We start from the raw sequence: 57,671 nt of genomic DNA, 5'->3' as shown, positions 1-57,671 counted from the left end.
GGTGCAGCGTCTTGCGCACGTACTTTTCGATGTTGTATGCGACGAGGCCGGCGGCCACCGCGCTGCGCGCGCCGAGCCAGCGCGGCACGTGCGACACGCCGATGCGGATCTCCGGCGCAGCGGCGAGCTTCGCGAACGGCTCGCCGTAGATGTCGAGCAGCGCCTGACGGTAGATCCGGTAATGCGGAAACACGGGCTCGCGCCCGAACAGGTTGCCCCAGTACGCATTCTTCCGGTTGTGGCGCAGCGCCTCTTCGTAATAGCGCATCACCCACGCGGCGTCGCGCGTATACAGCATGCATGCGGTCGCCGCGCCGGCCGAGATGCCGGTGATCACGCGCGGGCGCAGGCCGAGGGCCGGCTGCGCGACGTCCCAGAAGCCGGCTTGCCACCAGCAACGATTGCCGCCGCCCGCGAAGACGATCTGGTCGAACATCGCGCCGCTCAGCTGATGAGCGCGTAGGTCGACGTCGCGTGAACGGCCATCGTGCCGTCCTCGTCGAACAGTTCGACTTCGCCGAACACGAGGTTGCGGCCCATCCGCAGCACGCGCGCGGTGACGAGCACGTCGCCCTTGCGCACCGGACGCATGAAATTCGTGTTCAGTGACACCGTCGTCATCGGCCGGAATTCGCCCAGCGCGGCCGAGATCGCGACCACCATCGCGGTGTCGGCGGCCGCCGTGAACACCTGGCCGCAGATCACGCCGCCCGAATGACGGAACTCGCCGGAAAACGGCAGGCGCAGCGTGACGCTATCGTCGCCGATCGACACGGGGACCAGACCCAGCGAGCGGACCCACGGGGCCAGCAGGCGATCCAGCAATTCGCGGACTGCGTTTTCGTCCATCTTCGAATGTCCAGAAAACGTTGCGCGACCGCCGCGCAACGCGTGTGGCGTCATCATACCGGGAGCGCGCAAACTGCGACCGCTCGTTACCGCGCCGACAGCCGCCGTTGTCTTGACGAAATATTTTCAGGAAATCTGCAGAAAGGGCTTGCCATGCCCTGAAAACCCCGGCATAATCTTTCTTCTGTTGGGGGCGTTAGCTCAGTTGGTAGAGCAGCGGACTCTTAATCCGTAGGTCGAGTGTTCGAGTCACTCACGCCCCACCAGGAATTCCAAAGGCCGGTCAGCGAAAGCTGACCGGCCTTTTTCCGTTTTGGCGCGCCGCACTCGCGGCGTGCGCCCTTCGCGGCGGTACGCGACCGCACGCCCGTCGCGCATCGTTTCCGCTAGAATCGTCCGACAAATATCACACGACCGGCGCCAGGCATCGTCGTTGGCCCGCCGGCACTGAGAGAGCATGGGACGTCAGACATGGAAGCATGTGAACGACGCGCGACCATTCAGAGGGCATGGTTGCGCCAATATCGGCCTGTCCGTCGCGATGGGCCGCTCACCCGGGCACACCCGAATCCGCGCGACGCACGAACCGGATCGCGTCATGCCGGGTAAGAACGCGCTGGTCGCGCTGATGATCGGGGTCGTCCTGTCCGTGCTGGCCGGCGCACTGGCCATCACCGCCAGCCGGGAACCCGGGCACCTGGTCCGCGCGCCGGGCACGGTCGTGCGCATCGTCCAGGACAGCGATGCGATGCGCGCGTACCGCCCGATCGTCGCGTACCTCGCGAACGACGGCCAGCGCCGCGAAGTCGCCGGCAATACCGCGTCGACGGTCCCCGCCTACGACATCGGCGAAAACGTCGACGTCCTGCTCGACCCCGACCACCCCGAGCGCCTCGCGCTGATCGACGATTTCACGCAACGCTGGTTTCCGGTGGCCGTGCCGGCGCTGCTCGCCGTCGCGGCGTTCGCGATCGGCGGCCTGCTGATTGCCGGCGAGCGTCGCCGCCGCCAATCGGACCCGGCGCCGCCCCGCGCCGCACGCAAGCCGACGCAGCGCCGCTGGGATATCGCGATCGTGCTGATTCCGATCGCGATCGGCACAGGCTTCCTCGCCGGCGCCGGCGCGGCCGGCCTGCATCAGTGGCAGATCGTCCACCACTATGCGCGTTCGACCGGCCATGTGGTCGAGATCGCGAAAAACGGGCGGTCGTTGCGGTCGCGCACGGCGCCGTACGCGGCCGTCGTCGCGTTCACCACCGACAGCGGTCGGCTGATCACGTTCGCCCAGGGCTCGGCGTCGTCGCACCTGGGCCTGCACGAAGGCGACGCGGTCAACGTACTGTACGACCCCGTCACCCCCGAGCGCGCGCTCGTCGATCGCTTCTGGGATCGCTGGGGCCTCACTGCCATCCTGTTCGCGATCGGTGCGCCGTTCCTTGCAGCGGGGCTGTTCATCGCCGCGACGTTATGGCCCGACCACCATCGGCCGCACGAAACCGCTCAATGACGCACGCGCGGCGCGGCAACCGTCGCGACGCGCGCGTCACCGCTCCCTGAACGCCTCCACCTTCGCGCGATTCCCGCACGTGCGCATGTCGCACCAGCGCCGGCCGACGCCGCGGCCGCGATCGACGAAGAACCACGTACACCGGCCGCACTGCCGCACGCGCGCGAAATCGTCGCTGCGCATCAGATGCTCGAAACCGAGCGCGACCGCATCGATCCAGCGCGACGCGGTACGCGCGTCGAGCCGCCACGCGAAACGGCCGCCGACCGCGTCGAACGCACTGCGCCCGATCGCCTCGCGGATCGTCACCGCGAGCCGGTCCGCCGCACGCGCGCCCGCGCTGCCGCCGCCTTCGGTCGTCAGATGCGCGATCGCGACGTACGCGTCGTCGCGAAAGCGGTGCAGCGCCGCCAGCTCGTCGGGGCCGTCCTGCCGAGGATGACGCAGCAGCCGCGCCAGATCGTCCGGCGCCAGCCCCCCCGCCTTCGCTGCCCACGCGCGCACGGCCGGCCAGTCGACGAGCTTCTCCTCGTCGCGCGTCTTGCCCGTGTCGGCCACCGTGTTCAGGAAGTCGAGCGCCGGATGGCCGCCGACGAAATCGGCCGCGCGCCATTCGTGCTCATGTCGCGCCGGGTCGGATCGAGTAACCATTTATTTTCACCTATCGGTTTCATATCCGGAGAATCCGGCGTAACCTTTTAACAACCGAAACAGGTTATCACGGAGAAGCCGATGCTCGAACTCCCGAACCGCTTCAATTTCGAAGGCCACCGGATTGCATGGGGCACGCTCGGCGAAGGCCCGCCGCTCGTCCTCGTGCACGGCACGCCGTTTTCGTCGCAGGTATGGCGCCGGATCGCGCCGTGGCTCGCGCGGCGCCATCGCGTGTATTTCTACGACCTGCTCGGTTACGGCCGGTCCGACATGCCGGACGCGGACGTATCGCTGGGCCGCCAGAACGCGCTGTTCGGCGCGCTGCTGAATGAGTGGAAACTGTCGCGGCCGCGCGTGCTCGCGCACGACTACGGCGGCGCTACCGTGCTGCGCGCGCACTTTCTCGACGGCATCGCCTATGCGGACCTCACGCTCGTGAATCCGGTCGCGATCGCGCCGCAAGGGTCGCCGTTCGTGCGCCACGTCGCGCAGCACGGAGCCGCGTTCACCGGCTTGCCCGCGTACGCGCATCACGCGCTCCTGTCGGCCTATATCGGCCAGGCGGTCGCGCGGCCGTTGCGCGACGACGTGCTGTCGATCTACCGCGAGCCATGGTTCACGCCGGCCGGCCAGGCCGCGTTCTATCGCCAGATCGCGCAGATGCGCCAGCGCTACATCGAGGAAGCGGAGGCCCGCTACGCGCCGCCGGACTTTCCGGTGCGGATCGTGTGGGGCGAGGACGACATGTGGATCCCGCTCGAGCAAGGGCAGGCGCTGGCCGATCGCATCGCGAACGGCAAGCTGATCCGGGTCCCACACGCGGGCCATCTGGTGCAGGAGGATGCGCCGGAGGCGATCGTCGCCGCCGTGCTCGACGGGTCCGCGCCGGGCTGAGCATCACGGCATCGCGTACCGCGTGTCGCGTCAGAACACCGGCGCGCGTTGCGCGAGCGTCGCGACGAATTTCGCGGTGCGCGGATCGCGTGGCCGGCCGAACACGTCGCGCGATGGCCCGGCTTCGACGATGCGGCCGTCGGCGAGGAACACCGCATCGTGCGCGATCGACGCGGCCAGACGCAGGTCGTGCGTGGCCATCAGCATCGTCGTGCCTTCGCGCGCGAGCTGGCGCAGCACCTCGACCACTTCGACCGACAGCTCCGGATCGAGCGCCGACGTCGGCTCGTCGCACAACAGCACCTGCGGAGACGGCGCGAGCGCCCGCGCGATCGCCACGCGCTGCTGTTGTCCGCCCGACAGCGTGGCCGGCCATGCGTCGGCCTTGTCCGCGATGCCGACCTTGTCGAGCAGCGTGAGCGCCCGCTGGCGCGCCTGTTCGCGTGGCCAGCGCTGCACGGTCACGAGCCCCTCCATCACGTTCTGCACGACGCTCAGGTGCGGAAACAACTGGAAGTTCTGGAACACCATGCCGGTCTGCTTGCGCACCGCGAACACCGCGTCGCGCGACGGCCGGTGCGCCGGCACGAAGTCGATGCGCGCATCGCCGACGACCAGCGCGCCGGCCTCCGGCACTTCGAGCAGATTTACGCAGCGCAGCAGCGTGCTCTTGCCGCTGCCGGACGGGCCGATCAATGCGGTCACGCTGCCCGGCTGCAACGCGAGGTCGATGCCGCTCAGCACGCGATGCGCGCCGAACGACTTGTCGATGCGTTCAAGGCGGATCATCGCAACTCCGCGTGGAACAGCGCGTGGCGGCCGAAGCGAAGCTCCAGCCGGCGTTGCAGCGACGACAGCACCGAGCTGAACAGCAGATAGATCAACGCGGCTTCGGTATAGAGGATCAGCGGCTCGTAGGTCACGGCCGCGATGCGTTGCGCGGCCTGGAAGATCTCGGGGACTGTCAGCACGGCCGCGAGCGACGTGTCCTTCACGAGCGAGATGAATGAATTCGACAGCGCGGGCAGCGCGACGCGCGCGGCCTGCGGCAGGATCGCGCGGCGCAGCGCCTGCGCGCGCGTCATCGCCATCGAGTACGCGGCTTCCCACTGCCCTTTCGGGATCGACTCGATCACGCCGCGGATCACCTCCGCGTTGTACGCGCCGACGTTCAGCGAGAAGCCGATCACGGCGGCCGTCAGCGGATCGAGCACGATGCCGACGTTCGGCAATCCGTAGAAGATCACGAACAACTGCACGAGCAGCGGCGAGCCGCGGAACAGCCAGATATAGAACCGCACGACCGCCTGCGCCCAACGCGGCCCGAACAGCCGCACGAGCGCCGCGCCGAACGCGAGCAACAGGCCGATCGCGAACGACGCGAGCGTGAGCGGAACCGTAAACACGAGCCCCGCGACGAGCAGGGGGCGCAACGATTCCACCATCAGGTGCAGCCAGGCCGGCATCGTTCAGCCTCGCGTCACGGCTGCGACACGTCGCGGCCGAAGTACTTCTGCGAGATTTTCGCGTAGGTGCCGTCCGCCTTGATGTCCGCGAGCGCCTTGTCGATCGCGGCCACCAGCGCGGGGCTGCCCTTGCGCAGCAGCACGCCGGATGCGTCGCCCGCGCCGGTCTTGTCGGTCGCCGCGATCTTCAGTTTCGCGTCGGGCTTGTGCTTGCGGAAATCGAGGTACGACAGCGAATCGTTGATCGTCGCATCGACGCGGCCCGACGTCAGCAGGTCGATCGATTCGTTGAAGCCCTGCACCGGCACCACGTCGGCGCCGTGCGCGGCCGCGAGCTTGCCGAAATTGCTGGTCAGCGTGTTCGCGGACTTCTTGCCCTTCAGGTCGTCGAACGAGCGGATCGTCGTGTTGTCCGCGCGCACGATCAGCACCGCGTGCGACGTGATGTACGGCGTCGAGAAATCGTATTTCGCCTTGCGCGCGTCGGTGATCGACACTTCGTTGACGACCGCGTCGTAGCGGTTCACGTCGAGGCCCGCGATCAGCCCGTCCCATTTTCCTTCGACGAACTGCGGTTTCACGCCGAGGCGCTGCGCGATCGCGGTCGCGATGTCGACGTCGAACCCCGTCAGCTTGCCGGTCTCGTCGTGGTACGTGAACGGCGCGTAGGTGCCTTCGGTGCCGACGCGGAACACGCCGGTCGACTTGATCTGCGACAGGTCGTCGGCAGCCAGCGCGCTGGTGGCCGCGACGGCCTGCAGCAACGCGACGACCAGGATGGAGCGGAGGAATTTCATGGTGCGGACCCCGAATGATTGGAGAGGATCGTCCCGCCGACGCGCCTGCGCCGTTCGAGAGGTCCGCGAATTCTACCGATGCGTCTGGGTGCGGCAAAAACGCAAATCCGCTAACGATATGAGCCGATCGAATAACGCCCGCACCGGCCGCCACGCCGGCGCGCGCGCCTTACATGCCGCTTACCACGGCAGCGAATACGTCTTCGTATTCGTGAAGCTCTTCATCGCTTCCTGCACGCCTTCCTTGTACCCAAGCCCCGAATCCTTCACGCCACCGAACGGCGTCAGTTCGAGCCGATAGCCGGGCACCTCGCGCACGTTCACGCTGCCAACTTCCAGCTCGGTGATGAAGCGCGTGATGTGGTCGAAGCGGTTCGTGCATACCGACGACGACAGCGCGTAGTCGGTGCTGTTCGACATCCGGATCGCTTCGTCGATGTCGCGAAAGCGCATGATCGGCGACACCGGCCCGAAGGTTTCGTGCTTCACCAGCGGCATGTCGGGCGTCACGCGATCGACGACGGTCGGCGCATACAGCGCGCCGTCGCGCACGTTGCCGACCAGCAGCCGCGCCCCACGCACGAGCGCGTCGTTCACCTGCTGCTCGCAGAACTTCGCGGCCGCTTCGTCGATCACCGTGCCCATGTCGACCGACGGATCGGACGGATCGCCGTACGACCACGCGCGCGTCTTCTCGACGACCAGCTCCGTGAAGCGATCGGCGACCGCCTCGTGCACGAGCATCCGCTTGATCGCCGTGCAGCGCTGCCCCGAATTCCTGTACGAGCCCGACACCGCGAGCGTGCTCGCCTCGTCGAGATCGGCATCTTCCATCACGATGATCGGATCGTTGCCGCCGAGTTCGAGCACCGCGCGCCGGTAGCCCATCCGCGCGGCGATCGACTTGCCGATCGACACGCCGCCGGTGAACGTGATCATGTCGATCGCCGGGTTCGTAATCAGCTCGTCGGCGATCTCCTTCGGGTCGCCGGTGATCACCTGCAGCATCTGCGGCGGCAGGCCGGCCTCGTACAGGAGGTCCGCGAACAGGTAGCACGACAGCGGCACCTTCTCCGACGGCTTCACGACGATCCGGTTGTTCGTCGCGACCGACGGCACGATCTTGTGCGCGACCTGGTTCATCGGATGATTGAACGGCGTGATCGCCGAGATCACGCCGAGCAGCGGGTCGCGCTGCGTGTACACACGGCGCTTCTTGCCGTGCGGCGTCAGATCGCACGAGAAGATCTGCCCGTCGTCCTTCAGCACTTCGCCGGCGCCGAACGTCAGCACGTCGGCCACGCGGCCCGCTTCGTACGTCGAATCCTTGATGCACAAGCCGGCCTCGGCCGTAATCAGCGCCGCGATCTCCGCGGTGCGCGCACGCACGATGTCGGCCGCGCGGCGCAGGATCGCCGCGCGCTCGTGGCGCGTGAGCGTCGGCCGGTACGCACGCGCGACCGCGAATGCGCGGCGTACGTCGTCGAGCGTCGCCTTCGGCACGGTGCCCACCCGCGCGCCGTCGTACGGGTTGCGTACGTCGATCACCGCGTCGCGATAGATCTTTTCACCGTCGATTCGCAGTGCTTCACGATGTGGCGTGCGGACATCGGCCGATGCTGCAATGGCGTTCATGACAGTCTCCTGGCGGATCGCCTGCGTCACTGCAGATGGTTGAGCGCGATGTCGATGACGTCGAAGTTACGCAGCCGCGCTCGGCCCGTGACGTGGGCCGCAACCGGCTTGCTGAAAATCAGCGGCACGATCTGCTCGGAGATCCCGCCGTGCGAGCGCAGCGGCACGTCGAGGCCCGACAGGTCGTGCTTGATGCGGCGCGTGCCGAGCACGACGTCCTGCTTCGAAATCACGATCAAGTCACCCATCCGCGCGGGCGGCAGCTCGAAGCGCGCGCAGCCTTCGGCGCCCGCCAGCACGACCTCGATGCCGTCGACCGCGGCGAGCCGCGCGCGCAGCGCATCGGTGTCGGCCGTCGCCGGCACGTAGACGGTCGCGAACGAACCGAGCGCGCCGTGGTGCACGACGTATGGATCGGTGATCGGCAGGATCACGCGCGCCGCATCGGGGCCGAGCCATTCGTCGAACAGCGCCTGCAGATAGATCACGTTCGGCTCGCCGGTCGTGTCGTCGTGCTTCGCGTTCATCCCGTGATCGGCGGTGATCGCGACGATCGCGCCAAGTGCGTCGAGGCGTTGCAGGTAGGTGTCCATCATCGCGTAGAACGCGTTCGCGCCGGGCGTGCCGGGCGCGCACTTGTGCTGCACGTAGTCGGTGGTCGACAGATACATCAGGTCGATCGGGCGCGTCTCGAGCAGGCGCACGCCGGCCGCGAACACGAATTCGGACAGATCCGCGCTGTACACGCTGGGCACCGGCTTGCCGACCAGCTCCAGCACGTTGTCGATGCCGTTCTCTTCGACGCTCGCTTCGTCGGCCTTTTCCGACGAGAAGCAGACGCCCTTCAGCCCCTTGCCGAGCAGGCGACGCAGCTTGTCCTTCGCGGTGACGACCGCGACGCGCGCGCCCTGTTCGCCGAAGGCCGCGAGCACGGTGGGCGCGACGAGGTATTTCGGATCGTTCATCAGCACCTCGGTGCCGGTGTCGCGATCGTAGAAGTAGTTGCCGCTGATCCCGTGGATCGCCGGCGGCACGCCGGTGACGATCGACAGGTTGTTCGGGTTCGTGAAGCTCGGCACCACGCACTCGCCCTTGAGCGCCGTGCCCGGCTTCAGCAGCGTGCGCAGGAACGGCGCGACGCCGGCCTCGGCCGCTTCCTCCAGATATTCGTATGCGCAGCCATCGACGCAGACGACCACCACGGGCCGGCTCATCCAGTTGTAGCGGCGCCCATTCACTTCCACGGATACAGGCGTTTCAGTCATGACGTTCAGTCCTTTCCGATCGAAGGGGTAAGCCGTCGGCGCCCGCGCCGCGCCGATGGGAAGTGTTTTCAGGCTTGACATTAAAAGGGAGTATTTGTAGATTGTCAACAACATGCAGAGAACAGAAGGCAAAGTTCGAGGCGCGATGACCATGATGGGTGGCGACCACCCGGCCGCCTCGGGCTGCGGCGTGGTTTTTATCAGGCGGTCAAAAAAGCGCGGCTACATTCGGGCTGCGGCACGGCAACCTCATCCTCACTGATACGACACCCGATGCGCCCCTTCTGGATCGAACAAGCGCTGCTCAACGACGGCGACCTCGCCCCCGCGCTGCAAGGCGCGACGCAGGCCGACGTGTGTATCGTCGGCGGCGGCTTCACGGGCCTCTGGACCGCGATCCAGGCGAAGCAGCAGCACCCCGCGCTCGACATCGCGATCCTCGAAGCCGACCTGTGCGGCGCCGGCGCGAGCGGCCGCAACGGCGGCTGCCTGCTCACGTGGTCCGCGAAATTCCTGACGCTGCGGCGGCTGTTCGGCGAAGCCGAGGCGATCCGGCTCGTGAAGGCATCGGAAGCGGCCGTGCAGCACATCGCCGATTTCTGTCGCACGCACGCCATCGATGCCGAACTGCGGCTCGACGGCACGCTGTACACCGCGACGTCGCGTGCGCAGGTCGGCACGCTCGCGCCGGTGCTCGACGCGCTCGCCGCGTGCGGCATCCACAGCTACGAGCCGCTGCCGCCCGCCGACATCGCACGCCGCTCGGGCTCCGCGCGCAATCTCCACGGCGTCTACTCGCCGATCGCCGCGACCGTCCATCCCGGCAAGCTCGTGCGCGGGCTGCGCCGCGTCGCGCTTGCGATGGGCATCCGGATCTACGAGCGCACGCCGATGCTCGACTTCACGCCCGGCCAGCCGGTCGTCGTGCGCACGCCGTCCGGCAGCGTGAGCGCGGGCAAGCTCGTGTTCGCGATCAACGCGTGGATGGCGAGCCGCTTTCCGCAGTTCGAACGGACGATCGCGGTCGTGTCGAGCGACATGGTCATCACCGAGAAATGTCCGGATCTGCTGGAGCAGACCGGGCTGGTGGACGGCGTGTCGGTGCTCGATTCGCGGATCTTCGTGTACTACTACCGCACGACCGTCGATGGCCGGCTGATGCTCGGCAAAGGCGGCAACACGTTCTCGTGGCGCAGCCGCATCGCGCCCGTGTTCGACCGCCGCTCGCCGTACGAGGCGCAGCTCACGCGCAGCCTGCGCGAATTCTTCCCGTCGCTGGCGGGCGTGCCGATCACCGCGAGCTGGAACGGGCCGTCGGATCGCTCGGTGACGGGTTTTCCGTTCTTCGGCCGCCTCGACGATGCGCCGAACGTGTTCTACGGCTTCGGCTATTCTGGCAACGGCGTCGGGCCAACCTACATGGGCGGGCAGATCCTGTCGTCGCTCGTGCTCGGCCTCGACAACGCGTGGACGCGCAGCCCCATCGTGCGCGGCCCGATCGGCCATTTCCCGCCGGAGCCGATCCGTTATGTCGGCGCGCACGTCGTGCGCAACGCGATTCGTCGCAAGGAGCGCGCGGAGGACGAGAGCCGGCAGCCGTCGGCGGTCGATACGTGGCTCGCGAAGTTTGCGAGCGCGGCGGGGAAGGCGGATAAGGCTTGAGATGTTCGCCGCTGACGGCATCAAGCATCGCCCTGTTGGCGGATGAGTGTGGCGATTCAAAAAAGGGCTTATGTTCCTGGCGATTTGCAGATCGGTCCAGATGGCAAGAATCGCCATGTGATTGCTCCGTCAAGGAGCATGCCCCTTGACAAATACAAGAGGCTTCTTCAAGAAATGGCCATGTCCGCCACGCGGGAATTCAGCAAAAAACAGGAGTTCCATATGGAAACCATGAAACTCGAACTAACAGCCAGCCAGGTCAAAATCGTCCTCGAAGCGCTTGCCGAAACAGACAAGCACTGGACCGAGATCTGCAACACGTCCGACGACGAGGACGCCATGGCCGATTACGGCAACGACCTCGTCCTGCTGCGAATCGTCAGAGACGAAATCACCCCAAAGGCGATCGCCGCATTCGGCTCCGACATCGTCAATTGTGACCGGGGCTGAACCCGTCCGGTACGGCGAAGAAAGCGAACCTCGCTTAAACAGGAAAGGGCACCGATCAATCGTATCGGCGCCCTTTCGTCATCGCTCTACCGGCCACACGTCCCGCGCCCGTTACTCACGCGCCCGCCCTCTCCCGCTCGGCCTTTCCCGCCGGAGCCGATTCGCTATGTCGGCGCGCATGTCGTGAGCAATGCGGTGGGAGGCAGGAAAGGCCTGCGGCTAGCCCGCACCATCACGTCGCCAGCTTCTATAGAACAAGTCCAATTCCTGATGCCGCGTTTGTTCCGAAACTAGACATTCCCCACGAAAACAATCACGTACCAATAAGACGATTCCCATCTAAAATAAAGCTTATAAAGCAGAATACCGTACTACGCATTTTATTTTTGTCATTTCATTATCTCGATTTTATTATCATAAACAACATGATAGGATTTCAATGACACAAAAAATAGGAATCCCATTTTCCCTCCATGCACGCATCAACAACCATTGAAATCTTGATTAGCGACTCCCGCTCTATCTCAAGAGGGTCACAGTTCGGACATACAGCGATTGCAGTCGATGGAATCGTATATGGCAGAGCGCACCCAGGATGGGACGTCGATAACATCGCGAACTACCTAAACCGCCAGCAGACCAAGATGCAACGCGATACGATCGGCTATCTCCTCCATACATCCAAGGACGAGAAAAGGATCATCGTTTCCGAAATAGAAAGACGGCGACACGAAAACAAGCCATACTCTCTCGTCGACAATAATTGCTCATCGAACATAGCCGAAATACTTGGCAAGGCTGGCATTCTGGCTTACGACCCAAGGTGGCAACTCCCGGGTATCATCCCTCCTGCGGATTTGATGATCGGTCTGCGCCATTCGAAACGCCTGATTGGAATCCGACGATATCCGAAGAAATGACACGCCTCCTGCTATTGGCCGCACTCGCCGCGATGATCAGCGCGTGCTCGAAATACAAAGATGAGGAATGGACGGCACTTCAGGATATGCCTGCGTTTGCCGAACCTAACGACGACAGGACCCAGCCGATCTTCACGATCAGGAAAGGCGAGTCCTGTGTTCCGCTGACGGATCGTGTTGCCAAAATCTACGCATACACGCAAGTGGACTGCAAATCCGGCACGGGGTGGGTGCTGGATGATGCCTTCGATAAACGACACCGCAAATAATCGCCTGCTGGCGATCGTTGCATTTGGCCCGGGCCATGTCGATTCCGAGCAAAGCTAAGCCCGGCCGGCATAACGGGCGGACGGCCCGTAACCGAACGACGCGCAACGACACGCACCGCGTCCCCTTACGTGCCCGCCCTCTCCCGCGCCGCCTTACCCGTCACCGGCAGCCCCTGCTCATGCATGCGACGCATCCGCGCGAGACCATGCGCGACGTGCTCGCGCACGAGCGCGACGGCCTTGTCCTCGTCGCCGGCCGCGAGCGCCCGCACGATCTTGTCGTGCTCGGCCGCCGACACCGCGATCGCATCCTCCTCGGCCTCGATCGCCGCCTGACGCAGCAGGCCGAGCTGGCGCACGAGCCGCCGGTAGGTATCGGTGAGATGCGTATTGCCGACGCCGACCACCATCGCGTCGTGGAACTGCACGTTCAGCTCGGTATAACGCGTGACGTCGTGCGTCTTCGCGGCGCCCTTCATCGACTGGGCGATGCCCTTCAGCACCTTCAGCGTCTCGGGCGAGATGCGCTTCGCGAGTGCGCGCGCGACCGATTCGTCGAGCATCGCGCGCACTTCGTAGATTTCCTCGGCCTCGCGCAGCGGCACGACACGCACGGTCACGCCGCGGTTCTTCTCGTTGCGCAGCAAGCCGGCCTGTTCGAGCCCGCGGAATGCCTCGCGCACCGGGCCGCGCGACACGTTCAGCTTCGTCGCGATATCGACTTCGTTGAGCTTTTCGCCGGGTGCGTATTCGCCGGACACGATCGCGCGCTCGAGCATGTCCTGGACGATCATCGCGAGCGACTGGCTTTGCAGGAGTTCGATGGCGCTGAGCGCGTTCGGGGCAGTCATGGTCGGGCAGGCAGCGGGGCTGCAGGCGAAAACGAGGGCGCCATGTCGGCGAGTGGTCGTTGTATACCTCTCACCCCGCCAAATTGTCAACAGTTTTCAGTTTCCAAAAGCCAGTCCGGCGTACGACTCACATTCGCAATCGCCATGCAACCGGCACGCGGCGGTCGCGCGATGCGGGCGAACCCTCCCGCGTCGCGCGCCACCGCCTGCACAGCCGTCAGGCCGTACGCTTCACCGGACCCGGATCGCTGTGGCTCGGCCGACCCGTTTCGACGTGGCCCGCGAAGCGGCGCACGACCTTGTCGTCGCCGCCGCGCAGCGTCGTCGCGGTGATCGTCAGATCGTACCAGCCGTGGCTCGACGACAGCTCGAAGTGCGCGTCGACGCGCTCGCCCGGCTCCAGCATGTACGTGCGTGCATGTGCATGGCTGTACGCGTTGTCGACCGACACGCGGCACGTCGCGCGTCCGCTGTTGCGCAGTTGCAGATACACGTGGCGATTGCGCACGTCGTAGCCGATCTTCGCTTCGGGGTTCGCGTGGCGGCCGTCGGCGGCGAGCCGCGTGTTGCCCTGGAATTCGCACAGATAGCCGTTCGGGCCGTAGGCGGCCAGATGATAGTCGCCGCGCGCGGCCGACGTGCTCCACGTATCGACGAAGCGGTCGCGCGCGGACACCGCGTAGCGGCGCGGCGGCGTCGCCGGGTTGCGGCGGTCGTACACGTAGAACGCGGCGCCCGCGTCGGCGGTGTTCGCGAAGTCGAGCGACACGGTGTCGTCATGCGCGCCGACGCGGCTGTGCACGAACAGCTCGTACGGCAGCGCGCGCGCCGGACGCGTGCCGGGCTCCTGCGTCGGCATCGACTGCTGCGCGGGCACCTGGTACGCCTGGCCGGCGGTGGCGATGTGCTGCGGCACGGTGAAGCTGACCGTGCGCGTGTCGGGGCGCGCGGAGAAGTCGAACGCCGACGTGAGGTCGCCGCAGATCGACCGGCGCCACGCGCTGATGTTCGGCTCCTTCACGCCGAAACGCGCCTCGAGGAAACGCAGCACCGACGTATGGTCGAACGTCTCCGAGCAGACCCAGCCACCCTTCGTCCACGGCGAGATGATGATCAGCGGCACGCGCGGCCCGAGGCCGATCGGCTGGATGCCGCCCGGGTCGGCGCCCGGCACGAGCGGGCTCATTTCGCCCGGGTACTTGTTCAGGTCGAGCAGTTCGTCGCCGAGGTTCGACAGCAGGTTCGACGACACGATGCCCTGCCCGCCCACGCCGCTCGTGGCCGGCGGCACCGGCGGCACGACGTGGTCGAACAGCCCGTCGTTCTCGTCGTAGTTCAGGATGAACACCGTCTTCGCCCACACTTCGGGGTTCGACGTCAGCGCCTCGAGCACCATGTTGATGTAGAACGCGCCGTCCGTCGGCGACGCCTGCGGATGCTCGCTGTACTTGTACGGCGACACGATCCACGACACCTGCGGCAGCCGGTTGGCCTGCACGTCGGCCTTCAGCTCGGCAAGCGTGTGGTCCGACGCGCCCTTGTCGACCAGCGGGCCGCTCGCGCCTTCCTTCACCTGGAAGCGCTTGAAGAACATCAGCGAGTTGTCGGTGTAGTTGTCGGTCGGGTCGCCCGGGATGCCGGTGCCGCCCTGGTACACCTTCCAGCTGATCTTCGCGTTTTCGAGGCGTTCCGCGTAGGTCGTCCACGTGTAGCCGTTCACGTCGTTGCGTTCGCCGATGCCCGGGCCGTTCGTCGCGCTGCCGTAGACGTTGCGCGAGTCGACCGTGCCGGTCCACAGGTAGATGCGGTTCGGCGCCGTGTCGGCGTGCGCGGAGCAGAAGTACGAATCGCAGATCGTGAACGCGTCGGCGAGCGCGTAGTGGTACGTGAGATCCTGGCGCTTCAGGTAGCCCATCGTCAGCACGTCCTGCTTCTGGTTCACCCACTGGTCCCACTGGCCGTTGTTCCAGGACAGGTGGCCACTGCTCCAGCCGTGATTGGTACCCGGCTGGAATTCGGTCGTCTGCTTCGGATCGAGGTAGAACGGCAGCACGTACGGCGCCTGCGGATCGAGGCCGCGCGAATGGTAGTTCTTCGTGAACACCGACGCCGGCGGCTGCTGCCACACCGGCGCGCCGTTCGGCAGCAGGTGCGGACGCGGGTCGTCGAAGCCGCGTACACCGCGCAGTCCGCCGAAGTAATGGTCGAACGAACGGTTTTCCTGCATGAAGATCACGACGTGCTCGACGTCGCGGATCGTGCCGGTACGATAGGCGGCCGGCATCGCCAGCGCATTGCGGATCGCGGGCGGGAAGCCCGCGTAGGCGGCCATCGCGCCGGCCGACTGCGCGGCGAGGCGCAAGAAATCGCGTCGATTGTTCGAGGACATGAAGAGCACCCTGTGGTCGGTGGGAGTGGAGGCGCCGGGCGAGCGGGGCCGGCGATCTGCGTCGTCGTTATTACCCCGCACCGGCATGTCCCGGCCGTGACCGGTTCCCGCAGGTTTCTTGCCGTCATCCCCAGCTTTTTTTCGAAGTCTCGCACGGCGCGCCTTTCATCCGGCCGACACATGCGTACGCTACGCTGACGCGCGATGAAGAGGGGGGAGAAGCCGAGTCGTGTTCGATCAGCTGAAGGCGTTCCACGCGACCGTCCGGCAGGGCAGCATCACGCGCGCCGCGCGCCACCTGGGCGTGAGCCAGCCGACGATCGCCGCGCAGATCCGGCAGGTCGAGCAACTGTACGGCGTCGAGCTGTTCTACCGCAGCGGCCGCAAGCTCGAGGTGACCGAGACGGGCATCGAGCTGCTGCCGCTCGTCGAGAAGATGATCGCGCTCGAGGCGCAGGCCGACATCATGCTACGCAACATCGGCGGCCTGTTCGAAGGCCATCTGAGGATCGGCGCGACGGGCCCGTACTACATCATGGACGCGGTCGGCCGCTTCTCGAGCGCGCACCCGTCGATCGCGCTCACGTGCCGGATCGGCAACTCCGAGGAAATCCTGCAGGCGCTGCAGGAATTCCGCATCGATCTCGCGGTCTCGTCGCAGCGCAACGACGCCGACGGCCTCGAACGCAAGGTGATCTCGACCGATCCGCTCGTGCTCGTCGTGCACCGCCATCATTCGCTCGCGCGGTTCGATTCGATCGACGCGGCGCAGCTCGCCGACGTGCGGCTGCTGATCCGCGAGGAAGGGTCGGTCACGCGCCGCTGCACGGAGACGATCCTCGCAGCGGCCGGCGTCGCGGCCACGTCGGTTGCCGAGATCGGCAGCCGCGAAGCGATTCGCGAGGCGATCCTGCATGGCGTGGGCGGGAGCCTCTTTCCGCTCGGCGAAGCCGAACGCCATCCGGACTTGCGCGTGATCGCGCTGCGCGGCGTCGACACGACGATCGACGAATACGTGTACTACCTGAAGGCGCGCCGCCAGAGCCCCGCGATCGACGCGTTCCTCGCGTGCATCCTGCCGGGCCGTGCTGAAGCAGCCGGCGCATCCGACCACGGACAACCGGCGCGGCGGGCGAACGCACGCTGAGCCGCCGCGCGTTCACCGCTTCCGCACATGACCTAGCGCTCTTCCCGCGCCTTCCCTCGTTGTTTTCCTCGTGCCTTTCTTCTGTCGTGGCGCCGTGCGTCACTTCGGCAGCGCCGGAATCATCCAGGTCAGCACGTGCTGCTGCAGGAACACCAGCACGCCGAGCAGCAGCGTGAGGATCACGCTGTGCCAGAAGGTGCGCGCGAACACGACGCCTTCCTGCCCTTTCAGGTCCGTCGTCGACACGCCCGTCGCGATATTCTGCGGCGAGATCATCTTGCCCATCACGCCGCCCGACGAGTTCGTCGCGGCCATCAGCACCGGGTCGAGGCCGAGCTGCCGCGCGGCGACGACCTGCAGGTTGCCGAACAGCGCGTTGCCCGACGTGTCGCTGCCGGACAGGAACACCGCGATCCAGCCGAGCGATGCCGACACCAGCGGGAACAACGCACCCGTCGACGCGACGCCGGTGCCGAGCGTATAGCTGATGCCAGAGTAGTTCAGCAGGTACGCGAGGCCGACGATCATCATCACGGTGACGATCGCGATCCACGTCTGCCGCCACGTCTTCCCCACGCATTCGATGAACGCCCCGGGCCCGGTGCGCGTCAGCGCGGCCGTGATGATCGCCGACAGCAGGATCGCGGTGCCCGTGCCGAGCGGCTGGAAATCCCAGATCGCCGCATACGGCTTGTGGTACAGCGACACGTACACCGCGTTGTGCAGGCCCGGCCACTTGATCTTCACGTCGCCGATCGCCGCGATGTTCGCGTGCACCCACACGATCACGACCACCGACACGACGAGCCACGGCAGCCAGCCGCCGAAGCCCGCGCGCGCGGCGCCGGCGGCGGCCGGCACGCTGCGCGCGAGCGCGTATTGCGGATCGGGCTGCGGCTTCCACAGCTGCAGGAAGCCGATCGTCACGATCAGCGACGAGAGCGACGACAGCACGTCGGTGAGCTGGTAGCCGAGGAAGTTCGACGTGACGAACTGCGCGATCGCGAAGCTGCCGCCCGACACGAGCAGCGCGGGCCACAGCTTCGCGATCGAGCGCAGCCCGCCATACGCGCCGACCACATAGAACGGCAGCAGCAGCGCGAAGAACGGCAACTGGCGGCCGACCATCTGCGCGAGCGTCGCGGGCGGCAGCGACGTGACCGCGCCGAGCACGGTGATCGGCACGCCGAGCGCGCCGAACGCGACCGGCGCCGTGTTGAACAGCAGCGTATAGGTGAGCGCTTCGAGCGCGGGGAAGCCGAGCGCGATCAGCAGCGCGCTCGTGATCGCGACCGGCGTGCCGAATCCGGAGATCCCTTCGAGCAGGCAGCCGAACGAGAACGCGACGACGAGCAGCACGAGGCGGCGGTCGTCGGGCAGGTTGTCGAGCATCCACTGCCGGAACTGGTCGAAGCGGCCCGACTTCACCGCGATGTTGTACAGCAGCAGCGCGTTGAAGACGATCCACATCACCGGCACGACCGCGAGCGCCATGCCGGCGCCGACCGCGTTGAACGCGAGCCCGGCCGGCATCCCCCACGCGCCGATCGCGACCGCGAGGCCCGCGACGAGCCCGGCGAGCGACGCCTGCCACGCGGGGCGGCGCAGCACGCCGAGCGCGATCAGCGCGACCGCGATCGGGATCGCGGCGACGAGGAACGACAGGAGCAGCGAGTGCGCGACGGGCGTCAGCGGCTGCGCGAAGACGATGCCGGGCGGGAGGGCGTCGGTGGGGTTCATCGTGTCTCCAGATGTCGACCCGAGTCGGCGCTTCAGCGTCTACTCGGGTCCCATGCCTTGTGCGGTCGACCCGGGTTCGCATGTCGATGCGCCGGGTTCGGTACAAGGCGATGTCCTGCGGTCACGACCACGCTCGGGCGCTTGCGTACGCAACGACGTTGCGCGGCCAACCGATCGGTCGCTTAAAAGAGGTTAGGAGGCGCAACGCGCTTGTACAAGGGGGAGAAGCCCGATGCGGGCGAGCCGATGTAAACCGGCCGCCGCACGATGGCCGGCAGATGGCGCGCCGCTGTCGCGTTCGACAGGCAGCCCGCCGCGGCCGCCTCACCGGTGCGCGCAATGTTGCGCGACCGGAAAAGGTGACTGCCCGCCACGAGGATGTTTCGTTTGGCGTCCGAAGCCTAGACTGGCTGCATCGTTTCCGCCCGCGCCGCCGATGGCGCGGCGGCGGAACCTCACGGAGCCAACACGATGAAGACGATGAAACACGCGGCATGCGCGTGCGTGCTGATCGGCGCGGCGTTCGCCGCTCACGCGCAAGCCGCGTCGACGCTCACCCGCGCGCAGGTCCGTCAGGAACTGGTGGAACTGCAGGCCGCCGGCTACCGGGCGAGCCTCGCAAGCAGTCCCGACTTTCCGCGGAACATGCAGGCGCTCATGCAGCGCGCCGCGCAGGCGCGCGGTGAGGGCGACGCCGCCGGTTACGGCAGCGACGGCCGGGCGCACGGGGAATCAGGCAAGCCGGCGCTGCCGCACGCAGTCGATCGCGGCACGTATGCGCATCACTGACCGGATCACTGATGGAACCGGATGGATCGCGCGGCAGCGGCGCGGCGCACCCTGCGCCGGCCGCATGCGCGACCGTCACACGCTGAAGCGGTTCAGCGTATAGGCGCGATAGGCGGCGACGAACGCGTCGAACGATCCGGCCTCCTTCGCTTCGAGCTCGGCCTGCTCGGCGAGCGACTTCGCGGCAAGCGCCTGCTCGGCGTGCAGCGTCTCGGCCGACGGCGGGCGCGCGCGAAAATGCGCGGCATGCGCTTCGCTCTGCGCGAGCGCGAACGCGAGGAACGACTGACCGTTCTCGCGCATCGTGCGCAGCACGCGCGCGGATGGCGTGCGTTCCGGATCGGCGAGCTTCGCGCGCTGCGCGGCGATCGCCCGTGCATGTTCGTCGCCGCCGCGGATTTCGTCGAGGCGGCGGCCGACGATCTCGATATCGGCCATCAGTTCATCGGCCCACTGCTGCAGCGTGACCGATTGACCTTCGCGCGTCAGCGTGAGGCCCGGCTTGCGGCCGTCCAGCGTCACGCTGCCGAAGTTCGCGTTCGCTTCCTTGTACGCGTCGCAGTCGAGCGGCGCGCTGTCGTCGAGCGCGCACGCGAGCAGGAACGCGTCGATGAAGCGCGCGGTCTCCAGCGCGATGCCGGTCGGCTCGAATGGATCGATGTCGAGGCAGCGCACTTCGATGTACTGCACGCCGCGCGACGCGAGCGCATGCAGCGGCCGCTCACCCGAATACGTGACGCGCTTCGGCCGGATCGTCGAGTAGAACTCGTTCTCGATCTGCAGCACGTTCGTGTTGATCTGGATCCACTCGCCGTCGCGATGCGTGCCGATCGCCTCGTACGCCGGATACGGCTCGCTCACGGCCTTCGACAGCGCGTCGAGATAACCGGGCAGCGTGTTGTAGTCGACGTGCAGCGCGGCCTGGGCCGTCGTGTTCGAGTAGCCGAGATCGCTCATCCGCAGGCTGGTCGCATACGGCCGGTACAGCGTATCGGCGTCGAACGTGTCGAGCTTGTGCGGCTTGCCGCGCAGGAACTTCGTGTCGAGCACCGGCGACGCGCCGAACAGGTACATCAGCAGCCAGCTGCGGCGGCGGAAGTTGCGGATCTGCGCGAGATAGCGTTCCGACTGGTAATCGACGAGCGTCGCCGTCGACTCTTCGTCCGCATGCAGGCGCCGCCACACTTCCTCGTGCAGCGAGTAGTTGTAGTGGATGCCGGCGATGCACTGCATCGTGCGGCCGTAGCGGTACGCGAGGCCGCGCCGGTACACCGTCTTCAGGCGGCCGATGTTCGACGTGCCGTAGTTGGCGATCGGGATCTCGTCGTCGGCCGGCAGCAAGCCGGGCATCGACTCGTTCCACAGCATCTCGTCGCCGAGCGATGCATACACGTAGCGATGCAGATCGTCGAGGCGCTCGAGCGTGAGCGCGGCGTCGCGCTCCGCGGGTGTGATCAGTTCGATCAGCGCTTCGGAATAGTCGGTTGTCAGCGCCGGATGCGTGAGCGCCGAACCGAGCGCACGCGGATGCGGCGTGAACGCGATCATCCCGTCGCGCGTCACGCGCAGGCTTTCCTTTTCGATGCCGCGCAGGCCGTCGGGCAGATGCTGCCGCGTCGGGCCCGAGCTCAGCGCGTCGAGGCGTTTCAGCAACAGTTCGGACTGGCGGTGAGTCATGGTGTTCGACATGGAGACGCAAGTGCGTGACGGCCGCGCGCAGAACGCCGCGCGCGGCCGGCTGGATTGTTGGTCGCTTCGTTGGTAGCGGGCACTTTAACATCTCGCCGAAAGCCGCGCTTGAGGTGGCCGCGAGCACGGCGCGCGGGCCTGAGCGGGCGATCGGGCGGGCCGGGCGCGGTAGCGCTGGCGCATATCGCCGGGTCGGGACGAGGGCGATCGGCACGCCGGTCAGCGGAATTCGTCGGACGAAATGGGAACGGCGAACGGTTGGCGGCAGGTGCAACCGTGTCGCGGAATGGATCGGAAAACGACGCATGCGGAGGCGTCGCACGCGCGGCCTCCGGCCGGTGCCGAAGGCATGGAATCGCCATGACGGGCCGCGTCACGCCGGCACTCGGCGCATGCTGGCACCGCCCGCGCAATGGGTTGCGGTCCCGCCTTCCTGCGGTCGCACCCGGCCGCAGGCCGCCGCGCTTATCCGCCGCGCGCGCCGCCCGCCCGGTCGGCCACCTCGTTCCACAAATGCAGCGCCGCATACGCGCGCCACGGCCGCCAGCCTTCGGTGCGGCGTTTCTGGCTGGTGAGCCGGTCGAGCGCCGGGTCGCGCGCGGCGATCGACTGCATCAGCACGAGATCGGATGCCGGCCACGCATCCGGATCGCGCCATGCGCGCATCGCGATGTATTCGACGGTCCACGGGCCGATGCCGGGCAGATCGAGCCACGCGCTGCGCAGCGTCGCGAGATCGGCATGCGCGCGATCGACCGGCACGTCTCCGGCCGCCACCGCGCGCGCCACGCCGGTCAGCGCGGCCACGCGCTTGCCGGGCATCCCGATCTTGTCGAGATCGCACGCGGCCAGCGCGTCGGGCGTCGGGAAACGCCACGCGGGTGCGCCGTCGTCTTCCGGCATCACGCGTTCGCCGGCCCGCTCGACGAGCCGGCCGACGATCGTCGTCGCGGCCTTCACGCTCACCTGCTGCCCGACGATCGCGCGCACGGCCAGCTCGAACCCCGACCACGCGCCCGGCACGCGCAGCCCCGGCGCGGCCTCGACGAGCGGCGCGAACCACGGATCGCGCGCGAGGCCGCCGCCGATCGCGGCCGGATCGGCGCCGAGGTCGAACATTGTCGCGACGCGCGCGGCGAACGCATCGTCGACGCGACGCGCGACCGCCCCTTCGACGATCGCGATCAGGCAATGCTTGCGCGGATGCTTCTTGACGGTGAGGCGGCCCGCCTCGCCGTGCAGATCGACGATGCGGCGATACACGCCGTCGGCAACCTGCTCGACGCCCGGAATCGCGCGCCCGCTGAAGAAGCGCAGCACGCGCGCCCAGTCGTACGGCGCCTTGTAGCGCAGTTCCATCTGCGCGGACGGCGGCACCAGGCCGCCGTTCCCGAGGGACGTGATCGTTATCGTGTCGATGCTCAAACCGCACTGCCCTCCGTCTCGGCTTCGGCTTCATCGTTGTGAACATGACGCGCCTCGGCCGCGAGCAGCGTCGCCTTGCGGCGTACACCCCAGCGATAGCCGGCGAGCGCGCCGCCCTTTTGCACGACCCGGTGGCACGGAATCGCGAGCGCGACCGGATTCGACGCACACGCGGACGCGACCGCCCGCACCGCGCGCGGCGAGCCGAGCGCCTCCGCGATCTCGGAATAGCTGCGCGTTTCGCCGTACGGGATATGCGTCAGCGCTTCCCACACGCGCTGCTGGAACGCGGTCGGCGCGATGTCGAGCGGCAGGTCGAACGCGTGCCGCGTGCCGTCGAGGTACGCGCGGATCTGCGTGACGAACGGCGCGAGCCGCGCGGACGATTCGACCAGTTCGGCCCGCGCGAATGCGTCCTTGAGTTCGCCGACGAGCAACGCCGCATCGTCGCCGAACGCGATCCGGCAGATGCCCTGTTCAGTGGCGGCGACGAGCACCGTGCCGAGCGACGTCGACGCGGTCGCAAAGTCGATCCGCAGGCCGACGCCCTGGCGACGGAACGCGGACGGCGCCATCCCCAGCTCGCGCGGCACCGACGCATAGAGCCGCGACGGCGAGTTGAACCCCGCATCGACGGCCGCCTGCGTGACCGGCTGCCCGCTTTGCAGCGCCTGCCGGAGCGCGGCGCCGCGCTGCGCGGCCTGGTACTGCCGCGGCGACACGCCGACCACACGCTTGAAGAGCCGCTGCAGATGAAACGGGCTCACGTGCACGGCGTCGCTCAACTGCTGCAACGTGAGCCGCTCGGCCTGCGCGTCGAGCACCGCGCACGCACGATTGACGATTTCCAGCTCGCGCGGCAGCCCTTCCGGCTGGCAACGCTTGCAGGGCCGGAAGCCGGCCGCGCGGGCGGCCGCCGGATCGGCGAAAAAGGACACGTTCTCGCGGCGCGGCTGCCGCGACGCGCAGGTCGGGCGGCAGAACACACCGGTCGTGCGGACGCCATAGAAGAACGCGCCGTCCGCATGCGGATCGCGCGTGGTCACGGCGGCCCAGCGGGCATCGTCGGTCGGATAGGCGGTTTTCATCTGAACCTCGCACTCTCTAGTGTAGATGGTGCCTACTCTAGCCATCGGCACATGCCGTCGCGCCCTGAATCTTGCTCTGTGATTCGTGTCGGCGAATCGGGGCCGTATCGATCGAAATAAATCCGACGAAACCCGCGCGGCGGCCGCTCCGGCGCGGTTTTCGTCATCGTCCCGTCACCGTTTTGCTGCAGTGCGGATGCGACAAATCGCCGTCCTGACGTTTTTTTGCAATCGGAATATTGCGTCGCACCATCGCCGTGTGTATAGTTGGAACTGTCTCCTCCATGTCTCCTCCTGATATGGATTAAGCCCGTTCCGCACTGCGTGAACGGGCTTTTTTTCGTCCGTCGATTGTGTCGCGTGCCGGCCGGCAGCGCAGGCGCGATGCGTCTACACTCGATGCTCGTCGACTGCGAAGGAGTCCCGCCCATGAAGCCCACCATCCGCGGAATCGATCACATCGTGCTGCGCGTGACCGACATGGCGGCAATGACACGCTTTTACTGCGATGCCGTCGGTTGCCATGTGGAAAAGGAGCAGCCCGATCTGGGCCTCGTGCAACTGCGCGCCGGCGACGCGCTGATCGACCTGCTGACGGTCGGCGGCCCGATCGACCGTCCCGACAGCGGGCCGCCCGGCACCGGGCGCAACCTCGACCACCTGTGCCTGCGCGTCGAGCCGTTCGATCCCGACGCACTGATCGCCCATTTCGCCGCGCATGGCGCGCGACCGGGCGCGCCGGCCGAACGCTACGGCGCCGGCGGTTACGGGCCGTCGATCTACCTGTTCGATCCCGAAGGGAACATGGTCGAATTCAAGGGGCCGCCGGCCGCGCTCGGCTGAACGCGGCCGGCGCGCGGGCCCTGACGGCCCCTTACGCGCCCTCGCGCGCCTTCAGCACCGTCCATTCGACCGCGACCGGATCGTGGTCGGCGCTCGAGACCCACGCGGTGCCGTCCTGCACCGTGCACTGCAGGCGCATCGTGCGCGCCGCGAGCCGCCCGAGCGCGGCCGCGACGCCGTCGGCGAGCGACAGCACCTGCACGTTGCGCAGCCGTTCGACCTTGCTGCGCACGCCCTGCCACCAGATATCCGACGTCTTGCCGCCGTACGCGATCACCGTGACCTGCCCGGCACGGCCGGCCGCCTTCGAGATGCGCCGTTCGTCCGGCTGGCCGGCCTCGATCCACACGTCGATCGCGCCCGTCAGGTCCTTCTGCCACAAGTCGGGCTCGTCGACGTCCGACAGCCCCTTGCAGAATTCGAGCCGCTCATGCGCGAACAGCGCGAACGCGACGATGCGCACCATCATCCGGTCGTCGGTTTCCGACGGATGGCGCGCCACCGTCAGCGCGTGATCGGCGTAGTAATGCCGATCCATGTCGGCGATTTGCAGTTCGGCTTTGTAGATCGTGGATTTCAGCGCCATGCGGATGCGGCCCGGGCGGGCATTCGGTTCGGTCGGGCCGTGATGATACCGAATGCGCGCCGTCCGGCGTGCGTCATGCGCCGTTCACAGCGCAACGGCCCGGCATGCGCCGGGCCGTGTTCGGTTCGCGCCGCCCGCTCGTCGGGCCGGCGCGCTCGCGCGTCGTACGACTGCGCGGCGAATGGACGGTTACTGCTTGACGAAGCGCGAATCGGTCCAGAGACCTTGCTGGTCGCTGTTGTCCGCGCTGACGAATTGCACGTCGCCCTGGTCGACCGCCACCACGCGGAAACGCTGGCCTTCCGGCACCGACAGGCAGCGGAAGTCGTCGAAGTACTGCTGCTTCGCCTGCGATTTGCCGTCACGTTCGTGATTCAGTACGGAATCCAGATTGTCTTTCGACAGGCAGCCCCATGCATTCTTCGTCAGCTGGATTTCCTGCTTCGGCTTGACGGCCGAATCGCCGCCGGCCTGCGCAATCGACACAGCGCAAAATGCGCCGAGAAGGGCAAAAAGGACACCGGTACGCTTCGTCATGTTCTGTCTCCAGGCTTGCGGGCACCAGGCCGGGTTAGCTATGTGTTTAAAGGTGATCGTGAACCCACGTTTTTCACTTTAGAAGACCGGTAAACGATAGCAAGCACATTTGTTGTGCGACCGCAATAGCGGCGGATTGTCGCACCCCGTGCGCAGGCGGCTTTTGGCGCGACGGGCGCGCGCGGCAAGCGTCGCCGAATGGCGGATAGGCCTTGGCCGCCGGGCGGAAACCGTTATCCGGCAAGGCTTTCAGCAAAGTTACAATGCATCGATTGAACGGTTTGGATAATCCATTTCGCTATCCGGATCATTTTGATGCGTTGCACATAAAGTCATCCGAAACGATTCGCCTTTACCGCAGTGCGGAATCGCATTTACCTTATACAAGAAAAATGCCAGGTATAAGCGCATCCGTATTTATCCGTAGTTCCCCGCATCCATTCGGCGCCTTGAAGCCCCGTCGCAAGCGCCTTTCGTCCGCGTGGTGTTTACCCTGCCTTATTCGACCCGATTTGCTGGCGCTCGAAATAATCGCGCTGGAAAATGCACATGCGATAAGCGTTGTGATACGCGCCATTCCCGAAAAATTCTTCCTTCAATTCGGCCTCGTGCTGGAATCCGCATTTTTCGTACACGTGGATCGCCGCCGCATTCGATGTATCGACGATCAGGTAAAGCTTGCGCATGTTCAGCACCTTGAACGCGTACTCGATCGCGAGGCGCGTCGCCTGGCCGGCGTAGCCGCGCCCCTGGCACTGCGGCGCGATGATGATCTGGAACTCGCCGCGGCGGTGGATGTAGTCGAGCTCGATCAGCTCGACGAGGCCGACCAGTTCGTCTTGCGCGTCGACCGCGACGAAACGGCGTTCGCGCTGGTCGTGCACGTGGCGGTCGTACAGTTGCGACAGTTCCGAGAAGGTTTCGTACGGCTCCTCGAACCAGTAGCGCATGATCTTCGCGTCGTTGTTCAGCTCGTGGACGAAGCGCAGGTCCTGGCGCTCCAGCGGCCGCAGCGCGAGCGTGTTGGTATCGTTCTGGAGTTGCATGGTCATGTCCTTTTTGAGGCCGGCGCACGTGCGGAACGCCCGCGCGGCGCGGCCGCGTTCGGGCCCGTTTCGCACTGTAAGAATTTGAACGCGGGCGCAGTTCAGAGCCTAGAATGGGAGCAAGGGTTCCTGCCACCGCAAGGAGGCTATCGTGATCGAGCAAGTCATCCTCGGAATTTTCCTCGTGCTGCCGCTCGTCATCGTGGCCGCGCTGTTTTCCGACGAACTCTGGCAGGAGCACCGTCGCCAGCATCCGCGCGACGAGAACGCGCCGCACATCGACTGGAAGCATCCGTGGCGCCGCGTGCGACGCGGGCACTGACTTCGATCACCGCCGATTCGCCGCCCGCGCCGGCCGGGCCATCTGGAACGGGTAACATGCGATGCGGGTACAGCTCTTGCGCTCGATCCCATTCCCGCCCCACCCGCGAGACACCGACGTGAACGACAAGCCCGCCATTCCCCCCCACGATATCCCGAACGAAACGATCGATCTGCAGATCGCCGATGTGCTGGCGGCCGTCCGCTATCCAGCGAACAAGGATGCGATCGTCGATGCCGCGCGCGACGCCGGCGCCAGCAACGAGGTGCTGTCGATGCTCGACGGCCTGCCCGAACAGGACTACGCGGACGTCGACGCCGTCACGCGCTGCGTCGCCGGCAACTTCGGCCCGGGGCTCGGCATTTGAGCGGATGCCAATAACGCGATAGGATCGGGCCGCACCGGTCGCGCCGCGATCGGGATGCGTGCCGCCCGGCGCAAGATCGGGCGCTTCGCACGCGTGTCCGGGGGACTCCATGGAAGGCATCCTGATCCAGCACACGACGCAACGTCAGCTGTGGTTCGGCGGGCTGACGGCGCTCGTCATCCTGCTCACGCTCGGGATCGCCGCGCCGCACGCGAACGTCGCGCTGCCGCCCGTCGAGCCGTTCATGCCGATGTGCGCGCTCACCGTGTTCACGACCGCGAGCATCGCGGCGTTCTTCCTCGGCGCGCAATTCACCGTCACGCGCCAGCCCGTGCTCGGTGCGCTCGGCGGCGCCTACGCGTTCACCGCGCTCGCCGTCGCGCTGCAACTGCTCACCTTTCCCGGCGTGTTCGCGCCGCACGGCCTGCTCGGCGCGCGCCCGCAAAGCGCCGCATGGATGTGGATCTTCTGGCATGCCGGCTTTCCGTGCTTCGTGATGGCCGCGCTGTTCGCCCGCGAGCGGCTGACGCGCGCCCCGGTCGGCGCGAAGGAGACGCGCCGCTGGACGATCGCGCTGGTCGGCGGCCCGGCCGTCGCCGCGGCGCTCCTGTGCGCGATCGCGCTGAACGTGTCGCTGCCGCCCGCGTTCCATCCGCCCCGCGACGCTGCCGTGCTGCCCGTCAACGGCATCGCGCTCGTCGTGTGGATCCTCAATGTGCTCGCGCTCGTGGCCGTACTGGTCACCGGCCGGCTGCGCACGACGCTCGACCTGTGGCTCGCGATCGCGGTGCTCGCGTGCCTCACCGATACGACGCTGAACTTGCTGAGCACGAACCGCTTCACGGTCGGCTGGTATGTCGCGCGCGTGTTCAGCATGTTCACGCCCGGCGTGCTCGTGTGCGTGCTCGCGTGGGAAGTGACGATGCTGTATCAGCAGTTGTTCGAAGCGCACGCGACGCTGATCCGCTCGTCCGCGCGCGACGGGCTCACGGGCGCGTTCAACCGCAGCCATTTCAACGATCATTTCCACACGCTGTTCCTGCAGGCGCGGCGGCAGGGCGAACCGCTGTCGCTGCTGATGGTCGACGTCGACCACTTCAAGGCATACAACGACGCGTTCGGTCACGTGAAGGGCGATGCGTGCCTGATCGCCGTCGCGAATGCACTGACCGGCGCGGTGCGGCGGCCGGCCGATATCGTCGCGCGTTACGGCGGCGAGGAGTTCGCGGTCGTGCTGCCGAACACCGGCGCGCGCGGTGCGCGGGTGGTGGCCGACGAAGTGCGCGACGCGGTGCTGCGGCTCGACCTCGCGATGCCCGACTCGCCGGCCGGACGCGTGAGCGTCAGCGTGGGTTGCGCGACCGTGTCGGCCGACGATCTGTCGACCCCCGACGCGTTGATCGAAGCCGCCGACGCCGCGCTGTATCGGGCGAAGGATACGGGGCGAAACCGGGTCGTCGTCGCCTGAAAACGTCTGTTGTTTGGCCAATTGTTACGGCCATTGTGACCGGAATAATCCGCCGTTACGGATTGCGGCGCGGGGATACGATCGCTTACAGCCCGGGCCGGGGCCGCTCGCTATGCTGGGTTTCATATTGAACCCGAGCAGGTGAACGCGATGAAGAAGGCCCTTTTGCTGATTGCCGGCGTCGCCGTGTTGTTGAGCGGCTGTATCGTCGTGCCGGATGGTGGCGGGTATTACGGTGGGGGTGGGTATTACCATCATCATCGTCATTGGGATTGATAGAGGTGACGGTCCGGACGCTCGAGGCGCGCATCTTTGTGGGCTGATCTTCGATCAGTCATGCCTCGACCGTCGTCCAGCATATCGCCCTCGCTGCGGCGAAATTGACAGCGAGAAGTTCGAAAGGACCCGACGTGTCGGCACCGCCCCGGTGGACATCAGCGGCACGAGCGTCGTGGCGACCCACAGACGCCCATTCCACGAAACGTTAGGCCTCTCCTCGAGTTCGTGGTTTAGATGCGGGCTAACGCTCGCTCCAACTGCCTTGCCAAGAAGAATTTTAAAGAGCGCAGTTCCTGCGGGTATCGACTTACCCATCGGCGATCTCATGCGCCCAGCGCGCTTAGATGGCCGGGAAAGTTCAAAGAATATTTCGTCTGAAACTCAACCATCTGGATAATCATTTCAAACTAGTTCGATTGATTTCCGGGGCATGAGCACGTTAGCGTAACAGGCATTACGCATACCGCCCAACATCAACGGAGCTAAAGCAGAAATGCCATCAGATCTGGATAAAATTCCCTACTTCACAATAAATAAGTTCATTTGGAAATGGAAATTTCATGACGGCGCAGATGGGTGCAAAATCGTTCCAAACATCGCGCTTTCCATGGATAAGCCTGCACCACCGCTTCCGATACTACAAAAACCGAAAGTAGCCGAACCCAAGCATGCATCCACCGAGCCAAAGCGCGACTCGCTTGACAAAATGGTTGATGGTTTGGAGAGGGTCGGCAAGTCGCTGGCACGCTTTCAAGCATGGCTCAATGCCCCCGATTCTCCCAAACCCACCATCGTGAAACTAAAAAGGGACGATTCCGTACCAGCGTTCGATATCCAGGAAATTCCCGCAACAATGCGCAAGATATACCTCCCGACATCTGCCGCACTGATGGAGCGATGGTTTTCCGGAAAATTAAATTACTCGCGCACCTCTTCGGACGAAGAGGTGGAAATCAATCAAGACGGACTATCATACCCCTCCGACATGTACGACATGTCCACCGTTAAATTGGATCAAAGGGAATGTTTACTATCCAGTGGAGAACAGCGATTTTAGAAGATGGTCTGAAATGCATGACAGAGGTGGCGACTTTATCATCTACTCCGACAAAAGATACATTCCAATCTCCCCATTCATAAAAATTCGGCTATGATCAAAATCAACAACAAATCATGACGAATTGTTCAAAAATTATCTGCGCACTGCTCTTTGCGGCACTGATCGGCATCTTTGCCTTTGACAGAACCCCTCAAGGGGAAGAATGTAGAAAATCGACATCTCCAGATGGAATATATATTGCCGACCTGTGCCTTTTAGCCTGGGTTCCGGGTGGAGATTCTCGGTACGTTGGCCGCGTATACCGCGCGCAAACCGGAAGGTTACTAGCTCAGCACACATTTAACACACCTACTCCCGAAATTTCCTGGAATAGCTATAGCGATGCCTACGTGGCCTTTTCAAAAGGCGACGGCGGAGATGATTCTGTATATATACCGCTTCCGCCAGCGTTCATCGATCGGCTGCTAGCGGCACGTCCGCGCCTGTAAAGCCACTGTTGCAACCTGGTCGGCAGTCGTCACGCGGATGCAGACATGCGCTATAACCGGGCAATGGCCGTGCCATTCCCGGCCTGCAATCCTTTTCGTTTCTATTTCCCAATACAAAACCTGCTGAAAATCACCCCCAGCAGATCATCCGACGTGAACTCCCCGGTAATTGCATTGAGCTGCTCCTGCGCGAGCCGCAGCTCTTCGGCAAACAGATCGAGTGACTGCGCGCGCTGCTCCGCGTGATCCGCCGCCTGCGCGAGATGTTCCTGCGCGGCCCGCAGCGCAATCAGATGCCGCTCGCGTGCGAGATACACACCCTCGGCGCCCGCCTGCCAACCCGCAATCCGCAGCAGCTCGGCACGCAACATATCGATCCCGTCGCCGCGCTTCGCCGACAGGTGCACCTCGGTCAGATCGCCTTCCGCCGCCGGATGCTCGACGCACGCCGGCACGCCGGTCAGATCCGTCTTGTTCAGCACGCGCACCACCGGCACGCCGGCCGGAAACCGCGCGGCGATCGTCCCGTCGTCCGGCGTCATCCCCGTGCGCGAATCGAGCAGATGCAGCACGACATCCGCACGCTCGATCTCGCTCCACGTGCGTGCAATGCCGATCCGCTCGACTTCGTCTTCCGTCTCGCGCAACCCGGCCGTATCGATGATGTGCAGCGGAATCCCTTCGACCTGGATCGTCTGCGCGACCTTGTCGCGCGTCGTGCCGGCGATCGGCGTGACGATCGCCAGCTCGGCGCCCGCCAGCGCATTCAGCAGCGACGACTTGCCGACGTTCGGCTGCCCCGCCAGCACGACCGACAGCCCTTCACGCAACAGCGCCCCCTGCCGCGCGTCGCCGAGCACGTGTGCGAGTTGTTCGCGAATCCTCGCGAGCTTGCCGCGCGCGTCGGCCGCTTCGAGGAAGTCGATTTCCTCCTCCGGAAAATCGAGCGTCGCCTCAACCAGCATCCGCAGCGTGATCACGTCCTCGACGAGCGCATGGATCTGCCGCGAGAACGCGCCGTCGAGCGAACGCCCGGCCGAGCGCGCGGCCGCCTCGGTGCTCGCCTCGATCAGGTCGGCGACGGCCTCGGCCTGCGCAAGGTCGAGTTTGTCGTTCAGGAACGCGCGCCGCGTGAATTCGCCCGGCTCCGCGAGCCGCAGCCCGAAGTCGCGCCCTGCATCCAGGCAACGCTGCAGCAGCAACTGCATCACGATCGGCCCGCCATGCCCCTGCAGTTCGAGCACGTGCTCGCCGGTATACGAATGCGGCGCCGGGAAATACAGCGCGATCCCGCGGTCGAGCGGCGCGCCGTGCGCGTCGAGGAACGGCACGTAGCTCGCATGGCGCGGCGCGAGTGTCTGCCCGCACAACGCGTCGACCAGCGGCAGCGCGGCCGCCTCGCCGCCGCGCCCGAACGACACGCGGACGACGCCGATGCCGCCCCGGCCGGCAGCAGTGGCAATGGCGACGATCGGATCGGAATCGGTAGCGAGCATGGCAATCAGAGCAATCGGGTAATCAGCGAGTCAATGGTGCGCCCGCGCAACAGTTCGGGCAGAGGAACGCCGGCATTGTAGCGTGCGGGCTCATCAGCCACCGGCCGCGGCGCCCGATTCGGACTCGCCCGAATTTATCCCGCCGGGGATAAGCTAAGTATCAGTCCAGCGTGATGAGCCACCCGCCATTTCGGACAAGTATGTTTGCTGGAGCGGCTCGACACTGCGTCCCTCAATTTCATCCACCATCCTGATCCCGGTCGGGATTCGTCCGAATGAGATATGTTTATCCTATATGGTTGTCTGAAATGCGGCGATGAAATTGCACAATCTCCCCCATGCCGACATCCGAAGAAAAAGCCGCGTTCTCGGAACGCCTGAAATTCGCCCTGCGGCGCAGCCCGGAGAAGGTCACGGGCGCGACGGAGCTGGCGAACCGATTCAATCTGCGTCACCGCGGAACGCACCCCGTTTCGCCGCAAACCGCGCACAAATGGCTGACGGGCCGCACGATCCCGACGTCGGACAAACTCGAAACGCTGGCCGAATGGTTGCGCGTTGAAGTGCACTGGCTGCATTACGGGCCGTCGCCGAGCGTGGTCGAACATCCGACGCCGCAACCGCTGCCGCGCGACGAACGCTATCCGCCGACGCCCGAGACGATTGAACTCGCATCGAAGATCGAGGCGCTGTCTCCACACCAGCGCTACCTCGTTCAGGAACTCGTCGAGCAGTTCTACGGCGATCCGAAACTCGAAGCGAAGAAGGCCTGAGCGACAGCCACCGCACGCGCCGTCACCGTCACCGGGAAACAAAAAGCCGCATGGTCGCGAACCATGCGGCTTTTTTTGCGAGCATCGCAGGCGGCTGGCCGCCCGCGAATGCATCAAGCGTCAGGCCGGCTTCTTCTTGACGCCGCCGAGCTTGCGCGTGATGTAGTACTGCTGCGCGATCGACAGCACGTTGTTCACGACGTAGTACAGCACGAGGCCAGCCGGGAAGAAGAAGAACATCACCGAGAACGCGATCGGCATGAACTTCATCATCTTCGCCTGGACCGGGTCCGGCGGCGTCGGGTTCAGGCTCGTCTGCACGAACATCGACACGGCCATCAGCACCGGCAGGATGAAGAACGGATCGCGCTGCGACAGGTCGTGAATCCACAGAATCCACGGCGCGCCGCGCATTTCGACCGACGCGAGCAGCACCCAGTACAGCGAGATGAACACCGGGATCTGGATCACGACCGGCAGGCAGCCGCCGAACGGATTGACCTTCTCGGTCTTGTACAGCTCCATCAGCGCGGCGTTCATCTTCTGCGGATCGCTCTTGAAGCGTTCGCGCAGCGCCTGCATGCGCGGCGTGATTTCCTTCATGCGCGCCATCGATTTGTAGCTCGCAGCCGACAGCGGGAAGAACACGGCCTTGATCAGCACCGTCAGCAGCACGATCGCCCAGCCCCAGTTGCCGACGTAGCTGTGGATCTTCTCGAGCAGCCAGAACAGCGGCTTCGCGATGATCGTCACCCAACCGTAGTCCTTCACGAGCTCCAGGCCCGGCGCGATGCCTTCGAGCATGCGCTCTTCTTCCGGACCGGCGAACAGGCGCGCCTGCACGTCGGCCGACTGGCCCGGCGCGATCGCGGCGACCGGCTGCTTCACGCCGACGCGATACAGCGTCGGATCGATCTTTTCAGCGTAGATGTCGCGCTTCGCGCCCTGCTGCGGAATCCAGGCCGACGCGAAGTAGTGCTGCACCATCGCAACCCAGCCGTTGTCGGCGGCCTTCTCGAAGTTCGCCTTGTTCTTGTCGAGGTCGCTGAAGTCGATCTTCTGGAAGTGCTTCGCGTCCGTATAGACCGCCGGCCCGAGGAACGTATGCGAGAACATCGGCGTTTCGACGGCCGTGTTGTCGCGCACCAGTTCCATGTAGACCGTCGGCGTGACGGGCGCCGTGCCGACGTTGTCGATCTTGGTGTCGACGCCGATCACGTAGCTGCCGCGCGTGAACGTGTAGGTCTTCACGACCTTCACGCCGCCCTTCACCGGCGATTCGAACGACAGCTTCAGCGTGTTCTGGTCGCCCGTCAGCGACGTCGAGCCGGGGTTCAGCTGCGTGTAGACGTCGTTGTGGTTCGGGAAATCGCCGCCGAGCAGGCCCGTGCGTGCGAGATACGTGTGGCCGGCCGTGTGGTCGAACAGCGTGATGTACAGGTCGGGCTGCTTGCCGTCGCCCTGCTTCTTCAGCGTCAGCTTCGCGAGCGTGCCGCCGCGCGTGTCGATTTCGCCGTCGTACACGTCGGTCGAGAACTTCACGAGCTGCGCCTGCGCGGCCGGGGCCGTCGTCGACGGTGCGGCGCCGGCTGCGGCGGCCGGCACGTCACCTGCGGTCTTCGTCGCGCCCGTGCCCGATGCGCCGCCGGCAGCAGCCGGGGCCGTCTGCGTGGCGCTCGGGAAGAACATCGACGGGCGTCCATGGTCCCGCTGCCAGTTGTCGTACAGCATGACAGCTGACATGAAGAAGATCACCCATAGGACGGTGCGTTTGATATCCATGCGTTGTCTCAGAGTCGATGGGACCGCGCGTCGGCTTCGCCGCGAGCGCGAGTGTCGGAGTTGGGCGGCGGGACGAGGTCGACGCCGCCCGCGGAAAACGGGTGGCATCGGCACACGCGCCTGACGGCGAGATACGTGCCGCGCGCGGCGCCATGATACTGGATTGCCTCGCGCGCGTAATCCGAACAGGAAGGATAAAAACGGCAACGGTTGCCGAGCATCGGGCTCACGGCAACCTTGTAGAAGCGCAGCAAGGCGATCAATACCGTTTCCATACCTTGGGCGGCGCCGTACGACGCCGCGTCAAAACCGGCCGGGCGGGCGCGAACGCCGCGCCGGGCACGGATGCGTCACTCGGACGCGGGCTTCGACGCACGGCGCGCGATTTCCCGGACTGCCCTGTCGAGCAGTTCGCGGATCTCGGCCGCGCACATCGCCGCGAGCGGGGCGGAGGCCGCGCTCGGCAGCGCTTTCTTGTCGAAGCGCGTGTGCTGCCGCAGCAGCAGGTCGTAACCGGCGAATTCGGCCCGGCGCAGGCGAAACTGATCGCGCGCCAGCCGCTTCACGAGGTTACGGGTAACCGCTCGCGGCGCATACTTCTTGCCGATGACGAGCCCCAGACGTGCAGGCTGACCGGTCGGCTTGCCGTAGATCACGAAGTGCGCGGAGCGCCGCCAGGGGCGCAAACGAAAAACGGATGAAAATTCATCCGTTTTCAGAAGTCGCGCAGCTTTCGGGAAGGCGGCTTTCGTCTGCGACGGATTCGCACCCGGCTCGACGGCACCTTCCGCAGGACTGCGGACGGCGGACACAGCGCGCAACCTGCCTTAGATGGCGAGGCGCTTGCGGCCCTTCGCGCGGCGAGCGTTGATGACCTTGCGGCCACCTGCCGTCTTCATGCGGACACGGAAGCCATGGGTGCGCTTGCGGCGCGTCACGGACGGTTGGTAAGTACGTTTCATGATGTTCTCACTTGTTCGAGAATGTCGAAATTCAGGGGACCGCGTGCCCTTAACCGGAGGCATTCGGGCGAACGCAATCGCCGGGAATACAGGATTGGTTTTCGCGGAACCCGCTATTTAAACCGTTTTTCCGTTGACGGTCAATACTTTACGAGTCGCTCACCTGTGCCGGGCCGCTCCGATCCGGCCCCGCGACCCACAAACCCAGCCTGTGGATAAGTCCCGCTGTGGCCGCGTTTGGCGTTAGAATCTCGCCTTATCTCCAAGAATCCCGCACGCCGCTTCGGCTCGCGCCTGCCCCTCCACGACTGTGACGCAGGCGTCCGAGGCACGCTCGCACGACCGCTTCGGGCCTTGTTGCGCGACCGCGACAAGGGCGCCGGCGAGCCGCGCTGTGCACGCAAAAAACGACAGTTACTTGATGAACGATTTCTGGCAACACTGTTCCGCACTGCTGGAGCGCGAGCTGACGCCCCAGCAGTACGTGACGTGGATCAAACCCTTGGCCCCGGTGGCCTTCGATGCGTCGGCGAACACGCTGTCCATCGCCGCGCCGAACCGCTTCAAGCTGGACTGGGTCAAGAGCCAGTTTTCGGGCCGGATCTCCGATCTGGCCCGGGATTTCTGGAATGCGCCGATCGAAGTCCAGTTCGTCCTCGATCCGAAGGCCGGCATGCGCAGCGCCCCCGCGGGCGTCGCGCCGGCCGCCCCGCGTGCGCCGCTGGCCCCGAGCGGCCCGGCGGCGACGGTCGCCGCGATCGCCGCCAACCTGACCGCGAATGCTTCCGCTGCGCCCGCCGCGCCGGCCGACGTGCCGATGACGCCGTCGGCGGCCGCCGCGCACCACCTGAACGCCGACGACGCCGACATCGACCTGCCGAGCCTGCCCGCACACGAAGCGGCAGCCGGCCGCCGCACGTGGCGGCCGGGCCCAGGCGCCGCACCCGCGAACGGCGGCGAAGCCGATTCGATGTACGAACGTTCGAAGCTGAACCCGGTGCTCACGTTCGACAATTTCGTGACCGGCAAGGCGAACCAGCTCGCGCGCGCCGCCGCGATCCAGGTCGCGGACAACCCGGGCATCTCGTACAACCCGCTGTTCCTGTACGGCGGCGTCGGCCTCGGCAAGACCCACCTGATCCACGCGATCGGCAACCAGCTGCTGCTCGACAAGGCCGGCGCGCGAATCCGCTACATCCACGCCGAGCAATACGTGTCGGACGTGGTGAAGGCGTACCAGCGCAAGGCGTTCGACGACTTCAAGCGCTACTACCATTCGCTCGACCTGCTGCTGATCGACGATATCCAGTTCTTCTCCGGCAAGTCGCGCACGCAAGAGGAATTCTTCTACGCGTTCGAGGCGCTGGTCGCGAACAAGGCGCAGGTGATCATCACCAGCGACACGTATCCGAAGGAAATCTCGGGCATCGACGATCGCCTGATCTCGCGCTTCGACTCGGGCCTCACCGTCGCGATCGAGCCGCCCGAGCTGGAAATGCGCGTCGCGATCCTGATGCGCAAGGCGCAGTCGGAGGGCGTGAACCTGTCGGAAGACGTCGCGTTCTTCGTCGCGAAGCATCTGCGCTCGAACGTGCGCGAGCTCGAAGGCGCGCTGCGCAAGATCCTCGCGTATTCGAAGTTCCACGGCCGCGAGATCTCGATCGAGCTGACCAAGGAAGCGCTGAAGGACCTGCTGACCGTGCAGAACCGGCAGATTTCGGTCGAGAACATCCAGAAGACCGTCGCCGACTTCTACAACATCAAGGTCGCGGATATGTATTCGAAGAAGCGCCCCGCGAACATCGCGCGGCCGCGGCAGATTGCGATGTACCTGGCGAAGGAACTCACGCAGAAGAGCCTGCCGGAAATCGGCGAGCTGTTCGGCGGGCGCGATCACACCACCGTGCTGCACGCGGTGCGCAAGATCGCCGACGAGCGCAGCAAGGACGCGCAGCTCAACCACGAGCTGCACGTGCTGGAACAGACGCTGAAGGGCTGAGCGCGCGCGCCGCGCTTGATAATTCGGCCTCCGCCCCAATTTAAGGGGGGCGGTTCGGTTTTGAGGCACAATACTGGTTTGACCGCCCCGGTGGTGGCGGGCCAAGAGCCCGGCCGGCGGGGCGCTGCGAGGCTGCTGCGCTGCAGGCCGTTACTCAACGAAGGAACTCTATGCAACTGGTCAAGACCGAACGAGACACCCTCCTCAGGCCGCTGCAAACGGTCAGCGGCATCGTCGAACGCCGCCATACGTTGCCGATCCTCGCCAACCTGCTGATCACCAAGAACGGCCCGGACGTTTCATTCCTGTCGACCGACCTGGAGCTGCAGATCACCACGCGCGCCGATTTCGGCGTCGGCGGCGACCAGGTCGCGACCACCGTCGCGGCGCGCAAGCTGCTCGACATCCTGCGCGCGATGCCTGACGGCCAGGTCACGCTGTCGCTCGCCGACAAGCGCCTCACCGTTCAATCGGGCAAGAGCCGTTTCGCACTGCAGACGCTGGCGGCCGACGAGTTCCCGACCGTCGCGCAGGCGAAGGATTTCGGCGCCACGCTCACCGTCCCGCAGAAGTCGTTCCGCCAGTTGCTCGGCATGGTGCACTTCGCGATGGCGCAGCAGGACATCCGCTACTACCTGAACGGCATGCTGCTCGTCGTCGACGGCGACCAGCTGATGGCCGTGGCCACCGACGGCCACCGCCTCGCGTTCTCGTCGATGAAGCTCGAAGGCGGCACGTTCGGCCGCCAGGAAGTCATCGTGCCGCGCAAGACGATTCTCGAGCTGCAGCGCCTGCTCGAAGACATCGACGACACCGTCACCATCGACATCGCGCAAACCCAGGCCAAGTTTACGTTCGGCCAGGTCGAGCTCGTGTCGAAACTCGTCGAGGGCAAGTTCCCCGACTTCCAGCGCGTGATCCCGAAGGCGCACAAGAACACGTTCGAGATCGGCCGTGAAGAGCTGCAGCGTTCGCTGCAACGCGCGGCAATCCTGACCTCGGACAAGTTCAAGGGCGTGCGCTGCATCATCGCGCCGGGCCAGTTGAAGATCATGTCGACCAACGCCGACCAGGAAGAGGCGCAGGAAGAACTGGAAATCGCCTACCAGGGCGATACCGTCGACATCGGCTTCAACGTCACGTATCTGCTCGACGTGCTCGCGAACCTGAAGGTCGACACCGTGCAGGTGAGCCTCGGCGACGCCAGCTCAAGCGCGCTGATTACCGTGCCCGAGAACGACGAGTTCAAGTATGTCGTGATGCCGATGCGCATCTGACGCGCACGACATCAAGACACACACCAGGGGGCGGCAAGCCCCTTTGGCGTTTTTATGGCGAACCGACAACCCGTCCCTTTGGTGCCCTAACGGCGCCTAGGACGGGCCAGGAAAACTGGAGCGGCCCGGCGTTTTCGCAAGAAAACGCACCGCGCCGCCGCTTGAGTGGCCTCGCAGAACCGGAAGATATCCATGAGTGAACAGCACAATTCGCAACCCGATAACAGCAGCTACGGCGCCTCGTCGATCCAGATCCTCGAAGGTCTGGAAGCGGTGCGCAAGCGCCCCGGGATGTACATCGGCGACACGTCGGACGGCACCGGTCTGCACCACCTCGTGTTCGAGGTGCTCGACAACTCGATCGACGAAGCGTTGGCCGGGTATTGCAACGACATCCACGTGACGATTCACGCCGACAACTCGATTTCCGTGACCGACAACGGCCGCGGGATTCCGACCGACGTGAAGATGAACGACAAGCACGAGCCGAAGCGCAGTGCCGCCGAGATCGTGATGACCGAGCTGCATGCCGGCGGCAAGTTCGACCAGAACAGCTACAAGGTGTCCGGCGGCCTGCACGGTGTGGGCGTGTCGTGCGTGAACGCGCTGTCGAGCTGGCTGCGCCTCACCGTGCGCCGCGACGGCAAGAAGCGGTTCATGGAGTTCCATCGCGGGGTTGCGCAGGATCGCGTGCTCGAAGTGGTGGACGGCGTGGAAGTGTCGCCGATGCTCGTGACCGGTGACACCGAGAACCGCGGCACCGAAGTGCACTTCATGGCCGATCCGACCATTTTCGGAACGGTCGAGTATCACTACGACATCCTCGCGAAGCGGATGCGCGAGCTTTCGTTCCTGAACAACGGTGTGCGGATTCGTCTCACCGATCTTCGTTCGGGCAAGGAAGACGATTTCGCGTTCGCCGGCGGGGTGAAGGGCTTCGTCGAGTACATCAACAAGACGAAGACCAACCTTCACCCGACCGTTTTCTTCGCCAACGGCGAGAAGGACGGCGTGGGCGTCGAAGTCGCGATGCAGTGGAACGACAGCTACAACGAGAACGTGCTGTGCTTCACGAACAACATTCCGCAGCGCGACGGCGGCACGCACCTGACCGGCCTGCGGGCCGCGATGACGCGCGTCATCAACAAGTACATCACCGACAACGAAATCGCGAAGAAGGCGAAGGTCGAGACGACCGGCGACGACATGCGCGAAGGGCTGTCGTGCGTGCTCTCCGTGAAGGTGCCGGAGCCGAAGTTCAGCTCGCAGACGAAGGACAAGCTGGTTTCTTCCGAGGTTCGTGCGCCGGTTGAGGAAGTTGTGGCGAAGGCGCTCGAAGAGTTCCTGCTGGAGACGCCGATCGACGCGAAAATCATCTGCGGGAAGATCGTCGAAGCTGCTCGGGCGCGGGATGCGGCGCGGAAGGCGCGTGAGATGACGCGCCGCAAGGGCGTGCTCGACGGCGTCGGCCTGCCGGGCAAGCTCGCGGACTGCCAGGAGAAAGACCCGGCGAAGTGCGAAATCTACATCGTCGAGGGTGACTCGGCAGGTGGGTCGGCCAAGCAAGGGCGCGATCGCAAGTTCCAGGCGATCCTGCCGCTGCGCGGCAAGGTGCTGAACGTCGAGAAGGCACGCTACGACAAGCTGCTGTCGTCGGAGCAAATCGTCACGCTCGTGACCGCGCTTGGCTGCGGCATCGGCAAGGAAGACTACAACCTCGAGAAGCTCCGCTATCACCGCATCATCATCATGACCGACGCGGACGTCGACGGTGCGCACATCCGGACGCTGCTGCTCACGTTCCTGTATCGCCAGATGCCGGACATGATCGAGCGCGGGTACGTGTATATCGCGCAGCCGCCGCTTTACAAGATCAAGGCGGGCAAGGACGAGCGGTATCTGAAGGACGACGTGGAGCTCAACGCGCATATGCTGCGGTTGGCGCTGCAAGGGTCGGAGCTGGTGCCGGGTGAGAATGCGGCGGCGATTTCGGGTGATGCGCTTGGGGAGCTGGCAAGATCGTATCTGCTGTCGCAGAGCGTGATCGATCGGTTGAGCCGGTTGTATGATCCGGCCGCGCTGGAAGCGGTTATGGATGGCGTGGTGATCGATCTTTCCAATGAGGAGTCGACGGAGGCTTCGGCTAAGGCGCTGCACGCTGCATTGCATGATGAAGCGCTGAAGAACGAAGTGCGGGTTGTGCCTTCGTATGACGCGGTTCGCGAACAGCGGGCGCTGCATGTCGAGCGGACGCATCACGGCAACGTGCGGGTCTCGGTCATCGACCAGGAATTCCAGCATACGGCGGATTATCAGCAGCTCGTGACGACGGCGAATACGTTCAAGGGACTGATTGGGGAAGGGGCGGTCATCAAGCGCGGCGAGCGCAGCATGGCCGTGGCGGACTTCAAGAGCGCGATGAAGTGGCTGCTGGCGGATGCTGAACGCAACGTCTCCAAACAACGCTATAAGGGGCTCGGCGAGATGAACCCCGAGCAGCTGTGGGAAACGACGATGGATCCGGCAGTGCGGCGCCTGCTGCGGGTGCAGATCGAAGACGCGATTGCTGCGGATGGGATCTTTACTACCCTCATGGGGGATGATGTCGAGCCGCGGCGGGCGTTTATCGAGTCGAACGCGTTGCGGGCGGGGAATATTGACGTTTAACCCAGGCTCTAAGTAACGTCATAGCCCGAGAAAACCAGACCCATAAGTCGAGAGATTTATGGGTCTTTTTTCTAAGAGCCCGACCCCACACTCACCAGATGAAGAAGTAATATTCTCGACGTCCGCGACATATTTGTATCGGGATGCTCAACGAATCAAGGGATGCTTGTTTTCAGAACACGCATACAACGATGGCAAAAGAGAAGAAAGACATCGCTTCAATATTTCGCTACATGGGGCCTGCATTAGACGCGCTCAGAGCGCTTGGCGGGTCCGGTACGCCGGACGAAGTTGTGGAGCGCATTACTCAATATCTCAATATTTCAGACGAGGCGCAGAACGAAATTCTGTCCTTTTCGGTTCAACGCACCAACTAATGCCGTCTATTCACGGCTCGGGGACTGAGTCTCAAAGAGGAGGCCGTAAGAACGTAGACTAGATCAAATCGCTCTTAATAATCTGCCGATGGAACCTCTTCACGAAGAACAAGCTCATCCGCTGATTGCAGTGCATAGGCGCTGGGCCATGTACGCACTGCAACAACTTGCGCTGCATGACCTTTCCCTCACACCGACGCTTTTCGAGAAAGGCCTCAAATTTCTCGTCGTGATTGGAGACGTCGGCACGCGTCTTGCCGAGATTGCGGAACATTTTGACCACTATATTCGTCCGGCTAGTGCTGACGTCTCAGTCGTAGAGAGCGCGCCACCTGAATTCACTCAAGTACAAGTAGCGACGACCATTCAGGAAGACATGTGGTCGACTTATAGCCCCCTGTCAGTCAGTCACACCAACCAAATGCTGGCGCTTATATCGGGGCAGGTGCCAAGAGGCGGGATTGACTATATCCATGAGACACGCAGGTGGCAATTTCGGCACTTCGGCATCGATGACGCGGGTCGACAGGCAGTGCGGGACGCATGCGCTACCCTGGGCATCCAAGATGAGATTGAGTTTGTTGAGCAAACGGCTCCGCCCTCTTCAGAGCAGAAAGCTCCACAAATGGCGCGCGATGCTTTTGAGGTTGGCACCCGACATGCGGTGCCATCCACGAGTCATAAAATCCGTCTCCTGGTCGAGCGCGACGAAGACACGTGGCGCACCTTTATCGCGAAGCGTGGCGACAAAAACGTTCTGGCCGAGAGAGCTTGCTCCACTCCGCATCGCTTCGCGTGTCTTTACGACACGCGCGATGAGAGTCCAGTGCAACTCGCTGAACTGCTCACATTGTATGACGTCGTCAACATCGTACCTGGCGAGGATTTGACGTGGATGAGCCGTCACCGCCTAACGCTATCGGAGCTGGAAGTAATGGCGGCGTCCGGGCGCGTAAGACTTGTGCTGCCTGCATCTATGAGTCGATACCCGGAAAGCGTCATTCTGGCGGCCACCGCGCAGTCAGACGACGGAGTTGTGCTCAGCCGAGATCTCGCGATGCACGTTGTGCGGAACGGGGAAAGAAAGGATCCGTTGCTGTACGGTCCATTTTCGACTGGTGAGCGAACGGCTGTCTTGCGCCTTCTGCATCAAAGTGCAACGCAAGAGGCATTTAAGGCGCTTGTTTCCACATACTCGTCCTCCCTGACACAACATGGCTTAGAGTACGCCGTGCGAGGAGCCAACGCGGCATATCGAATTGGCTTTGGTGCCTTTCTCGGAGAAGTGCTCTATCGGCTTCGCGGGATAGATGCACGGCTCGAGATGTCGGTGGTCGGTGCTGCGATGGAGTGGTCGATGGGTTTAGGCGCAGCATACGTGCCGCGGCAAATGGGAGGATTCGACGAAACACATAACGCATCGATTATTGCTAGCCATGTCAGTCGAAGTCGTCATATCCCGCAGGAACCATTGGCAAACCGAATGCATACGGTTGTCGAGGGACTGCTAGCCGTAACGGATATTCCGCCAATAGAAGTGGCCAAAAATTTCGGCTCGAGTTCCGTGTCTCGATTTCGTCAAGTAGCTATGGGGTTGGTCAGTGGACCAGCGAACGGTGATGAACTAAGGAGCTTGGTGGCAAAGCTCAATGACGAGGTACGTGCGTTCGAGCGTCGGCGGAATTTTCTCGTCAAGTGGCAGGCGGATGCCGTCGTCATGAGCTTGGTGACAAAATTGGCAACTGACGCGCTTGATGCCAAGTTCGGGTCATGGACTTCGTGGTTTGCTTCGGTGGGCGCAGGCTATCTTTATAGCGCGGTGAAGAACTCGAGGGCGTTCGCGGCTGCGAGCGAAGTGTCGCAAGAGCTTGTGGACACCTTTGTCGGCCTGACTTTAGCGCCCTCGAACGACGCCGTGGTGATGTGGCGAGCTCGGGAGAACTTGAGGAAATAGTCTGTTAAGAACTCGATGTTACCAGTCTAACCTCGTACTCTAACTGCAGTTCGGACCAAAACCGAGGCCAAGCCACAAGCTGTCGGCTCCACAAATTAATTGACACACCTCTATTTTTTATCATCGACAAGCAAGCTTATTTCATGAACAAGAAAAAGAAGAAGGCAACGATGTCCAATCGCCAGAAAGAAGCAATTGGCATGAGAGTTGTTCAGCAAATTACCCGCGAATCTTGGGATTGTGGCTGGCAAGAACTGGACGCGAGAAATGATAACGGCATTGACGGCGTCATTATCATGCGCAAGCGTGGGAAGGAGACCGGAGGGATCGTATTCACCCAAGTCAAATGCGGGGGAGATGGATACCGTAAGGACCAGAAACAGCACCCCGATAAAATTGGCGTTAGCTTGGGAAAAGATTACGTTCGCGAGCATTATCCTCGATGGAGTTCCACCGTTGGTCCATCGGTTATCGTATTTATTGACGATACGATAGATCCTATATCGCCTCCCGCTTGGTGGGCCGATTTGAAGGACCCGTCGACATACTCGCAAACAAACGGCGGCATGCTGCTTGTCCCTAAGAAACAGAGATTTGGTGCGCACTCGAAGGGTGATTTTCACCGCTTGTGCGGGACCGGTCCTATCGACAAAATTTTACCGATAATCGAACTAACCCGAGACGAACTCGTAATACCGGGGCGTACGCAAACGCTCATTCACGCTGCTCGCGGATTTTATAAGACTTGGTCTCAAAGCAGTTATCCGACTCAACATCCAACTCTCGGCCAAATACTTATTAATCGCGTAGGCTGGCGCCACATCACTCGGCAAAAACGATTGAAGGAGCGTGTATTCCAAAGTCTCAATCTATTGAGCGCCGCAAAGCGAATTGTCGCCGAAATCGCTGAAGTTGATATGTTAGGTCGACCCGAGGTTAAGGACATCGAGGGTGGCGCGATGAAAATCACCGACCACCTTGGTCTGCGAGCAATAGTTATTTTTCCACACCGGCATCAATCAGTTGTTCAGGTTGTGCTACGGCGTGAGCGGATTATTAGCAAATTGTCTACGTCAGAACCGGCTCAACGGATATGGTTCCTGTCTGTATATGAACTTAGACGAGGAATAAATCAGAATTAGTGTGCGCTGGCCGAGCCGGTCGAGAACTAACGAAATCCCAGTTACAAGGAGAAGTCCAAATTCTCCTAGGTCATCCGAGGGGAATCTGGACTTCCCGTCGGACCTTTTACTTTTGGAGTCTGACACGCAATAACTCTCCACAAAAGCTACAGCTGCGCACGGTTGGATTATATCACTACCGCCGTTCGCCTACCACGCGGCGCGGAGCGAAAAATCGTTCCTCAACCTTTCGAAATCGTATGGTTCCTGTAGCGCTGCGTGGCTTTGATGAATAAGACCGTTGATTCGGAACGTGTGTGAGAGAGTGAAAAGCGCTCAGCAGGCGACGCAGCGGCAATCCAATTCATTGCTGGGCTCCAGGGTCGCAGCTCATGTGCTGCCGCTGCCATCGGCGCCAGCGTTCCCTCTTGGCATGGCGGTGCCGAGCTATCGCGTTGATTCGAAACCGCAAACGCGTATGAAAAACGTGCCACATGCCATGCGGCGACGTGCGATGCTCGTGGCGTGCTCGCCACTCCGAACAATCTACAGCATGACTCTAAAAGGAGAGTGCGCAGGCCGTGCGGTCAACCCGCTTGGACTTGCCGGACGTCGATGAAGAGGCACTCGTGCCGGGGCGAGCATTCCAGTCTAACGAATTCCATCACAAGTCCGGCTAGTCCAATTATTTCGATTCGGTCGGTCCTAGCGGACGGATCGAATTCGTTAGCAAGTGCTTGATTCTTAAGCGTGCGCGGTCTAGCAAATTCGGGATCCCTGCAGTCGAATGTCACTATAGGTGAAAAAAACGACATAAAAGCTGAAAACTGAATACGCATTAAGTGAAAATTTCCGAAAAAATTTGGTGCTCGTCATGAGCCTTTTTGGACGGAAATTTTCTCCGAGTATATGCAAAACCAACGCGTCGGAGCTCAGATGTGATGATCAATCCGATCCCCGCTTAGCGGTCTACGCTGAGTGGGGATTGTTCTTTTGAGAGACTATCATCAATCTGCTTCGTTGATCGGCACCGATCTGGGTAAACATTGCTTCCCCCCGGATACGCGGCATGCGTTTGGCAGGATGGTGTTTGACAAGAAGCTCATGCGTGGCCAGATGTTCACGCAGCTGAGCAATGTTCCATGCTACGTGATGGTAGTTTACGCGGATACAGATTGGTTGGGTTGCTCGCACGCTCCAGAGCCTCGGTCACCACACCAAGCTAAATCCCCACGCCTGTAAGGCAATAAGATTATGGGGCGCGAAGATAGTAACGATGAAATTACATCATGTGTCACTTCCCCATTTCGGCTGCAGACTTTGCCTTGATACGCCTGACAATGTCCTTTATCACACATAGGTGACGTTATGACAGAGGATGAAATCCGCCTGCGGCTGGACCTACTGGACCAGCTAGTTGGCAGCATGCATAACCAAATTGATGCTATGGCGGCACGCGAGGCCGCTGCGACCGTTGCGCGGTATCCCATTCCATATTCGAACCGAGCGCTAACTGACGCGAAGAATCGGCTTATCGTGCGTTCGAGCGAACTGATTGAGCGAATGCAAGAACTGCATAAGCAGCTGGTCGGTGGATAAGACGGTCCTTGCCCATCGGGCCGTTGCCACAATGCCGGCGCTGGTCGCGATGGCTGGAGAGCGCGGGAGCGCACGTTCTTCGCGTCGGTAATCCGTAACCCGCATACGCGCCTATGAGTGCGGTTACGCGAGAAGGGCGGCAAGCCGCTCGCCCTGCCCCGGCATCACACGCTCGAGGCGTGCTACATGCCTACCTCGAGGAGACCAGGATATTCGGGGAAACGTTCAAAGTGTGTTCGCAGCGGCAAACGTTCGCACCCCACGATTGCACGCATAGGAGCAGCGATTCGACAGCATCGTCGTTGAGTGTCATGTCTGCCGATGCTCCCAGGAGCTGACAAGCACACAGATGGTGATTTTCCGTGTGGCAACTGTGTATTGCCGATCGGCGAAGGTATACATCCAAAATTATCCCGAATTGGGATAACCCAATTTAGGATATAGCATCTTCACAATGGTGAAATCCCTTCATTCTCCCAGCTATGTGTTGTTTCGGCAGCTTTTGAGTAAAGCCCGCGAAGATGCAGGTCTTACTCAAACGGAAGTCGCTGCGCGGCTTCGTCGCCCTCAATCCTTTGTCGCCAAGTATGAAGGGGGGGAGCGTCGGCTGGACGTCGTGGAGTTCATCGAGGTCTGTGCGGTTCTAGGCGTTGAACCGAACAGCATTATCACCCCACTTCGTAAAGAGAAGAATAATTGAACACCCAAGAAGTCATCGGTCTAGCGCGGGCGTACCTTCAAGGCTTGGTGGGACATGAGTTCGACGTTTTGGATGTTGCAAGACCAGTGTCGCCGGAAGCAGCCGTTAATTTGGCCAAGATCGTTTCGAAGTTGTCGCCGATGGTCGGCAACCTTATCGAGTTCAATACATGCGAGTATCTGAACGATCAGGAAGGTTTTTCAGCATTTGGTCGCTGGCAGCGACAGGATCCAGGTTTTCCCGACACCATCTTTGCAGGGGCGGTCAGCCCAACGCCAGGCTTTGAAATCAAGGCTTGGTTTCCGCTTGCTACCGAAATCACTGCGAGATTCAAGGACAGCCAGAACCATTTCGTGCAGGACCAAACCTACGTGGCAATGCTGGCGTGGCTGCCGGAATTTCTTATTTTCGGGAAACCGAAGATCATTGACATTGTTGTAATGTCCGGTGCATCAGTTGCGCGAGCTCGGGATTTGCACTACCACAATCCGCCCGACTATTTGGTACTGGAACCGGGGGATACGACGGCGCGAACGATAAATTTGCAACAGACAAACACGAATGGATATAAATTTCAAGGAACCGCAGCGGAGGCTCGCGAAGCCCAATCAATTGTTGCTTCGTGGGGGATTGGCGGTTCAACGTATTTGCCGACACCAGAGTACCAGGCACGGTTGCGCGAACTGACCTCGCGCTTCTCATATCGGCTCGATACGAATTTTGCAAAAATGGACCGTATCGATCACGCCGAGATCGAGACGTTTAAGCGCCGGGTCCATGAAACAGTGTTCCATGGTAGAACAATTGGAGATTGGAACTGGCTGCTGTCTAAAGGGTCGGATCTTGCGATCCGACGCGAACTAGAACGCCATTTTGATATTAGGGACGTTGGAGAGCCTGTAGTCGAGTGACGACTAAAACAGGTCCGTCTGCGTAAAACGGTGTATACCCAACTGATAGTACGTTGGGTCGATTTCACCTGCATACGCACGACGGCCCATTTGCTTTGCAGCGAGTGAGGCCGAGAACAAGCCACCGAACGGCTCCCATACCACGTGTCCCGGATCGCTCGACGCTTCAATGATCATTCGCATCAAGTCAAGCGGCTTCTGGTTCAGGTGGGCCGCCTTACCGCTGATTTCAGGTACCCGAATACGCTCGGCACCCTTTAGCGGATTGCGTTCCCACACATTGGTCACGCCCATAGGGCAATGGAACGTGGTTCGCATTTTGGCCCACTCGTCTTGAGTCATCGGTCGCAGACCATCGCGCGAAAAGTACGGCAGACCTGACGGATCGCCATGCTCGTTCGCGTAAGCCGCCATCTTTGCGAACATTTCTGGCGGGGGGTAGTACCACAAGTGACCTTGATCGAGGTACTTGCGCACTGCAACATCGGCCACGCCACACGCGACGTTTGCCTTTTTGAAAGCAAGACCGGTACGTTTCCACTCCCTGTAAAGCCAGCGTTGGAGTGTCAAGCCATCGACGCGAGGCTCAAAAACATATTGAACACACATTTCCGTGACCACCGGGAAACGCCTGATTTTCGCAGTGTTCACGTTTCCAGCAATGTGAGCCTTACCCTTGTTCCAAATGTTAGCGTTTACATAACGCCAGCCGTGGCGCTCTAGCACCGGATGTACGGCCGCCCAGCCGATTTCCGAGTTCCAGAACCAAAGCGTTGTCTGCGCGGTAGCTCGCTCGCTCCACGCCTTCACGTGTGGCTCGTACCAATCCGGCATGGCCAAATGGTCGGACGTGTCGCCTTCAAATCCTAAGATTCCGTAGGCACCGTCGGACACGATGACTTGTGGTGCGTCCCAACTCGCGTACTGATGGAGGCTGTCCCCCAAGCATAGTGTCACGGAGTCATCGACCCATCGATTGGCCGCGGGAATGGTGGGCAACGTGACAGCTTTTCCACGCCCAACCGTACTGGTCGGCGTCTTCTTCTTGGGTTCGATCGTACTTTCAGACATTAGTGAGTATCCCGTTTTGGGATATTTTAGATCCGTTCGGAGTTCTGGGGCAAGCCCAATCGGTATGCGATAGGAATGCTGAGAGGATAGCAAAGAAACTCAAGGATTCGAACTGGCTGTTTGGCCATCTTTGGACTGTTGCCTCGCCTCCGCGTCTCGTCTACGAGTCGGGCGGGCGAAACCCGATTGCGCACCGTTGGAAAGCGCATCCATCACGAAATCGATTGACCACACCTCGTTGGGTGCGCCCGGCAATGCCAGTTGCTCGCGTTCAATCATGACGCCGTGGCGCTTGCGACGGCGCCGCACAGCCAGCCCTGCCTCACGGTACAGGCGGTAGATGCGCTTGTGATTGGCATGCGTGCCTTCGCGTTCCACCAGGGCGTGCAATCGGCGGTAGCCGAATCGACGACGTTCGTGCGCCAACTCCACCAGACGCGCCGCTAGCACCTCATTCTCGTGGTCCGGCTTCGCGTCGTAATGCAGCACGCTGCGAGAAAGCCCGACAAGCCGGCAGGCACGGCGCTGAGAGATGTTGACCTTCTCCCGAATCGCCGACACTGCTTCGCGTTTGGCTTGCGGGCTCAGGGCTTTCCCTTGACGGCGACCTTCAACGCTTCCATATCGAGCATTGCTTCGGCCAACAGTTTCTTCAGCCGGGCATTCTCCACCTCAAGGTCCTTGAGCCGGCGGGCTTCCGAGACTTCCATGCCGCCGAACTTCGCGCGCCAGGTGTAGAACGACGCGTCACTGAACCCGTGCTTCCTGCACAGTTCCTTGACCGGCATACCGGCCTCGGCTTCCTTCAGAAAGCCAATGATTTGCTCTTCCGAAAAGCGCTTCTTCGTGTTCGTCTTCTCCGAAAACGAACTTTACTAGGTTCCGGCTGGCCCTGTTTGCTGGGGGCAGGTCAGTCGGGGGCTGTATGTCGAATCGCCAAACTCATTCCACTCTTCGATGCTCAAGTAGGTGTCGGTCTACGATCGTCGCCTGATCCGTAATGTGACAATCTGAGACATTCCCCTATCTCGAAAGACCAAGCGCGCCCCCACGCGCCGACAGCGTGCCCTCTACGCTGGCACAAATATCCGCCTCAAAGAAGCCCTCGCCCCATTTCATCCAGCGGTTCGAACGGCTTGCCGCCTAGTTTCATCTTGGTGCAAATTCCCCTTTCCGGTTTCGACGACGACCACGTTTATATCCGGGTCGTTCGAGTCCACATTTAAGTTTGCATTCCTTAGTACATGTCCAAAATCACGCCGCATTGATTGGGACATGTCAGAAGACAAATACGCGATGACAACATGACCGTCCTCGCCTCCGCCGCCGTGCGGGGAACCTGAGAGAAAGGGAGAATAACCTTGTTGGCCAGACCACCGACACCTGGAAAATTCACATCCCGCAGTCTTGTCGACGCCTTCCGCCGAGGCCTCCTGCAGCATGAACGACTGCTGAAGCTGGATACGCCTCTCGGTACAAACAAGCTGATTCCACTCCGCGCAACGGGATGGGCAAAGATCGGCCGCGACTACCGATGGACTGTCGACGTCGCATCAACCCGCAACGACATCGCACTGCTCTCGCTGATGCACCAGCCGGTCACACTCTGGATTCAGCAAGCAAGCGCACCTTTCACAAGCTCGACGTACCGTCCGATCCACGGCTTCGTCCATCGCGCCGGAATCCTGGGCGGCGACGGCGATCTCGCCGTCTACCAGATCGAGTTCGCATCGGCCCTTTTCTTCCTCGGCCACGCACGCGACGATCACTACTGGATGGAAAAGGATGCACGCGAGATCCTGCTCGACGTGCTCAACCGTTATCCGCAGCTTCGCGGCTGCGTCCGCCTGGACGTCACAAACTCCCCGCGAGTACGGTCGTATTGCCGGCAAGCAGACTCCGACTTGAACTTCGTTCACCGGATACTCGAAGACGAAGGCTGGTACTGCTACTGGGAGCACATGGAAGTCCGACAAGGCGAGCAGCCAGCGACGATGCTGGTCATTGTCGATCGCCTGTCGTCGCTACCCGAGGCGAGGTCGGTGAAATATTGCCGTGATGACACCGGCAACGAAGCGGACGGCCTGACGCAATGGTCCACTCACCAAACTCTCCAAAGCGTTCGTTACACGTCGCGGTCGTTCGATTACAAAGGTTCGCATCACGACTTCGATTCATCGAGCGACCTTGCATCGACAACGTACGAGGTTGACGAAGGTCGCTACCGCACGACGCGTCGCATTCCGTCCGCACCGATGGAGATTTTCGAGTCGACGTCATACGGCTACGCCGATCTTGACGCCGGCAACCAGCGAGCTCGACTTCGAACAGAAGCATGGGATTCGCTGGCCCATCGCTACACAGGAACGGGCGGCCTGCGCTGGATCGATGCGGGTACGCGCTTCGTCCTGAACAATCACCCGAGGCACATCGCGATCGCACCGCACAATCGTGAATTCGTCACGATTGAAGCGCGTTGGTACATCGAGAACAACATTCCGATCGGACAGCAGACCGATGCCTTTCCCAGCAGCCTCCAGCAGACGATCGCCAATACGAAAACCAAGCACGGCCCTCGCTTCGACTCTCGGCCACACTTCAGCGACGGAGAAGTCGGATTCTTCGTCGTCGAGATAGAAGCGCAGCCCACGGCGGTCCAGTATCGCAGCCCGTTTGAACACCCCAAGCCGGCGATACACATCGAACATGCGCACGTTGTTGCGCCCGAGGGCGAGGAAGCGTGGTCCGACCCACTGAACCGGATCCGCGTGCGCCATGTATGGGATCGTCAAAGTCCGTCCGGCGCCTTCAGCACGTCACCGCTGTTGCTGTCGCTGCAAGCCGACACGGGTAATGCATATGGCGCGGTGCATGTCCCGCGCGCTGGCGAATGGGTGGCGATCGGGCACTGGGGCGGCGACTGCGATCGTCCGTTCGTGCTGGGCCGCCTCAACGGTGCGACAACGCCACCACCCTGGCATACGAACGTGCTGCTCTCAGGGTTCCAATCGAAGGGGTTCGGCAAGACAGGCGCCTACAACTCGTTGGTCCATGACGACGCAACGAATCAAGGCAGTACACGACTAACCACCTTCACGGGCAAGCACTATAGCCTGTTTCATCAGGGTTACCTGATTCGCCAGGACGGCAACACGCGGGGCCGCTACCTCGGCATGGGATTCGTACTGCACACCGACGACTACGGTGCAGTACGAGCGAATCGAGGCCTCCATCTGACCACGCATGCGAAATCGATCGATAGTGACCAACTCGACGTTACCGAAGCACGAGATCAGCTGACCCGCGCCGGCATGCTGCTTGAGTCGTTGTCGCATGCGAGCGCGACGGCGCAGGCTGAATCGCTACAGGCGGGTCGCGACGACTTCGAAGCAATCGCACAAGCCACTCAACAAGCAGAGTCCGGCCAGACCTCCGGCGGTCGAACGAATGGCGGCGGCCTGGGCGAAGCGAACGGCTTTGCATCACCGCTGATCGTCATGTCCAGCCCCGCAGGAATCGCGGCCACGACGCAGCAATCGACACAAATCGCAGCGGACAAGCACATCAATTTTGTCAGTGGCGAACATACCCACATCGCGACGGGCAAGTCGCTGATCGCAGCCGCTGTCGAGAAAATCAGTCTGTATGTCCAGAAAGCGGGTATGAAGTTGTTCGCAGCGAAGGGCCGGGTCGAGATCGAAGCGCAAAGCGACGCTATGCGGCTCTACGCGGATCTCGATCTTGCAATCACCAGCAATCGCGGCTGCATTTCCATCGAAGGCAAGAAGGAGCTGCTGCTGAAGTGCGGCGGTTCATACATTCGCATCACGGCCGACGGCATCGAAGAGGGCACGCTCGGTGCCCGAACGAGCAAGGCTGCGTCGTTCAGCCGGCTCGGGCCAGGTTCGCTCGCTGAGCACATGAACGAACGACCGCATACCGCGTTCAACGATCCCTACGTTCTGCGCCACAAGATCACCGGGGAAGTCCTCAAGAACCATCCATACGAAATCGTGCGCGGCGATGGAACGGTCATTAAGGGCACGACGGACGAATCCGGGCAGACCACCGTACAGAAAAACGTCGATATCGAATCGCTACTGATTCGAGTGTTGCCGTTCCCTCGCGACGGCGCCGGATAGCGGCGCGTCCAAATTAGAACGCGAACTCGCCCTTCATCGATCGACCATCGTTTACTCCTGATAATCGCATGAGCAATCCCGCAAGCAACACCACCGACAAGAAGGCAAAAGTCGTCGTCATCCAGGCGCAGCACGAACGTGGAGGCGGTTCGTCTGCACGAGTGACGCTGACACCCCACTCGAACACCTGCACGAAGCAGATCGACTGCGATCCACGGCAGCCGATCCCGGTGATCTTCATTCCCGGCGTCATGGGATCCTTGCTACTCGACCAGAACACCGGCAACGAAATATGGAGCCCACCGAATAGCATCGCCGAGTCCCTGGCTTTCGCTGCTTCCGGGTACTTCGCAAATGCTGCGGAGCGCCAGATACGTTACGACCCATATGCGGCCATGGTCTCGGCCTTCGGAGACGTCAGCACGGACGGGTGCGACGTTTCAGTAGAGGAGGCGCGGCGCCGAGGCTGGGGATCCGTGCACCGCGGAAGCTACCACTCAACCTTCGCGTGGCTCGAACGCGAACTGAATAACCCGGCCGACTCAGGCAAGCTGCTCGGGGCTTGGGCATCGGGCGACCCGAAGGGTGAGACATTCACGCTGAATCCGGTCATCGGCACCTCACCGAAGTTATACGGCGCACACGGCGCGACTGCTGACGTGATTCACGCCACGTCCGACGAGTTCAGGAAATTCTGCCAGTTTCGCTATCCCGTCTACGCAATCGGCTACAACTGGCTTCAGTCGAATCTCGATTCGGCTCGGGATGTGGTCGAAGGCATCGACTGCGTCGACAAGAAGCGCAACAAGAAGGCTCGGCTTATGGGCATCCGGGAAATCTGCGAAGAGAACAAGGTGAAGAAGGCGATCGTCATTACACATTCGATGGGCGGGCTTGTCACGCGAATGGCGTCGGTGATCGCTGGGCATGCCGACCTGATGTACGGGGTGATTCACGGCGCGCAGCCGGCTACGGGTGCACCGCTTGCAGCACGGCGATTCCGGGCCGGGGCACAAACAGAAAACACGGTCATCAATCAGGTGCTGGCGGGACGAAATGGTCTCGAGTTCACGGCCGTGACGGCGAATGCGCCCGGGCCTTTGGAGCTCTTGCCGATGCCCGACTATCACAACTACGAGCCGTGGTGGATCGTATGTAATCTAAAACGTGACCCGATCCTAAAACTCCCTAAACCTGGCAACACGCTCTCGTTGTATACGTCGCAGGCGTGGTACGGGCTAGTGCCCGATCAGTCGGACTCTGTCCTCGACCCGGCCGGTGTTGTCAGGAAGCGGCTATCGGATACCAATCGCAAAAAATCTCTTCAGGAGAACTTCGTCGAGACGATTACCGATGTGGTTTTACGTCAAAAACAGCTCGTCAATAAATATCATCCGAACACCTACGCCTTCTACGGGAACGGCCCTCTCCAAGAGACCTCGGAAAGCTCGTCATCGGACGCCAACCTCTCGCCCCAACCCAAGCGTCGGGAGGTTTCCGAACCTGGTGGAAAACTGCTCACATTCGGCAAGATCCTATGGCGAGGCCCCTTCCCAGCAGGCACAACCGAAGACGACCTACTTCGTGCTCAGTTCCTGAGTGATAACCGCAGGGGCCAAATTCGCATCCGCATCAAAGATCAGACGTACACGATAGAAGCGGAGTTGGCGACACCCAACTCTGCTGCTGAGCGTGGATTGATTTTCGGTGATGGCACCGTCCCATTCTGGTCAGGCGAATCGGTCGCTCGCGGACTGAAAGAAGGGGTTCCGGGTGGCAAGGCCGAGGGCGTACATATCGCATTCGATCAAAGGGGCCTTGGTCATCAAGAATGTTTCAAACATCCGTGGGCCAGGTGGGCCACGTTGTACAGCGTCGTCAAGATCGCAGAGCGTATCGAGGCACGGGGATGAGCGTATTGACTCGAGTCAGAAAAGTGCTCCTGATCTCGGCAACAACCATTCTTCTGGGGCTGACCGCTTGTGCGAAAAACAATCCTTCGGAGTACGTTATGACTACACCCGTGATGCACGATACCCGTCCCTGGTGTATCGGTCGCTTCGCTCTCGATCTCCCGAGTGATATCGCCGTGTACAACCAACAATTCAAGTACATGGATTACACGATCGAGACCACTCGAAACATTTCCAGGAACACGTTTCTGCAGCAGGTTGACGCAAGAGAGAAGGAGCTGAAAACGACGCTCAGAATGGATATGACGCAAGCCACAGGAACAACAAACAACGTTTGGCTTAAGGAAGCGATCCGCCCGAACGACGACACGCGGCTCTTCATTTTCAGAAAGGCAGACACAACATCTATCGATATTCCGTACAAGGCTGAGGGCTACGCTTGGTCCAGCGATACCCTGTTCACGCTGAAAACCCTCATCGGCGCTCGATACGACGACTCGAATCTTCAAGTCGCGAATCAGATTCTTCGTCACATCGGCCCACGACAGGACTGGGAGATTCCCGTAGACGGAGCGTTTTGCTTCAACGGCGGTGCAATAAGCGGCAAGCCATTTCGCGGCTTCGATGCCACGCTATCCGTGGGGCTCTTACCCGGCACCCCGTCAACCTTCGTCGTCAAGCTGCGCGAGTCGGTCGATGTCGATCAAAAGGCATCGCTACTCGACGGGCTTCCAGCGTTCGAGATCCAGCTGAAATCTCTCCTGGGCCGCTACAAGATCCTGAGGAAAGGCAAACGCCAGTTCGCTGGCATGGAGGCGGAAGAACTGCTGATCGCCATCAGTGAGGACGGCGTGCAGAAGTACCACTTCTATCTGCTGGCCCCGGGCGTCGAATACGACCTCTCGAAACCTCACACGGCGATTCAACTGCTTTTCGGTGCGGCGCCCGACTCGATCACATCAGCCGCCCAGGCAACCTCTCCTGTCAACGAAGCACAAGCGATTCAAGCATGGGACGCGGTGCTGAACAGCTTCCATTATCGCGGCCCCCGGCCAGGTGAAGCGGAGGCAACCAAGTGAGGCGCTATGACATCGTGAAGGGCGATACCACGACCGCGGGCGGCTTGATTCAGGGAGGCGACGGCAACGACTTGATCGGCGCGAGCGAACAGGCTTACGAGGGCGATCCGGTCTCGTGCCCCGCGTGCAAGACGGTGGGCAAGATCGTATGTGATGGGCCTCGCATCCCCACCACCGGACCAGACGGACGGCAGGCGGCACTGAATGACGACTTATGCGTGTGCCAGTGTTCACCGTCACCGCGCTTGATTGCTTCGCAGGTCTCGTCGTTCATCGACATCTAAGCCTATGCCGTAATTTCTTGCGGCGAAAACTCAAGAAGCTATGCCGTTTGGCCATCCCTCGAATTTTTCATATTTCGAGATGCCCAGTTAGGTAGACTCAAACGGCGTCACCGCAAAAAGCGCGGGCCGCATGGGCTGCCACCCATACGACCCGCTAACCACCACCAACTCAGTAGAGGAGTCGGAAATGGCTAACGCCAATCATAAGTCACGTCCCCCGGTAACGGAACGCTTCGTCACCGTCCAAGAGTCAGCACGCCATCATTCCTTGTCTAGAGTTCTCCGTGCCATCCGAGCGCACCGGAAGCTGAACACGACGTACTTCCCGTGGATCAAATTGGCTGGAGTATGGCTTGAGGACGCGGGATTCGAGGCTGGAGAACGCGTCCGGATTACCGTCGAGGACAAGCGACTCATCATCACGCCGATGTGATCGGCGCATTGCCCATGGCGGGCATCGCAAGTCACTATCTGCCTGAAAGCTCGGTGGCCGATACTCAGCACCGTTAGTAACTGTGACAAGCGGGGATCGTTCTGCAATTGCAGCGGACCGGATACTCGGGTCCGCCGCCGTGGAGCGCTTTCAGCGTGAGCTGCAAGCCACGCCCGGTGCACTGAACATTTCCATCGCCGAAATGCAAAAACCCCCGCCTTTCGGGCGGGGGTTTCTGGCTAAGGGAGCCTGACGATTACCTACTTTCACACGGGAATCCGCACTATCATCGGCGTAGAGTCGTTTCACGGTCCTGTTCGGGATGGGAAGGGGTGGGACCGACTCGCTATGGTCATCAGGCAAAGGGGGTTGTCGCGTTGCTTCGCAGCGCGACCAATCTTGGAAGAAGCAGTAATTTAGGTGGGTTGTGAGGTTGTATCTCACACATACGCGGTAGTTCAACCGTCGTACGTCGAATGCCTCGCACTCGACGCTCGATGTCCGTAAGCGCTAAAGCGCTAACGGGCATCGAGACAGACTTGTTATAGGATCAAGCCTTACGGGCAATTAGTATCAGTTAGCTGAACGCATTACTGCGCTTACACACCTGACCTATCAACGTCCTGGTCTCGAACGACCCTTCAAGGGG

The 57,671-nt window shown here is 62.6% G+C and carries 51 protein-coding genes, 1 tRNA gene, 2 rRNA genes and 1 pseudogene (1 of these 55 running past the window's edge); 29 read left to right on the top strand and 26 right to left on the bottom strand.

Translation table 11 applies throughout. The features are described 5' to 3' along the window. Together HWX76_RS28395 and HWX76_RS28390 are read right to left on the bottom strand one after the other, a co-directional pair. On the bottom strand, positions 1-436 hold the 5' portion of the coding sequence (locus HWX76_RS28395) for a patatin-like phospholipase family protein (RefSeq protein WP_124631135.1). Its footprint begins 431 nt before the window's first position; 436 of the gene's 867 nt are visible here — the first part of the coding sequence; the start codon lies at positions 434-436; its stop codon lies off the left edge, out of view. Positions 437-444: 8 nt separating this feature from the next. Then, the gene (locus tag HWX76_RS28390; protein WP_050011114.1) at positions 445-849 is read right to left on the bottom strand and encodes a PaaI family thioesterase; all 405 of its coding nucleotides are present in this window, start codon (positions 847-849) and stop codon (positions 445-447) included. Positions 850-1,039: 190 nt separating this feature from the next. On the opposite strand from HWX76_RS28390, the gene HWX76_RS28385 reads away from it, so the two are divergent. Together HWX76_RS28385 and HWX76_RS28380 are read left to right on the top strand one after the other, a co-directional pair. Next, positions 1,040-1,115 (top strand) — tRNA-Lys (locus HWX76_RS28385). Between the two features lie 191 nt (positions 1,116-1,306). Further along, positions 1,307-2,356 carry a DUF3592 domain-containing protein gene (locus tag HWX76_RS28380; protein ID WP_176016697.1) on the top strand — a complete coding sequence of 350 codons (1,050 nt, stop codon included), beginning with the start codon at positions 1,307-1,309 and terminating at the stop codon, positions 2,354-2,356. A gap of 36 nt (positions 2,357-2,392) precedes the next feature. Here HWX76_RS28380 and HWX76_RS28375 read toward each other — a convergent pair whose 3' ends face one another. Further along, on the bottom strand, positions 2,393-3,007 hold the full coding sequence (locus HWX76_RS28375) for a CGNR zinc finger domain-containing protein (protein ID WP_176016696.1): 615 nt from the start codon (positions 3,005-3,007) through the stop codon (positions 2,393-2,395). An 81-nt stretch (positions 3,008-3,088) separates the two neighbouring features. On the opposite strand from HWX76_RS28375, the gene HWX76_RS28370 reads away from it, so the two are divergent. Next, positions 3,089-3,904: an alpha/beta hydrolase gene (locus HWX76_RS28370; RefSeq protein ID WP_176016695.1), complete on the top strand. Its 816-nt coding sequence runs from the start codon at positions 3,089-3,091 to the stop codon at positions 3,902-3,904. Positions 3,905-3,934: 30 nt separating this feature from the next. Here the strand turns inward: HWX76_RS28370 and HWX76_RS28365 are convergent, their stop codons facing one another. From HWX76_RS28365 to phnA, 5 genes are all read right to left on the bottom strand, one after another. Continuing rightward, positions 3,935-4,693 carry an amino acid ABC transporter ATP-binding protein gene (locus HWX76_RS28365; RefSeq protein WP_089488917.1) on the bottom strand — a complete coding sequence of 253 codons (759 nt, stop codon included), beginning with the start codon at positions 4,691-4,693 and terminating at the stop codon, positions 3,935-3,937. Beyond that, entirely contained in the window at positions 4,690-5,370 is a 681-nt protein-coding gene (locus HWX76_RS28360; RefSeq protein WP_069618246.1) for an ABC transporter permease subunit, read from the bottom strand. The genes HWX76_RS28365 and HWX76_RS28360 overlap by 4 nt, the downstream gene beginning before the upstream one ends. A gap of 14 nt (positions 5,371-5,384) precedes the next feature. Beyond that, positions 5,385-6,167 carry an amino acid ABC transporter substrate-binding protein gene (locus HWX76_RS28355; RefSeq protein WP_050011108.1) on the bottom strand — a complete coding sequence of 261 codons (783 nt, stop codon included), beginning with the start codon at positions 6,165-6,167 and terminating at the stop codon, positions 5,385-5,387. A 180-nt stretch (positions 6,168-6,347) separates the two neighbouring features. Next, positions 6,348-7,802 carry a phosphonoacetaldehyde dehydrogenase gene (gene phnY / locus HWX76_RS28350; RefSeq protein ID WP_050011107.1) on the bottom strand — a complete coding sequence of 485 codons (1,455 nt, stop codon included), beginning with the start codon at positions 7,800-7,802 and terminating at the stop codon, positions 6,348-6,350. A 26-nt stretch (positions 7,803-7,828) separates the two neighbouring features. Beyond that, on the bottom strand, positions 7,829-9,067 hold the full coding sequence (gene phnA / locus HWX76_RS28345; RefSeq protein ID WP_124631131.1) for a phosphonoacetate hydrolase: 1,239 nt from the start codon (positions 9,065-9,067) through the stop codon (positions 7,829-7,831). A 273-nt stretch (positions 9,068-9,340) separates the two neighbouring features. Between phnA and HWX76_RS28340 the strand changes: the two genes are divergently transcribed. The 4 genes from HWX76_RS28340 to HWX76_RS28325 all read left to right on the top strand — a co-directional run bounded on the left by HWX76_RS28340 (position 9,341) and on the right by HWX76_RS28325 (position 12,368). Beyond that, positions 9,341-10,729, top strand: coding sequence for an FAD-dependent oxidoreductase (locus HWX76_RS28340; protein ID WP_124631130.1), 1,389 nt, complete (start codon positions 9,341-9,343; stop codon positions 10,727-10,729). 48 nt (positions 10,730-10,777) lie between these two features. Beyond that, on the top strand, positions 10,778-11,179 hold the full coding sequence (locus tag HWX76_RS36820; protein ID WP_244138026.1) for a hypothetical protein: 402 nt from the start codon (positions 10,778-10,780) through the stop codon (positions 11,177-11,179). Between the two features lie 473 nt (positions 11,180-11,652). After that, positions 11,653-12,099: a DUF4105 domain-containing protein gene (locus HWX76_RS36975; protein WP_124631129.1), complete on the top strand. Its 447-nt coding sequence runs from the start codon at positions 11,653-11,655 to the stop codon at positions 12,097-12,099. Continuing rightward, positions 12,096-12,368 (top strand): hypothetical protein, encoded by a 273-nt coding sequence (locus HWX76_RS28325; protein ID WP_124556212.1) that lies wholly within the window; start codon positions 12,096-12,098, stop codon positions 12,366-12,368. The genes HWX76_RS36975 and HWX76_RS28325 overlap by 4 nt, the downstream gene beginning before the upstream one ends. A 125-nt stretch (positions 12,369-12,493) precedes the next feature. Here HWX76_RS28325 and HWX76_RS28320 read toward each other — a convergent pair whose 3' ends face one another. Both HWX76_RS28320 and HWX76_RS28315 read right to left on the bottom strand, forming a co-directional pair. Then, the gene (locus HWX76_RS28320) at positions 12,494-13,219 is read right to left on the bottom strand and encodes a phosphonate utilization associated transcriptional regulator (protein ID WP_124593544.1); all 726 of its coding nucleotides are present in this window, start codon (positions 13,217-13,219) and stop codon (positions 12,494-12,496) included. A 217-nt stretch (positions 13,220-13,436) separates the two neighbouring features. Next, positions 13,437-15,608 (bottom strand): phospholipase C, phosphocholine-specific, encoded by a 2,172-nt coding sequence (locus HWX76_RS28315; RefSeq protein WP_176016693.1) that lies wholly within the window; start codon positions 15,606-15,608, stop codon positions 13,437-13,439. Positions 15,609-15,837: 229 nt separating this feature from the next. On the opposite strand from HWX76_RS28315, the gene HWX76_RS28310 reads away from it, so the two are divergent. Continuing rightward, positions 15,838-16,755, top strand: a complete 918-nt coding sequence (locus HWX76_RS28310) for a LysR family transcriptional regulator (protein WP_050011102.1) — start codon at positions 15,838-15,840, stop codon at positions 16,753-16,755. A gap of 99 nt (positions 16,756-16,854) precedes the next feature. On the opposite strand, the gene HWX76_RS28305 is transcribed toward HWX76_RS28310, so the two are convergent. Further along, on the bottom strand, positions 16,855-18,495 hold the full coding sequence (locus tag HWX76_RS28305) for an L-lactate permease (protein ID WP_050011101.1): 1,641 nt from the start codon (positions 18,493-18,495) through the stop codon (positions 16,855-16,857). A 471-nt stretch (positions 18,496-18,966) separates the two neighbouring features. Between HWX76_RS28305 and HWX76_RS28300 the strand changes: the two genes are divergently transcribed. Beyond that, positions 18,967-19,284, top strand: coding sequence for a DUF4148 domain-containing protein (locus HWX76_RS28300; protein WP_050011100.1), 318 nt, complete (start codon positions 18,967-18,969; stop codon positions 19,282-19,284). Between the two features lie 75 nt (positions 19,285-19,359). On the opposite strand, the gene gshA is transcribed toward HWX76_RS28300, so the two are convergent. The 3 genes from gshA to ada form a co-directional block, all read right to left on the bottom strand. Further along, positions 19,360-20,973: a glutamate--cysteine ligase gene (gene gshA / locus HWX76_RS28295; protein WP_176016692.1), complete on the bottom strand. Its 1,614-nt coding sequence runs from the start codon at positions 20,971-20,973 to the stop codon at positions 19,360-19,362. A 465-nt stretch (positions 20,974-21,438) separates the two neighbouring features. Next, entirely contained in the window at positions 21,439-22,398 is a 960-nt protein-coding gene (locus tag HWX76_RS28290; protein WP_176016691.1) for an AlkA N-terminal domain-containing protein, read from the bottom strand. Continuing rightward, positions 22,395-23,486 carry a bifunctional DNA-binding transcriptional regulator/O6-methylguanine-DNA methyltransferase Ada gene (ada, locus tag HWX76_RS28285; protein ID WP_176016690.1) on the bottom strand — a complete coding sequence of 364 codons (1,092 nt, stop codon included), beginning with the start codon at positions 23,484-23,486 and terminating at the stop codon, positions 22,395-22,397. The genes HWX76_RS28290 and ada overlap by 4 nt, the downstream gene beginning before the upstream one ends. 429 nt (positions 23,487-23,915) lie before the next feature. Here ada and HWX76_RS28280 point away from each other — a divergent pair, with 429 nt between their 5' ends. Continuing rightward, the gene (locus HWX76_RS28280; RefSeq protein ID WP_006498690.1) at positions 23,916-24,329 is read left to right on the top strand and encodes a VOC family protein; all 414 of its coding nucleotides are present in this window, start codon (positions 23,916-23,918) and stop codon (positions 24,327-24,329) included. A 31-nt stretch (positions 24,330-24,360) separates the two neighbouring features. Here HWX76_RS28280 and HWX76_RS28275 read toward each other — a convergent pair whose 3' ends face one another. The 3 genes from HWX76_RS28275 to speG all read right to left on the bottom strand — a co-directional run bounded on the left by HWX76_RS28275 (position 24,361) and on the right by speG (position 26,498). Further along, the gene (locus HWX76_RS28275; RefSeq protein WP_050011096.1) at positions 24,361-24,915 is read right to left on the bottom strand and encodes a YaeQ family protein; all 555 of its coding nucleotides are present in this window, start codon (positions 24,913-24,915) and stop codon (positions 24,361-24,363) included. Positions 24,916-25,104: 189 nt separating this feature from the next. Then, positions 25,105-25,452, bottom strand: a complete 348-nt coding sequence (locus tag HWX76_RS28270; RefSeq protein ID WP_050011095.1) for a hypothetical protein — start codon at positions 25,450-25,452, stop codon at positions 25,105-25,107. Between the two features lie 488 nt (positions 25,453-25,940). After that, positions 25,941-26,498 (bottom strand): spermidine N1-acetyltransferase, encoded by a 558-nt coding sequence (gene speG / locus HWX76_RS28265; protein WP_050011094.1) that lies wholly within the window; start codon positions 26,496-26,498, stop codon positions 25,941-25,943. A 151-nt stretch (positions 26,499-26,649) separates the two neighbouring features. On the opposite strand from speG, the gene HWX76_RS28260 reads away from it, so the two are divergent. The 5 genes from HWX76_RS28260 to HWX76_RS28245 all read left to right on the top strand — a co-directional run bounded on the left by HWX76_RS28260 (position 26,650) and on the right by HWX76_RS28245 (position 29,991). Continuing rightward, positions 26,650-26,820, top strand: coding sequence for a hypothetical protein (locus HWX76_RS28260; protein ID WP_006489933.1), 171 nt, complete (start codon positions 26,650-26,652; stop codon positions 26,818-26,820). Positions 26,821-26,938: 118 nt separating this feature from the next. Continuing rightward, complete coding sequence (locus HWX76_RS28255) at positions 26,939-27,187, top strand: DUF2795 domain-containing protein (protein WP_050011093.1); 249 nt, start codon at positions 26,939-26,941, stop codon at positions 27,185-27,187. A 109-nt stretch (positions 27,188-27,296) separates the two neighbouring features. Next, positions 27,297-28,655: a sensor domain-containing diguanylate cyclase gene (locus tag HWX76_RS28250; RefSeq protein WP_176016689.1), complete on the top strand. Its 1,359-nt coding sequence runs from the start codon at positions 27,297-27,299 to the stop codon at positions 28,653-28,655. Between the two features lie 150 nt (positions 28,656-28,805). Continuing rightward, a complete protein-coding gene (locus HWX76_RS36970; RefSeq protein WP_256097665.1) occupies positions 28,806-28,931 on the top strand; it encodes a hypothetical protein in 126 nt (41 codons plus the stop codon). 496 nt (positions 28,932-29,427) lie between these two features. Next, the gene (locus HWX76_RS28245; protein ID WP_124631123.1) at positions 29,428-29,991 is read left to right on the top strand and encodes a DUF6402 family protein; all 564 of its coding nucleotides are present in this window, start codon (positions 29,428-29,430) and stop codon (positions 29,989-29,991) included. 592 nt (positions 29,992-30,583) lie between these two features. Here the strand turns inward: HWX76_RS28245 and mnmE are convergent. Then, entirely contained in the window at positions 30,584-31,978 is a 1,395-nt protein-coding gene (gene mnmE / locus HWX76_RS28240; protein ID WP_176016688.1) for a tRNA uridine-5-carboxymethylaminomethyl(34) synthesis GTPase MnmE, read from the bottom strand. Between the two features lie 338 nt (positions 31,979-32,316). Here mnmE and HWX76_RS28235 point away from each other — a divergent pair, with 338 nt between their 5' ends. After that, a complete protein-coding gene (locus HWX76_RS28235) occupies positions 32,317-32,751 on the top strand; it encodes a transcriptional regulator (RefSeq protein ID WP_050018236.1) in 435 nt (144 codons plus the stop codon). A 120-nt stretch (positions 32,752-32,871) separates the two neighbouring features. On the opposite strand, the gene yidC is transcribed toward HWX76_RS28235, so the two are convergent. From yidC to rpmH, 4 genes are all read right to left on the bottom strand, one after another. Beyond that, the gene (gene yidC, locus HWX76_RS28230) at positions 32,872-34,533 is read right to left on the bottom strand and encodes a membrane protein insertase YidC (protein WP_050018235.1); all 1,662 of its coding nucleotides are present in this window, start codon (positions 34,531-34,533) and stop codon (positions 32,872-32,874) included. A gap of 8 nt (positions 34,534-34,541) precedes the next feature. After that, positions 34,542-34,808: a membrane protein insertion efficiency factor YidD gene (gene yidD / locus HWX76_RS28225; RefSeq protein WP_040142602.1), complete on the bottom strand. Its 267-nt coding sequence runs from the start codon at positions 34,806-34,808 to the stop codon at positions 34,542-34,544. A 75-nt stretch (positions 34,809-34,883) separates the two neighbouring features. Next, a complete protein-coding gene (gene rnpA, locus HWX76_RS28220; RefSeq protein WP_006489941.1) occupies positions 34,884-35,345 on the bottom strand; it encodes a ribonuclease P protein component in 462 nt (153 codons plus the stop codon). 15 nt (positions 35,346-35,360) lie between these two features. Beyond that, entirely contained in the window at positions 35,361-35,495 is a 135-nt protein-coding gene (gene rpmH / locus HWX76_RS28215; RefSeq protein WP_004198824.1) for a 50S ribosomal protein L34, read from the bottom strand. A 421-nt stretch (positions 35,496-35,916) separates the two neighbouring features. Here rpmH and dnaA point away from each other — a divergent pair, with 421 nt between their 5' ends. The 8 genes from dnaA to HWX76_RS28175 all read left to right on the top strand — a co-directional run bounded on the left by dnaA (position 35,917) and on the right by HWX76_RS28175 (position 48,100). Beyond that, positions 35,917-37,494: a chromosomal replication initiator protein DnaA gene (dnaA, locus tag HWX76_RS28210; protein WP_050018234.1), complete on the top strand. Its 1,578-nt coding sequence runs from the start codon at positions 35,917-35,919 to the stop codon at positions 37,492-37,494. Between the two features lie 170 nt (positions 37,495-37,664). After that, positions 37,665-38,771, top strand: a complete 1,107-nt coding sequence (gene dnaN / locus HWX76_RS28205; protein ID WP_006756934.1) for a DNA polymerase III subunit beta — start codon at positions 37,665-37,667, stop codon at positions 38,769-38,771. 192 nt (positions 38,772-38,963) lie between these two features. Continuing rightward, the gene (gene gyrB, locus HWX76_RS28200) at positions 38,964-41,438 is read left to right on the top strand and encodes a DNA topoisomerase (ATP-hydrolyzing) subunit B (protein ID WP_175809898.1); all 2,475 of its coding nucleotides are present in this window, start codon (positions 38,964-38,966) and stop codon (positions 41,436-41,438) included. Positions 41,439-41,629: 191 nt separating this feature from the next. Then, positions 41,630-41,815, top strand: a complete 186-nt coding sequence (locus HWX76_RS28195) for a hypothetical protein (RefSeq protein ID WP_176016687.1) — start codon at positions 41,630-41,632, stop codon at positions 41,813-41,815. Between the two features lie 148 nt (positions 41,816-41,963). Continuing rightward, positions 41,964-43,769 (top strand): hypothetical protein, encoded by a 1,806-nt coding sequence (locus tag HWX76_RS28190; RefSeq protein ID WP_176016686.1) that lies wholly within the window; start codon positions 41,964-41,966, stop codon positions 43,767-43,769. A gap of 143 nt (positions 43,770-43,912) precedes the next feature. After that, the gene (locus tag HWX76_RS28185) at positions 43,913-44,911 is read left to right on the top strand and encodes a DUF4365 domain-containing protein (protein WP_176016685.1); all 999 of its coding nucleotides are present in this window, start codon (positions 43,913-43,915) and stop codon (positions 44,909-44,911) included. 2,032 nt (positions 44,912-46,943) lie between these two features. Then, complete coding sequence (locus tag HWX76_RS28180) at positions 46,944-47,189, top strand: helix-turn-helix transcriptional regulator (RefSeq protein ID WP_176016684.1); 246 nt, start codon at positions 46,944-46,946, stop codon at positions 47,187-47,189. Then, the gene (locus tag HWX76_RS28175) at positions 47,186-48,100 is read left to right on the top strand and encodes a hypothetical protein (protein ID WP_176016683.1); all 915 of its coding nucleotides are present in this window, start codon (positions 47,186-47,188) and stop codon (positions 48,098-48,100) included. The genes HWX76_RS28180 and HWX76_RS28175 overlap by 4 nt, the downstream gene beginning before the upstream one ends. Before the next feature lie 3 nt (positions 48,101-48,103). Here HWX76_RS28175 and HWX76_RS28170 read toward each other — a convergent pair whose 3' ends face one another. Together HWX76_RS28170 and HWX76_RS28165 are read right to left on the bottom strand one after the other, a co-directional pair. Further along, positions 48,104-49,171, bottom strand: a complete 1,068-nt coding sequence (locus HWX76_RS28170) for a DNA methyltransferase (protein WP_176016682.1) — start codon at positions 49,169-49,171, stop codon at positions 48,104-48,106. A 192-nt stretch (positions 49,172-49,363) separates the two neighbouring features. After that, positions 49,364-49,959, bottom strand: a pseudogene (locus HWX76_RS28165) (transposase); the annotation flags it as partial. Between the two features lie 573 nt (positions 49,960-50,532). Here HWX76_RS28165 and tssI point away from each other — a divergent pair. The 5 genes from tssI to HWX76_RS28140 all read left to right on the top strand — a co-directional run bounded on the left by tssI (position 50,533) and on the right by HWX76_RS28140 (position 57,022). Continuing rightward, entirely contained in the window at positions 50,533-53,313 is a 2,781-nt protein-coding gene (gene tssI / locus HWX76_RS28160; RefSeq protein ID WP_176016681.1) for a type VI secretion system tip protein TssI/VgrG, read from the top strand. A gap of 68 nt (positions 53,314-53,381) precedes the next feature. Next, the gene (locus HWX76_RS28155; protein WP_244138025.1) at positions 53,382-55,226 is read left to right on the top strand and encodes a hypothetical protein; all 1,845 of its coding nucleotides are present in this window, start codon (positions 53,382-53,384) and stop codon (positions 55,224-55,226) included. Further along, positions 55,223-56,305, top strand: a complete 1,083-nt coding sequence (locus HWX76_RS28150) for a T6SS immunity protein Tli4 family protein (protein ID WP_244138024.1) — start codon at positions 55,223-55,225, stop codon at positions 56,303-56,305. Before HWX76_RS28155 ends, HWX76_RS28150 begins: the two co-directional genes overlap by 4 nt. After that, complete coding sequence (locus HWX76_RS28145; protein WP_176016680.1) at positions 56,302-56,589, top strand: PAAR domain-containing protein; 288 nt, start codon at positions 56,302-56,304, stop codon at positions 56,587-56,589. The genes HWX76_RS28150 and HWX76_RS28145 overlap by 4 nt, the downstream gene beginning before the upstream one ends. Positions 56,590-56,719: 130 nt before the next feature. Beyond that, a complete protein-coding gene (locus tag HWX76_RS28140; protein WP_347880202.1) occupies positions 56,720-57,022 on the top strand; it encodes a SymE family type I addiction module toxin in 303 nt (100 codons plus the stop codon). 247 nt (positions 57,023-57,269) lie between these two features. On the opposite strand, the gene rrf is transcribed toward HWX76_RS28140, so the two are convergent. Further along, a 5S ribosomal RNA gene (gene rrf, locus HWX76_RS28135) occupies positions 57,270-57,382 on the bottom strand. A 186-nt stretch (positions 57,383-57,568) separates the two neighbouring features. Further along, positions 57,569-57,671 (bottom strand): 23S ribosomal RNA (locus HWX76_RS28130); the annotation flags it as partial.

Origin of the sequence: Burkholderia sp. BCC0398 (genome assembly GCF_902833245.1) — a bacterium.
GTDB classification, from domain to species: Bacteria; Pseudomonadota; Gammaproteobacteria; order Burkholderiales; family Burkholderiaceae; genus Burkholderia; species Burkholderia sola.
Note: the sequence above shows the minus strand (reverse complement) of the source record. Positions and strands in the feature narration are given on the sequence as shown.

Coding starts and splice junctions, on each gene's coding strand:
- HWX76_RS28245 (WP_124631123.1), top strand. CDS start 29,428: ATGCCATCAGATCTGGATAAAATTCCCTACTTCACAATAAATAAGTTC.
- HWX76_RS28155 (WP_244138025.1), top strand. CDS start 53,382: ATGAGCAATCCCGCAAGCAACACCACCGACAAGAAGGCAAAAGTCGTC.
- HWX76_RS28325 (WP_124556212.1), top strand. CDS start 12,096: ATGACACGCCTCCTGCTATTGGCCGCACTCGCCGCGATGATCAGCGCG.
- mnmE (WP_176016688.1), bottom strand. CDS start 31,978: ATGCTCGCTACCGATTCCGATCCGATCGTCGCCATTGCCACTGCTGCC.
- HWX76_RS28250 (WP_176016689.1), top strand. CDS start 27,297: ATGGAAGGCATCCTGATCCAGCACACGACGCAACGTCAGCTGTGGTTC.
- HWX76_RS28190 (WP_176016686.1), top strand. CDS start 41,964: ATGTACGCACTGCAACAACTTGCGCTGCATGACCTTTCCCTCACACCG.
- ada (WP_176016690.1), bottom strand. CDS start 23,486: ATGAAAACCGCCTATCCGACCGACGATGCCCGCTGGGCCGCCGTGACC.
- HWX76_RS28195 (WP_176016687.1), top strand. CDS start 41,630: ATGGCAAAAGAGAAGAAAGACATCGCTTCAATATTTCGCTACATGGGG.
- HWX76_RS36975 (WP_124631129.1), top strand. CDS start 11,653: ATGCACGCATCAACAACCATTGAAATCTTGATTAGCGACTCCCGCTCT.
- HWX76_RS28380 (WP_176016697.1), top strand. CDS start 1,307: ATGGGACGTCAGACATGGAAGCATGTGAACGACGCGCGACCATTCAGA.
- dnaN (WP_006756934.1), top strand. CDS start 37,665: ATGCAACTGGTCAAGACCGAACGAGACACCCTCCTCAGGCCGCTGCAA.
- HWX76_RS28320 (WP_124593544.1), bottom strand. CDS start 13,219: ATGACTGCCCCGAACGCGCTCAGCGCCATCGAACTCCTGCAAAGCCAG.
- HWX76_RS28170 (WP_176016682.1), bottom strand. CDS start 49,171: ATGTCTGAAAGTACGATCGAACCCAAGAAGAAGACGCCGACCAGTACG.
- HWX76_RS36970 (WP_256097665.1), top strand. CDS start 28,806: ATGAAGAAGGCCCTTTTGCTGATTGCCGGCGTCGCCGTGTTGTTGAGC.
- HWX76_RS28185 (WP_176016685.1), top strand. CDS start 43,913: ATGAACAAGAAAAAGAAGAAGGCAACGATGTCCAATCGCCAGAAAGAA.
- phnY (WP_050011107.1), bottom strand. CDS start 7,802: ATGAACGCCATTGCAGCATCGGCCGATGTCCGCACGCCACATCGTGAA.
- HWX76_RS28370 (WP_176016695.1), top strand. CDS start 3,089: ATGCTCGAACTCCCGAACCGCTTCAATTTCGAAGGCCACCGGATTGCA.
- HWX76_RS28275 (WP_050011096.1), bottom strand. CDS start 24,915: ATGGCGCTGAAATCCACGATCTACAAAGCCGAACTGCAAATCGCCGAC.
- HWX76_RS28140 (WP_347880202.1), top strand. CDS start 56,720: ATGGGCTGCCACCCATACGACCCGCTAACCACCACCAACTCAGTAGAG.
- phnA (WP_124631131.1), bottom strand. CDS start 9,067: ATGACTGAAACGCCTGTATCCGTGGAAGTGAATGGGCGCCGCTACAAC.
- HWX76_RS28300 (WP_050011100.1), top strand. CDS start 18,967: ATGAAGACGATGAAACACGCGGCATGCGCGTGCGTGCTGATCGGCGCG.
- rpmH (WP_004198824.1), bottom strand. CDS start 35,495: ATGAAACGTACTTACCAACCGTCCGTGACGCGCCGCAAGCGCACCCAT.
- HWX76_RS28375 (WP_176016696.1), bottom strand. CDS start 3,007: ATGGTTACTCGATCCGACCCGGCGCGACATGAGCACGAATGGCGCGCG.
- HWX76_RS28340 (WP_124631130.1), top strand. CDS start 9,341: ATGCGCCCCTTCTGGATCGAACAAGCGCTGCTCAACGACGGCGACCTC.
- HWX76_RS28390 (WP_050011114.1), bottom strand. CDS start 849: ATGGACGAAAACGCAGTCCGCGAATTGCTGGATCGCCTGCTGGCCCCG.
- HWX76_RS28355 (WP_050011108.1), bottom strand. CDS start 6,167: ATGAAATTCCTCCGCTCCATCCTGGTCGTCGCGTTGCTGCAGGCCGTC.
- gyrB (WP_175809898.1), top strand. CDS start 38,964: ATGAGTGAACAGCACAATTCGCAACCCGATAACAGCAGCTACGGCGCC.
- HWX76_RS28180 (WP_176016684.1), top strand. CDS start 46,944: ATGGTGAAATCCCTTCATTCTCCCAGCTATGTGTTGTTTCGGCAGCTT.
- HWX76_RS28235 (WP_050018236.1), top strand. CDS start 32,317: ATGCCGACATCCGAAGAAAAAGCCGCGTTCTCGGAACGCCTGAAATTC.
- yidC (WP_050018235.1), bottom strand. CDS start 34,533: ATGGATATCAAACGCACCGTCCTATGGGTGATCTTCTTCATGTCAGCT.
- gshA (WP_176016692.1), bottom strand. CDS start 20,973: ATGTCGAACACCATGACTCACCGCCAGTCCGAACTGTTGCTGAAACGC.
- HWX76_RS28150 (WP_244138024.1), top strand. CDS start 55,223: ATGAGCGTATTGACTCGAGTCAGAAAAGTGCTCCTGATCTCGGCAACA.
- HWX76_RS28280 (WP_006498690.1), top strand. CDS start 23,916: ATGAAGCCCACCATCCGCGGAATCGATCACATCGTGCTGCGCGTGACC.
- speG (WP_050011094.1), bottom strand. CDS start 26,498: ATGCAACTCCAGAACGATACCAACACGCTCGCGCTGCGGCCGCTGGAG.
- HWX76_RS28365 (WP_089488917.1), bottom strand. CDS start 4,693: ATGATCCGCCTTGAACGCATCGACAAGTCGTTCGGCGCGCATCGCGTG.
- yidD (WP_040142602.1), bottom strand. CDS start 34,808: ATGGAAACGGTATTGATCGCCTTGCTGCGCTTCTACAAGGTTGCCGTG.
- HWX76_RS28360 (WP_069618246.1), bottom strand. CDS start 5,370: ATGCCGGCCTGGCTGCACCTGATGGTGGAATCGTTGCGCCCCCTGCTC.
- HWX76_RS28315 (WP_176016693.1), bottom strand. CDS start 15,608: ATGTCCTCGAACAATCGACGCGATTTCTTGCGCCTCGCCGCGCAGTCG.
- dnaA (WP_050018234.1), top strand. CDS start 35,917: ATGAACGATTTCTGGCAACACTGTTCCGCACTGCTGGAGCGCGAGCTG.
- HWX76_RS28270 (WP_050011095.1), bottom strand. CDS start 25,452: ATGACGAAGCGTACCGGTGTCCTTTTTGCCCTTCTCGGCGCATTTTGC.
- HWX76_RS28305 (WP_050011101.1), bottom strand. CDS start 18,495: ATGAACCCCACCGACGCCCTCCCGCCCGGCATCGTCTTCGCGCAGCCG.